Raw genomic sequence first — 55,742 nt, 5'->3', positions numbered from 1 at the left:
CGGTGAACCGGTTGCCGAGGATCGAGCCCCAGTGATAAAGCCCGCCGGCCGTGGGATAGGCAGAGGAAATCTGCGCCATGGAGAGCGCGAAGACGCCGGAGATCAGGCAGCCGAGCGGCCAACCGATACCGATTGCAGCACCGCCTGCGCCCGATGTGGCCTGCGCGAGCGAGTTGATGCCGCCTGACAGGATGCAGATGATGGAGAAGGAAATGGCGAAATTCGAGAATGAACTCATGCGCCGTTCCAGCTCCTGGGCGTAGCCCATGGAGTGCAGGATATGAACATCCTGCTTCTTGTCTAACTCTGTGTAATCAGACATGCCATTCCCCCTAAAGCCGGGTCGTCCGCGGGATTGCGGAGAACCATGTGTCACATGAGCCGCTGGCTCTTGCCATGCGGCCCGATCGCAGTTGAACTGCTCCCCGGGGTCTTTTTCTTTTATGCTCAGGCTTCCAGACTGTTCTGGATAAGCCCTGTCAGATAATCGGCCACGACCCCTTGGCCGACGTCATCTCGAATGAGGTCGTTGCGGACCTCGATCATTACATTATGCAGGCTGTTGGCGATCCCATGCAGCTTCAGCGTATGGGTGACGCCGTCTTCAGGCCCGTAAGGCTGGTTGCGTTCGGTCCGGTAGAGCGGCGCTTCGGCCGCCGCATCCAGCATGCGATCGGCCAGCCAACGGTCCTCGTCATGCAGAATGCCGAGCTCCACCGCCCGAGGCTTGCCATTATAGACCGGCGTGAAGCTGTGGATCGTCACGATCACGGCTTTCTGTCCGCGCGCAGCCCTGTCTTTCAACAGGGTCCTGATCCTGTCATGAAACGGTATGTAGAGGCCTTGCGTGCGTGCCCGCCTGTCTGCCTCGGCCAGGTGCTGGTTGCCGGGAATCGTATAGATTTCGCTCGTTTCCGGCATCGCGCCGGCACTTTCCGGCGGCCGATTGCAATCGTAGATCAGGCGCGAGAAACGCTGAAAAACCAGCGTCGCATCCAGGCTGGCGGACATTCTTCTTGCAACCGCCAGTGCGCCCGGATCCCAGGCAATATGACTGGAAAGCGCCTCGGCGGAAAGCCCGAGATCCCCGAACTGTTCCGGCAAATCGCGGGAAGCGTGCTCGCAGACAAGCAAAATCGCGCTGCTTCCATCCGGCCTCTCGACCGCGACACAATCGCCATCCGCCTTCGTCAGAATGCCTTGCTGCGCAAGCATCGGAGACGCCCCATTGCCGATCAATAAAATCTTTATAAGAAAAGAATTCTTCAGGTTTTCGCCGCTGTCAATCGAAAACTGAAATTATTTCTTCATTTGTGACATTGACTCGAAATATGACAGCGTTGTTATATCCTTGCAGGAAAGCGGCATAAGACCGTTCCGGGGAGCAAAAATCGAGTGAACACTGCGTCAAAGACAGTTTCTGACGTGATCAACGCGCGCTTCGAGACACTGACGCGCGCCGAAAAGCAGCTGGCTAAGAGCCTGCTCGACAACTATCCCGTTTCGGGGCTTGGCAGCATCACGACGGTTGCCGAAAATGCGCGCGTTTCGACGCCAACGGTCGCGCGCATGGTGCAGAAACTCGGCTACAAGGGCTACCCGGACTTCCAGGCCCATCTTCATCAAGAGGTCGAGGCGACCATCTCCAACCCGCTGACGAAGCACGATCGCTGGGCATCGAACGCGCCGGGCACGCATATCCTCAATCGCTTCGCCGATGCCATCATAAGCAATCTTCGCCAGACGCTTTCGGATATCGATACCGCGACATTCGACGGTGTCGCGAGCCTGCTGTCCGAAAGAAAGCGCGGGCTCTATTTCGTCGGCGGACGCATCACCGGCGCGCTTGCCGAATATTTCTTCACCCACATGCAGGTCATCCGCCCCAATACGACGCTGCTCTCCTCCAATTCCAGCACCTGGCCGCAATATGTCCTGAACATGAATCCCGGCGATCTGCTCGTTATCTTCGACATCAGGCGCTACGAACAGGAAATGGTCAATCTGGCAGCCGCCGCCCGCCGGCGCGGCGCCGAAATCATCGTCTTCACCGATCAGTGGGCGACGCCCGCTGCCAAACACGCCAAGCACACGTTTCGCGTGCAGATCGAGGCGCCCTCTGCCTGGGATTCGTCGGTTGTCACCCTCTTCATCGTCGAAGCCCTGATCGAAGCAGTGCAGAGCTCGACATGGGACGAGACGAGCGAGCGCATGAAAACGCTCGAAGGCCTTTTCGAACAAACCAAGCTGTTTCGCAAGCTGAGCTAAAGGGGAATGAAACTATAAAATAGGCGGAAAGGAGCAGTGTGAAATGCAGCGACTGTCACACTTGTCGATTAGAAGCAAAATCAACCGCGTTTTCAGTAAACGCAACGCTTTGAAGCCGTCACACAACCTTCATGTTACGTCATTAACAGCAACGCCAGGCACTGAAAACCCAAAAGGAGGAAATACAGTGATCTCGAAAATTCATCGTCTTCTGACCATCTCCACAGCGATGCTCGTCGCTTCGACGGCTATTGCCGCCGCGGAACCGAGCGCCGATCTCATCGCTGCCGCCAAGAAGGAAGGCACGCTGACCACCATCGCTCTGCCCCACAACTGGTGCGGTTACGGCGATCTGATCGCTGCGTTCAAGGCGAAATACGGCATCGAAGTCAACGAACTGAATCCGGATGCTGGTTCGGGCGATGAAGTTGAAGCAATCCGCGCCAACAAGGGCAACACTGGCCCGCAGGCTCCTGATGTGATCGACGTCGGTCTCTCCTTCGGCCCGACCGCCAAGAAGGAAGGCCTGCTGCAGCCTTACAAGGTCTCCACCTGGGCTTCCATTCCGGACAGCGCCAAGGATGCCGACGGCTTCTGGTACGGCGACTATTACGGTGTTCTCTCCTTCGTCACCAACAAGGATGTCGTGAAGAACCCGCCGAAGGACTGGGCTGATCTGCAGAAGTCGGAATACGCCAACACCGTTTCGCTCGCTGGCGACCCGCGCACCTCGAACCAGGCCGTTCAGGCCGTTTATGCCGCTGGTCTCGCTGCCGGTGAAAAGGATGCCGCCGAGGTCGGCGCCGCCGGTCTCGACTACTTCGCCAAGCTGAACAAAGCCGGCAACTTCGTTCCGGTCATCGGCAAGTCCGCTTCGCTGGCTCAGGGTGCAACCCCGATCGTCGTTGCTTGGGACTACAACGGTCTCTCTTGGCGCGACAGCCTGAACGGCAACCCGCCGGTTGACGTCACCGTTCCAGCTTCGGGCGTTATCGCAGGCGTCTACGTCCAGGCGATCTCGGCTTTTGCTCCGCATCCGAACGCTGCTAAGCTCTGGATGGAGTTCCTCTATTCCGACGAAGGCCAGATCGGCTGGCTGAAGGGCTATTGCCACCCGATCCGGTTCAACGACCTGGCAAAGAACAAGAAGGTCCCGCAGGAACTTCTCGACAAGCTGCCGCCGGCTGCCGCTTATGAAAAGGCTATCTTCCCGACGCTCGACGAGCAGGCCGCCGGCAAGACCGCCATCACCACCAAGTGGGACTCTGTCGTCGGTTCGAACGTACAGTAATCACAGCTGACTTGACCTCCCCGCTTCGGCGGGGAGGTTTTCCATTTTTTGACGCCGCGGATTGGGCCAATCATGAGCACCGTCACAACATCAACGGTCAGTTCCACCCCCATGATCAACAGACGCGTGGTTGTCGACTGGCTGGGTATCGCGCCCTTCTTGATCTTCGCGCTGCTGTTTCTGATTATGCCGACGATCTACCTCGTCGCCGGCGCTTTTCTGACGCCGGATGGGAGCTTTACGCTCAAGAATATCGCCGACCTGTTCACGCCGACGATCATGAGCGCCTATTTGATCAGTATCAAAATCTCGGTCGCTTCGGCGCTCGGCGGTGCGATCATAGGTTTTTACCTTGCCTGGGCGCTCGTGCTTGGCGGCCTTCCTCCCTGGATCCGCCACGCCTTCCTGACCTTCTCGGGCGTGGCATCGAATTTCGCCGGCGTGCCGCTGGCCTTCTCGTTTATCGCGACGCTAGGCCGCCAGGGCCTAGTCACCATATTGCTCGCTCATTTCGGTTTGAACCTTTATTCGACCGGCTTCAATCTTTTGAGCTTCCTCGGCCTTACCATCACTTATATGTACTTCCAGATTCCCTTGATGGTACTGATCATCACGCCAGCACTTGATGGCATGAAGAAGGAATGGCGCGAAGCTGCCTCCATTCTCGGTGCAACCAACAGTCAATATTGGCTGATGGTCGCCTTGCCGATCCTGTGGCCTAGCCTGCTGGGCACGACGCTGCTGCTATTCGCCAATTCTTTCGGCGCCATCGCGACCGCAATTGCGCTCACCGGCAGCTCGCTGAATATCGTTCCGATCGTGCTCTATGCGCAGATCCGCGGCGACGTGCTGCACAACGCCAATCTCGGCTATGCGCTGGCACTCGGCATGATCGTTATCACGGGCATATCAAACATCATCTATATCTTGATGCGCATGCGCGCTGAACGGTGGCAAAAATGAAGCTGCAAAAACTCTTTGCCTGGATCGCGGTTGCCATCGGCCTCATCTATTTCCTGGTGCCGCTCATCGGTACGTTGGAATTCTCGCTGCGCATGCGGCGCGGCGCCTACAGCTTCGATGCCTATGCTTCGGTCTTTTCGGATTTCACCTTCCTGACCGCCTTCGGCTTCTCGATGTTGATGGCACTTCTGACCATCATCTTCGGCATGCTTCTCGTCGTGCCAACCGCATATTGGGTGAGATTGCGGCTGCCGCAACTTCGCCCCCTTGTTGAATTCATCACACTGATGCCGCTGGTCATTCCCGCCATCGTCATCGTTTTTGGTTACCTTCGCCTCTATAATTCGTCGTCGATCCTGCCGCTGACGGGCTATAATTCCACGACGAACATTCTGCTTGTCTGTTCCTACATTGTTTTATCCCTGCCCTATATGTATCGTTCGGTCGATACGGCGATGCGTACCATCGATATCGGCACGCTGACGGAAGCAGCCGAAAGCCTTGGTGCAAAATGGACAACCATCATGTTCAAATGCATCTTTCCAAATGTCATGAGCGGTGTGCTTTCCGGAGCGTTCATCACCCTTGCGATCGTCATGGGTGAATTCACCATGGCGTCGCTGCTCAACCGTCCGGCGTTCGGGCCCTATATGCAGCTCGTCGGCGCCAACAAGGCCTATGAGCCGTCAGCGTTGGCGATCATCGCGCTCGCTGTGACTTGGCTCAGCATGGCTCTTCTCCAGTTGGTCTCCCGTTTCTCAAAATCCGCTCCGATTAAGGCGTAAGGTCCCGCTATGGCTTTTCTCGAACTTACCCACATCAAGAAGTCCTTCGGCGATATTCACGTCGTCCATGATTTCAATATGCAAATCGAGAAGGGAGAATTCATCTCCTTCCTCGGACCGTCGGGCTGCGGCAAGACGACCGTACTGCGCATGATTGCCGGCTTCGAGACCCCTACCGCCGGCAGCTTGACGATCAACGGCAAGGATCAACGCCACTTGAAGCCAAACCAGCGCAACATCGGTATGGTCTTCCAGGCCTATGCGCTGTTCCCGAACATGACGGTCCATGACAACGTCGCCTTCGGCCTCAAGGTCGCCGGCATGGCGAAGCCCGACATCGACAAACGCGTCAAGGAAATGCTTGCGCTCATCAAGCTCGATCATCTCGCCGGCCGCTACCCCTATCAGATGTCCGGCGGCCAGCAGCAGCGCGTGGCACTGGCCCGCGCCATCGCCGTCAAGCCGCAGGTCCTCCTGCTCGACGAGCCGCTCTCGGCCCTTGATGCAAAGATCCGCGTTTCGCTGCGCGAGGAAATCCGCGCCATCCAGCAGCAGCTCGGCATCACCACCGTTTTCGTGACCCACGACCAGGAAGAGGCCCTGTCGATCTCCGATCGCATCGTCGTCATGAATGCAGGCCGCGCCGACCAGATCGGCACGCCGTTCGAGATCTACAACACGCCGGCAACCCGCTTCGTCGCCTCGTTCGTCGGCACGCTGAATCTCATTGAAGGCAAGGTCGTCGATCCCGTCAGCAACCGCATCATGATCGGCGACCAGGGCGTGACCTTGAAGCAGTCGGTTACGGCCTACAAGCCGGGCGATACGGTATCGCTCGCTCTGCGTCCGGAGGCCGGCTCGCTGGCCGAATCGGCCAAGGGCGATACCGCTTTGACGGGCGAAGTCTCCTCGGCGCACTTCCTGGGTTCGGTCATCCGCACACGTATGAACGTCGCCGGCAACACGATTTCCTTCGACATGTTCAACAGCCCCGGAATGATGCCTCCGAGCGTCGGCGAAAAGGTGACGCTGCGCTTCGCCTCTTCCGACCTGCTCGTCATTCAGGATTGAGCACGCCTCTGCGCCGCAGGGGAACTTTGAAAAATTATTCGCAAACGCCGGGTCAAAAGCCCGGCGTTTTTCTTTGATTTCCACGAGTGAAAACATCTATAGTCCACGCGTTCTCAGGGCGGGGTGCAATTCCCCACCGGCGGTATGGGGAGTTTCCTCGAGCCCGCGAGCGCCTTCCGGTTTTCGGAAGGGTCAGCAGATCCGGTGAGATGCCGGAGCCGACGGTATAGTCCGGATGGAAGAGAGCAAGCAGGGTCGCACCTCCTCCGCGCGGGGAGCGTTGCGTTCATGCGTGTTCGCCCAAGGGATAATTGACAACAACCCTTGAAAGGCAAATTCATGACCATTTCGATTTCTACCCAGCCGAGCCGCGTTGCGATCATTCGGGCCCGCTGGCATGCCGACATCGTCGATCGTTCGGTCGACTCCTTCGTTGCCGAATGGCAGACGACGGAAGGCGCACCGCCGATCGACATCTTCGACGTGCCTGGCGCGCTTGAAATTCCGCTGCACGCACAAACGCTTGCCCGCAATGGACGTTATTCCGCGATCGTTGCCACCGCTTTCGTTGTCGACGGCGGCATCTATCGCCATGAATTCGTCGCCAATACGGTTCTTGATGCCATGATGCGCGTCCAGCTCGACACCGGCGTGCCGATCCTCTCGGCAGTCCTGACGCCGCATCACTTCCAGGAATCCGAAGCGCATATCCAATTCTTCAAGGAACATTTCATCATCAAGGGCCGTGAAGTGGCGAGCGCTTGCCGCCATATTCTTGCGGAACGCGCCAAGTTGCTTCCCGCAGTCACGGTCTGAACCAGCATTGGTGGAGGCGCGGCTGAGGCCCGCCTCCATATCCACAAGGGAGAAACGTCAGTGACCGTCCTACGCATCATCCCAAACCTGCCCGCCGCCGATCCCGACACGGCCCGCCTTTTCTACCATGACCTGCTCGGCCTCGACATCGTCATGGATCACGGCTGGATCCTCACCTTCGCCTCCGAAGCGGCAACCGTGCCGCAGATCAGCATCGCAAGCGAAGGCGGCTCCGGCACGATCGTTCCCGATCTCTCGATTGAAGTCGACGATGTCGATGCGCTTTATCAACGCGCCACATCCTTGGGCTTCGGCATATTGTATGACCTGACGGACGAGCCTTGGGGCGTTCGCCGCTTCTACGTCCGTGACCCCTTCGGCAAGGTGGTCAATATCCTCTCTCATCGCTAAGGCGAAGATGGCGAGCCACTTTGGCCCCAATATGCGCCAAGCCTGCTTGAACTGTTACCGCAGATCCACATTGAAGGTGATCCGCTCCGCCGACCACATCGACTCCGAATAGGTAATCGGCACGTCGTCCGCATCCGCATCCAGCTTGCGGGTGATGAGCAGCGGCACGGATTTCGGCTGCCGGAGAAGCCGCGCCTCTTCCGCCGTTGGCATCCGCGCCTCGATCTCCGTCGACAGTCGCTCGTAGTCGGTGACGCCGTAGCTGGCAAGTGCTGCGGAGATCGTTGGGTGTTGCAAGCGGGCCTTGTCGAAATCGGGAAAGCGCTCGGCCGGGTAGTAAGAATCCCCTAATTCTATGGGCACGCCATCAGCCGTCATTACACCGCGTCGATGAATGACCGATGAGCCAATCGCCAGCTTCAAATAGGCAGCGACGCGCTCCGTTGCCGCTACGATCTCGTGAACGAGCAATTCGCCGCCCGGCTCGAAGCCTTGCTCGATCAGATTTTTATGAAAGCGAGTACGCTTAGACAGCGTATAGTCGAGCACACCCCTATGGACGAATGTCCCTCGCCCCTGCTCGGCGCGGACCAACCCCCGCTGTTCCAGATGCCCCAGCGCCTGGCGCACGGTAAAGCGGCTGACGCCGAAGCGCTGCATCAGCTCCGGCTCGGCCGGCAATTTCGCTCCTGGGGCAAAAGTCCCGGCGGCAATATCAGCCGCCAGGATTTCACCGATCTGATGCCAGAGCGCGCTGCCGCCCTTTCTATCGATCGTCTCCATGTCAGACACGCTTCTCGAGCCGGAACAAAAGCTTGTATTCGGCCGGATAACTCAAGGCATCGAGAATGCTCGGATAATATTTCCGATCCTTCGATGCATGCACGAAGCCGTCATAACCGAAACGCTTGACGGATACGTCGAAGCCAGCCGCAACGAAGGTATCGATATAATCCTGTGGGGACCGATCCTGCATCGGCGCATTGCTGTTATTGCCGATGAGTTCGAGCCACTTAGGCCAGAGCGGCATTTCATTGTGGCAACCGGTCACAGCATAGTAGACGCCGCCATTCCGCATGATCTGGAACATCTGTTCGGCATGCTGTTCCAGCTCCGGCAGCAGATAGATCACCTCATAGCTGAAGGCGACATCGAAGCTGTCGGCGAAGGGCGACAGGTCCGTCGTCACATGAAACTGCAGCGGCATGTTGCCGACGGCAGCGACCGCAGCAGCCACGGACTCCGAAGCGATATCGATACCGACGCCGCGTCGGAACGGCCGCATGCCATAAAGCAAACGCAGGAAGCCGCCGCGGTTGCAGCCGAAATCCAGGACGGTCTTCGAGGAGAAATCCCGCTCCGGCACTGTCTCGATGAAGTGCCGCCAATAGGGGCTGTGCGATTCCGCCATTTTCGTATCGCCCTGCGGATCCTTGTGCCACGTGGCATAAGTCGTTGCTGCGTTTGCCATGATGTGCTCGCTGTTGGAGTGGACTGAGCTTGAGATAGCACAGCTTCATGACATCGGCATGAATTCGTCCGGACGACTGGAGTATTATTTCACGCTTCATGCCAATCGATCCCACTACTGCGCGCAATCCACCATCCATTGCACGCCAAACCGATCCGTCAGCTTGCCGTAATAGCTCCCCCATGGCTGGACGGCGAGCGGTGTCGTCACGTTGCCGCCTTCAGCCAATCGCGCAAAAATCCTGTCGGTACTGCCGCGATCATCCATGACAAGCATATGGGCAGACCCGCGCATCGGCTCCGCGTCGTGGTTGTCGGAGGCGAAGAACAGCACGCCCGGCCCCTCGAACCGCGCATGCATCACCCTGCCTTGCATCGTATCATCAACAAGCGGGATCCCATTCGCGCCGTGCCGCAGCAAAAGCGTGACTTGGCCAAGCTCACAGGCAGTGTAGAAGGCAAGCGCTTCCTCGCAATGCGTCGTAAAAAATAGATAATTGGCGAGTTGCATGTCCTGCCTTCCTTTTGTTTCGGATTAAAGATAGTTCGTGCGCCGGCCCGTCATCGATATGAAGCTGCCGTAGAAGACGGCGGTAAACATCCGGAGCGCTTAGGCAGCTGCAGCACCCTGAATGGCGCCGACCAGGTCCGCGTTGCTATAGCTCTGTCCCGCAATGCCCCAGGCGCCCTCCGGCGCATAGACTATATTCGACCAGATATGTTCACGCTTGATCCGCCCTTCGGCCGCCTGCTCAACGACATCGGTCGCCCTTGCAATGAAGGCACGCTTGGCTTCGGCGGTCGCGAGTGCGATTTCAGGCAGTTTGAGTTCGATGAAGGCCGCGGCAACAGGTTTTCCGGCCGCCAGCACGTGCCCAGCCGGAAGCACATTGATCGAACCAACGACATTGGCCGTCATGAATTCATTCCCGGTCAATCCGGCAACATCGAGGACTGCATCCTTCAATCCGGCAAAAGCTCTCGCCTGTGCTTCCGGGGAAAGCAGACCTTCGGGTACGGTAAGCGTAATGGGCATGGAATATCTCCTTGTTGGACCTGTGATGGCAAATGATATATACCGATCACTCTTTAACGATACACACCGATCACTCTCTATGCAAGCAATAAAGAGAGATCACTCTTAATGGAGGCAGCGATGCGCTACAGCGCCGAACACAAACAGGAAACCCGAACACGGGTGGTCGCGGCTGCAGGGCAGGTATTTCGAAAGGAAGGTTACGGCGGCGCGGGCATCGATGCTCTGACCAAGGCAGCCGGCGTTACCAACGGCGCCTTCTACGGACACTTCAAGTCCAAGAGCGAAGCGTTTCGCACAGCCGTCGTGGAAGGCTTGGAGGAGTTGCGCCAAGGAATCTTGGCGCTTAGGGAAAACCAGCCGAAAGATTGGTTGAAAGCGCTTGCCAGCTTCTATCTAGGCTACAAACGGACCTGCGATCTTGGCGACAGCTGCACGCTGCCGAGCCTTTCCCCCGATGTCATGCGCGCCGACGAGGAAACGCGCGACGCCTATACGGCGGAATTGAGAAAATTGATCGCGGATGTCGCCGCCGGATTGCCAGAAAACACGAGCTCTGCCGAATTAACGCCGGAGGATCGTGCGATTCTTCTCCTCGCAACGCTCAGCGGCGGCGTCACCATTGCTCGCGCAGTCTCAGATCCCGCCCTTTCCAGCCATATCGGCCAAGTCATAGAGCGGGCTGCATTGGCAATAGGAAATCCCTCCAAGCCGCACGGCGAATGACCGATCGCGACATGCATGCGGCAGGAGGCAGCCGAGACGAAGCTTATCGCTCCGTCTTGGCAGGGCCATTTACGCGCGGATCGCCTTGTCGTTCGCGTCGAAACGATGCATCTGGTTTGCATCCGGCGTTGCATAAACCATCTCGTCCGGCTCGTATTGATGTTCCCCGAAGAGACGCGTAGTGAGAAGGCCGGTGGTCTCGGATTCGAGATAGATGATCGTGTCGGCACCGAGATGCTCGACGTGGATGACCTTGGCGGCCCATGAGCCCTGATCGCGCGACAGCGTGATATGCTCGGGACGGATGCCGACGGTCTTGGCGCCGCTTTGGCCCAGACGCTCGGCCGCAATGAAGTTCATCTGCGGTGAGCCGATGAAGCCGGCAACGAAGGTGTTGGCCGGGCGATTGTAAAGTTCCATCGGTGAACCGATCTGCTCGATCGCGCCGGCGTTGAGCACGACGATCTTGTCGGCAAGCGTCATTGCCTCCACCTGATCGTGGGTGACATAGATCATCGTCGCCTTGAGGCTGCGATGCAGGCGGGCGATTTCGAGACGGGTCTGGACGCGCAGTGCCGCGTCGAGGTTCGACAGCGGCTCGTCGAAGAGGAAAAGCTCGGGCTCCCGAACGATGGCGCGGCCGATGGCGACGCGCTGGCGCTGGCCACCGGAAAGCTCCGATGGCCGGCGGGCGAGATAGGGTGCAAGCGACAGCATGCTTGAAGCCTTCTCGACGCGGCTGTCGATCTCGGCCTTCGCAGTGCCGGCCTGTTTGAGCCCCAAGCCCATATTATCCTTGACGGTCAGGTGCGGATAAAGCGCATAGGACTGGAAAACCATCGAGATGCCACGCTTGGCGGGCGGCGTCACGGTCACATCCTTGCCATTGATCAGCACGGCACCGGAGGTCACGTCCTCAAGGCCGGCAATGCTGCGCAGAAGGGTCGACTTGCCGCAGCCGGAAGGACCGACGAAGATGACGAACTCCCCGTCCTTCACCTCGAGGTCGATGCCCTTCAGCACGTCGTGCGAGCCGTAGGCCTTGCGGATGGATTTCAGTTGAAGCGATCCCACAGTCTTTTGTCCTTATAGATAAACAGGCTTGCCCGTGCGCACGCTCTCATCGGCGGCGAGGCATATGCGCAGCGATTGAACGGCATCGGCCATATGGCGATTGAGGTCGAGATCCTCGCGGATAGCCTTCAGCATGAAGGCCTGCTCGAAGTCGCAGAGCTCCTGGTGGCCCGGTTCGCCATCCATGTGCAGGTCCTGATCCGGCCGGATGAACTGGCCGTTCGGCCCTGTCTCGGCGCTATGCAGCCGGATGACCGAGGTCTTCGTATGCATATCGATATCGTCGGACTTGGCGTTTTGATCCATGACGATCGACACCGATCCGTTCGGCGACATCACGTCCTTCACGAAGAAGGCCGTCTCCGAAATCATCGGCCCCCAACCGGCCTCGTACCAACCAACCGAGCCGTCCTCGAAGATCACCTGCAGATGGCCGTAATTATACATATCCGGCTTAATCTCTTGTGACAGCCGCAGGCCCATGCCACGCACCTCGACGGGCTTAGCGTCGGTGATCTGGCACATGACATCGACATAATGCACGCCGCAATCGACGATCGGCGAGGTCGTGCGCATCAATGCCTTGTGCGTCTCCCAAGTCGGGCCGCTCGATTGCTGATTGAGGTTCATACGGAAGACATAGGGACCGCCGAGCTTGCGCGCTTCGGCGATCAGCCGCATCCATGAGGGATGGTGGCGCAGGATATAGCCGATCGCCAGCTTCTTGTTGGCCTTCCGCGCTGCCGCGACGACGCGCTCGGCATCTTCGACCGTGGTCGCCAGCGGCTTCTCTACGAAGACATGGCAGCCGGCTTCGAAGGCCATGACGGCGAAATCGGCATGGCTGTCGGAATAGGTATTGATGGAGCAGAGATCCGGCTTCAGCTCCTTCAATGCCGCCTCGAAATCCGGATGGATCGTATATCCTCGCAGTTCCTCAGGCAGCTCCGGCCTGGAGCGGTTGACGAGGCCGACGATCTCGAAGCCCGGATTGTTGTGATAGGCCAGCGCGTGGCTGCGGCCCATGTTGCCAAGGCCGGCAACGAGAACGCGGATCGGCTTTTCGGATGAGTTCACTTGACTGCTCCGGAGGTAATGCCGCGAATGAGTTGGCGTGAAAAGATAACGTAGAGGATGAGGATCGGCAGGATCGCGAGCGTCAGCGCCGCTAGCACCGCATTCCAGTTGGTGACGAACTGGCCGATGAAGATCTGCGATCCGAGCGTCACCGTCTTGGTTGCCTCGCTCGGAGCCAGGATCAGCGGGAACCAAAGATCGTTCCAGATCGGGATCATGGTGAAGACGGCGACCGTTGCCATGGCCGGGCGGACGAGCGGCAGGACCAGACGGAAGAAGATGGCATATTCGCTGAGGCCATCAATGCGGCCGGCATTCTTCAAATCGTCGGAAACCGTCCGCATGAACTCGGACAAGATGAAGATCGCCAGCGGCAGGCCTTGCGCGGTATAGACGAGGATCAGCGCCGTCAGCGTGTTGACGAGACCGGCGGCAACCATGCCCTGCAGGATCGCGACCGTGCCGAGCCGGATCGGGATCATGATGCCGATTGCCAGATAAAGCCCCATGACCGTATTGCCGCGGAAACGATATTCCGACAGCGCGAAGGCGGCCATGGCGCCGAACAGCAGAGTGAAAATGATCGAAACGATCGTCACTATGAAGCTGTTCTGGAAATAGGTCAGGAAATCCCCCTGTTTCAGAACGGTGTCATAGCCGATCATGCTGAAGGAGGATGGCGTCGGGACGCTCAAGGGCGCGCGGAAGATCGAGGCGCGATCCTTGAAGGAGTTGATGACGGTCAGGAACACCGGAAAGATGGCAACCAGCGTATAGGCGATGAGCGCCAGGTGCACGAGGCCGGTGCGGACAAGGGACGTGCGTGCCTTGGACATGGTCGCGCTCCTCAGAACTGATAGCGGCGGATGCGCCGCTGCACGATGAAAAGATAGAACGAAACGCCGGCCAGAATGATGAGGAACATCACCGTCGCGATCGTCGCACCCATCGAGCGGTCACCCAGCTGAAGCTGGAAACCGAAGAAGACGCGGTAAAGCAGCGTCCCGAGAATATCGGTGGACCCATCCGGCCCCGCCAAGGCGCCCTGCACGGTATAAACCAGATCGAACGCGTTGAAATTGCCGACGAATGTCAGGATCGAGATGATGCCGATCGCCGGCAATACTAGCGGCAGCTTGATTTTCCAGAACTGGCTCCAGCCGGTGATACCATCGCATTCGGCCGCCTCGATGACCTCTTCGGGGATATTGAGCAGTGCGGCATAGATCAGCATCATCGGGATGCCGACATATTGCCAGACCGAGATCAGCGCGACGGTAATCAGCGCCGTGCTCGGCCTGCCGAGCCACGGGGCGAAGAACGATTTCAGACCTATGATATTCAGAAGCTCGGGCGCAACACCCCAGAGTGGCGAGAGGATCAGCTTCCAGATGAAGCCGACGACAACGAAGGAAAGCAGCGTCGGCAGGAAGATGGCCGTGCGGTAGAAGGCGACAAAGCGCAGCTTCGGCAAAGACAGGAGTGCAGCCAAAGCCACACCGATCGGATTCTGCACGCACATGTGAATGACGAAGAAGATCAGGTTGTTGCGCAGCGCATTCCAGAAATCATGCGACCAGCGTTCGTCGCCGAACAAAACCTTGAAATTGTTCAGCCCGACGAAGACGGACTGATTGTCGACGACATTGTAAAGCGACAGCCGCAAGGTCTCGATCAGCGGCAGGATCATGACCGCCGTATAGACGACAAAGGCCGGGAATAAGAAGACGAGGATGTGCCAGCGCTTGGAGCGCCTGATCGGCATAACCTCAATGGCATCTGATGTCGCAGCGTCGCTCATGGCTTTCTGCCTGTTTTTCTTGGCTGCATGCCGACGCAGCAGCTCTAAGGTTCAAATCCACCCGCAGTTACGGCTTATGGCCGAAGTGAAACGGCATCGGGTGCGTCGAATGCAAAGGCGAGGCGATCGCCGGCTCGATTATCGAAACCATGAAAAGGGCGAGGAGCCCGTAAGGTCCCTCGCCCGCATGAGGCAACTATTTACTTGCCGGGCTTGTACCAGCTGTCGAGGCCCTTCTGAAGCTTCTTGGCAGCATCGTCCGGTGTATCCGTGCCGTTGATCACGTTTGCGGATTCGGTCCAGGTTTCATTTTCCAGATTCGGCTTACCGCGCGACAGGATCTGATAGGTGGACCGAACGGTCGACTTGTGATTGTCACGCCAGGAAACGAATTCCTGCGCTAGTGCATCACTCATCTTTACCGGATGCGAGTTCAGGCTGAAGAAGCCAGGTAGCGAGTTGGCATAGATGTTGGCAAACTCGTCGGAAGCGACCCAGCTCAAGAACTTCTTGGCTTCTTCCTGATGCTTGCTCTTCGTGTTCAAGCCGACGCCGATGTCCGGATGGTCGGAGATATAGGCGGTGTCGCCAGCCTTTGCGACCGGCGGCGGGAATGCGCTCATCTTGAACTGCGCCTGGGTGTTGAAGAGAGCAATTTCCCAGGAGCCGGCCGGATAGATCGCAGCTTTGCCGAGCGTGAAGAGGTTCTGACTGTCAGCATAGCCCTGAGCTTCGAAGCCGTCGCCGAGGTAGGGTTTCCACTTGGCCAGTTCCTTGTAAGGATCGACCCACGGCGCGTCCGTCAGCTTTTCCTTGCCTGATATCAGCGCCTTGCGGCCGTCTTCGCCCTTCCAGTAGTTCGGGCCAATGTTCTGATAGCCCATGGTTGCGGCTTCCCAGAGATCCTTCGTGCCCATGGCCATCGGGATGTAGGTGCCGTCGGCCTTGATCTTATCAAGAACAGCAAAAAACTCGTCGCGTGTCGCCGGGACCTTCAGGCCGAGCTTGTCGAAGGCATCTTTATTGTAGATGAAGCCGTGGATGACGGACGCCATCGGCACGCAGAAGGTCGACTTTCCATCGTCGGTGGACCAGGCGGCCTTGGCGACGGCAGAGAAGTTTTCCAAGCCCTTCAGGCTCGTCAGATCGGCAAGATGCTTCTTGTTGAAAAGGTCGAGCGAGGCGTCGAACGGACGGCAGGTGATGATGTCGCCTGCGGAGCCGGCGTCGAGCTTGGCGTTCAGCGATGCATTGTATTCGGTCGGAGCCGTCGGCGAGAAGACGATCTTGATGCCCGGATTCTTCGCTTCGAAAGCCGGGATGATTTTTTCCTGCCAGATCTGCAGGTCGTCGTTACGCCAACTTTCAACCGTCAGCGTCACATCGGCTGCATGCGCTAGGCTGACCGAGGTCAGCAGGCTCGATGCAAGAAGCAAGCCTTTCAGAACATTGGTTTTCATTTCCCTCTCCTGTTTTCCACGCCATAGCAAGGCGCTGTTCTCGATCTGAAAATCCGCTGGCCTGTCCGAGGAAACGGTCAGCGCCCCATTGGGATCGCCAATATTGCCGACCCCTCATGCAAAGGCTTCAGGGGCGCTCTGCCCGATCAGCCGGATCGATTGCCGCCCGCCGCCACCCGGGCGGAGACGCTGCAAGAACCATGCGGGAAATTCACGACGAACGCCGAAGCGAGATCCTCCTGATCCGAACGGTAGGGACAACGACGAGATGCACGCCTTTGATGCCCACCTACCGGCTGCTGTTCTTTTGGCGGCTTTGCCGACGTCCGTTCGCATTGTTCCCTTGTTGCGAATTAAGGCCAAAAAAATACCAATTGTCCAGCCGATTTTAACTTTCACATACAAAAATATCGACGGAAACAAATTATCCCATGTATTTCAGTGGGATACGAGCCAGTAAAAATGAGCACGCCACCTATTGGTAAATGGTATTTTTTTGGTATTGTATTGAAAAGCGGGGAACATGCGGCATCCGGAGGCATGATGGGGCAGTTTGCAATTGGTATCGACGGCGGCGGGACAAGTTGCCGGGCAGCGATTATAGACGGCACCGGACAAGTACTCGGCACCGGCAAGGCCGGCGCGGCCAATATCCTTTCCGACCTGGAAAACTCGTTAATCCACATCGTCGCCTCGGCAAAGCAAGCACTGATCGATGCAAAGCTGGACCCTGAACTGCTAGGGAAACTACCTGCGGTCATCGGAACCGCCGGAGCCAATGTCGGAAATTATGGCAAACGGGTCGAAGGCGCCCTGCCCTTTGCAAGCACTCGCGTGGTCACCGATGCGACGATTGCGCTTCAAGGTGCGCTCGGCGACGCCGACGGGATCATCGGCGCCTTCGGCACCGGCTCCGTCTACAATGCCCGGCGCGATGGCAAGAGCTGGGGGATTGGCGGTTGGGGCTTTATCATCGGCGATCAAGCCAGCGGCGCACGCCTTGGCCGCGACCTGCTCGAACGAGTTCTTCTCGCGCATGATGGGGTGATGACGGGCTCGGCGCTGACGGCATCGATTATGGCTGAATATGGCAACGATCCGGAACGGATCGTCGAATTTGCTCACGTATCGAAGCCCAAGGATTTCGCACGCTACGCTCCAATCGTGTTCGAATATGCCGGCCTGGAGGATGTCGTCGCCATCGATATCGTCAAGATGGCGGCGAGATCCATAACCGAGAGCCTTGACGCATTGCTTTGGCCGGGATGCCCTTCGATCTGCCTTCTTGGCGGCCTTGCCCAAGCCTATCGTCCCTGGCTTGATGAACGGCACAAGGTGATTCTCGCCGAACCCAAGGGCGATGTCTTGCGCGGCGCCGTGGAGCTGGCAGCAAAATTGCTGCAGGGTGGAGAAGGATCCAGGGCATGACCGAAGATTTGAGCGCGATCTTCTCGCCGGAGCGCCTTTCGGGAGGCGGCACGGGTCCGCTGTATGTCAAGCTGCGGCGCACGCTCGAAGAGGCAGTGAAGATCGGAAGGCTGAAACAAGGTGACGCACTTCCGCCGGAGCGCGACATCGCCGAATTCGCCGCGGTCAGCCGCGTCACCGTGCGCAAGGCAATCGACGATCTCGTCGCCGAAGGCATCCTCGTCCGCCGCCATGGTTCCGGTACCTTCGTCGCAAAACCAGTTTCCAAGGTGGAGCAGCGGCTGTCGCAGCTGACGTCATTCACGGAGGACATGGCCCGACGCGGGATGACCGCTCGTTCCGAATGGCTGCACAAGGGCGTGCACACACCCTCTCCGGACGAGATGATGATTCTCGGCCTTGCGGCCGACACGAAGGTATCGCGGCTGAGCCGCCTGCGCATTGCCGACGATCAGCCACTCGCGATCGAACACGCCAGCGTCTCCGGTGAGTTCCTGCCGGATCCGTCGGTGGTAACGACATCGCTCTATGCGGAACTGGAAAAGCGGCAGGTGCGCCCGGTTCGCGCCGTTCAGCGCATATCCGCAACCAATATGAAAGAGGCCGATGCCGAGCTGCTCGGCGTCCCCGTGGGAGCCGCAGGCCTCTCGATCGAACGCATCTCCTATCTCGGCTCCGGCCGGGCAGTCGAATTCACGCGATCGCTTTATCGCGGTGACGCCTATGATTTCGTCGCGGAGCTGACGATAGGCGCGAACTAGCGCAAATCTGCGAAGCAGAAAGAACTTCTGGAATCAAAAAAACGCCGCCCCAGCTTGAGCAGCCGAGGCGGCGTTTTTATGCGGAATCACATTCTAAGCGAAACAGGTCAAGCCTTTGAAAGGACTCGAAATCAGGCCGCGTCGTCCACGTCTGCGTCGCGCTTTTCAGGCACATAGTTGAGAACGGGGCCTAGCCAACGTTCCACCTCGGCAACAGGCATGCCCTTGCGGGCGGCATAATCTTCCACCTGATCGCGTTCGACCTTGGCTACACCGAAATAATAGGACGACGGATGACCAATGTAGATGCCAGAGACGGATGAGCCCGGCCACATTGCATAGCTTTCCGTAAGGGTCACGCCCGTTGCCGCTTCGGCATCGAGCAAACGGAAAAGCGTATCTTTCTCGGTATGATCAGGCTGCGCTGGATAGCCAGGCGCCGGGCGAATGCCGGCATAGGCTTCAAGAACGAGTTCTTCGCTCGAGAAGTTTTCGTCCGTAGCATAACCCCAGAATTCCCGCCGCACGCGCTCATGCATCCGCTCGGCAAAGGCCTCGGCAAAGCGATCGGCCAGCGCCTTGACGAGGATCGATGAATAATCGTCATTCGCCCGTTCGAAACGCTCGGCGATGGCCACTTCCTCGATGCCGGCAGTGACGACGAAGCCGCCGACATAATCGCCCACACCGCTTGAAACCGGCGCCACGAAGTCCGACAGAGCCACATTCGGTCGGCCATCCCGCTTCGACAGCTGCTGGCGCAGCGTGTAGAAAGTCCCAAACTCCTCACTGCGGCTTTCATCCATAAACAGCTTGATATCGTCGCCGAACGCACCCGCCGGCCAGAAGCCGATGACCGCGCGCGGGCGGAACCAGTTCTCCGCGATGATCTTTTCCAGCATCGCTTGCGCATCGCTGTAAAGCTGCCGTGCCGCCTCGCCCTGCTTCTCATCCTCCAGAATGGCTGGGAAACGACCCTTGAGCTCCCAGGTCTGGAAGAACGGCGTCCAGTCGATATATTTCGCCAGCTCGGCAAGATCGTAGCTCTCGAACACCTTGGTGCCGAAGAACTGCGGCCTGACGGGCTTGTAGCTCGACCAATCCACCTTCTCGGCATTCTCGCGCGCCCTTGCGATCGGCAGACGCACCTTCTCGGCCTCGCTGCGCGCATGCGCGGCAGCGACCTTGGAATATTCGGCTCGGACAGTATCGACATAGCCCTGGCGCGCTTCGGATGACAGCAAGGCCGATACGACACCGACGGCGCGGCTGGCGTCCGTGACATAGACCGTCTGCCCGCGATGATAGCTCGGATGAATCTTCACCGCCGTATGAACGCGGCTGGTGGTGGCACCACCGATCAGCAGCGGAATATCGAATCCCTGCCGCTCCATTTCCGAGGCAACATGCACCATCTCGTCCAGGGACGGCGTGATCAATCCAGATAGACCGATGATATCGACTTTTTTGGCGACAGCGATTTCCAGGATCTTCGTCGCCGGCACCATGACGCCGAGATCGATGATTTCGTAATTGTTGCAGGCGAGAACGACGCCGACGATGTTCTTGCCGATGTCGTGCACATCGCCCTTGACGGTCGCCATCAGTACCTTGCCGGCCGAGTGCCGTTCACCACCACCGCCATTGGCAAGCTTTTCGGCTTCCATATAAGGCAGCAGCACGGCAACGGCCTGCTTCATGACGCGGGCAGACTTTACCACTTGCGGTAGGAACATCTTGCCCGAACCGAAAAGGTCGCCAACGACATTCATACCGGCCATCAAAGGCCCTTCGATCACATGCAGCGGCCGCTCGGCGGCCTGACGTGCTTCCTCGGTATCGGCTTCGATATATTCGGTAATGCCATTGACCAGCGCATGCTCGAGCCGCTTCTCGACCGGCCATTCTCGCCAGGAAAGATCCTGCGCCTTGGCCTCCTTGCCGCCAGCACCACGGAAGCGCTCGGCAATTTCAAGCAGGCGCTCCGTACTGTCAGGCCGGCGGTTGAGCACGACGTCCTCGCAGGCCTCTCGCAATTCGGGGTCGATATTGTCGTAGACCGCAAGCTGACCGGCATTGACGATGCCCATGTCCATGCCCGCCTGGATGGCGTGGTAGAGGAACACGGCATGCATGGCCTCGCGGACAGGTTCATTGCCGCGAAACGAGAAGGACAGGTTCGACACGCCACCGGAAATATGAACCAGCGGCATGGTCTTCCGGATCGTCCTCGTCGCTTCGATAAAGTCGACGCCGTAATTATTGTGTTCTTCGATGCCAGTCGCGACCGCGAAGATATTCGGATCAAAGATGATATCTTCCGGTGGCAGGCCCGCCACTTCCGTCAGCAGCTTGTAGGCACGCGAGCAGATCCCAACCTTGCGCTCATAGCTGTCTGCCTGCCCCTGTTCATCGAACGCCATCACGATGACGGCCGCGCCGTACATCCGCATCAATCGAGCCTGCTTGAGGAAGTTCTCTTCGCCTTCCTTCAAGGAGATCGAATTGACGATAGGCTTGCCCTGCACGCATTTCAGGCCGGCCTCGATGATCGAAAACTTGGAACTGTCGATCATCACGGGAACACGCGCGATATCCGGTTCAGCCGCGATGAGATTGAGGAATTCCACCATCGCCTTCTCTGAATCGATCAGGCCCTCATCCATGTTGATGTCGATCACCTGCGCACCGTTCTCGACCTGATCGCGGGCAACGACAAGTGCTGCCGCATAGTCGGCGTTAGTGATCAGCTTGCGGAATTTCGCCGAGCCGGTAACGTTCGTGCGCTCGCCGACGTTGACGAAAGGAATGTCCTTGCTGAGCTCGAAAGGCTCCAGGCCGGAAAGCGCCATGAAGGGACGATGCTCGGCGAGCTTGCGCGGTGGATACTTGGAAACCGCCTGAGCGATCGCGGCGATATGCTCAGGCGTCGAACCGCAGCAGCCGCCAACGATATTGACGAGTCCTTCGCGCGCAAACTCTTCGACCTGAGCCGCCATCATCTCGGGCGTTTCATCGTACCGACCGAATTCGTTCGGCAAACCGGCATTCGGATAGGCGCAGATGAAGGTATCCGCAGCTGCCGAAAGCTCCTGCAGATGCGGCCGCATGGCATTGGCGCCGAGCGCACAATTAAGGCCGACAGTAAAGGGGCTGGCATGGCGCACGGAATTCCAGAACGCTGAAGGGGTCTGACCTGACAACGTACGGCCGGAAAGATCGGTGATCGTGCCTGAAATCATAACAGGCAAATGGATGCCCTTGGCCTCGAAGCGCTCCTCACAGGCGAAGATCGCAGCCTTGGCGTTCAGCGTATCGAAAATCGTCTCAATCAGAATGATATCGGCGCCGCCATCGATCAGACCGTCGATCTGCTCGCCATAGGCCAGGCGCAAATCATCAAAGCTGACAGCACGATAGCCGGGATTGTTGACGTCGGGCGAGATCGAGGCCGTACGATTGGTCGGGCCGATGGCACCGGCAACGAAACGGCGCTTGCCGTCTTCTCGCTCCGCGCGGATCGCCGCGCGGCGGACGATCTCGGCGCCCTCCTTGTTGAGGTCGTAGACCGCACCTTCCATCTGGTAGTCCGCCTGCGCAATGCGGGTGGAGGAGAAGGTGTTGGTCTCGAGGATATCCGCACCGGCTTTGGCATAGCGATAATGAATATCTTCAATCGCATCGGGCTGGGTCAGGATGAGGAGGTCGTTATTGCCCTTCTGGTGGCACGCGCAACCGATGAATCGATGGCCGCGAAACTGATCCTCGTCAAAGCCGAGACCCTGGATCTGCGTGCCCATGGCGCCATCAAGCACGAGTATCCGTTCGCTCGCCGCATTTCGCAAGGCTTCGAAAATCTCGCCGCCATTGCGCTTCGCCGTCTCGGAACCAAAAAGAGTGTCAAACATAAGCGAATTCCTCTGGCCTGATTGCGACTCCGCAACCAGATCACATAAAGATATCTTTATGTCAACATATCTACGCTCATGTTCGATGTAGTGCAAGCACGCCTCTTCTATAGTTGTGTTCTTTCAGGAAAAGACAGACCGGACGAATTGGGGCCCGACCATGGACAACGCGAGGGTAACGACACAGTTTCATCCCATACGCCATGACAGCGCTTTCGGGCGGCGCTATACGGCTTCTGGAAAAGAATCCAAGGAGGACGGCATGAACATACAGGTTGAACCCGCAACGCTCGGAAACTGGAGCACCCGCGCCTACCACAGGCGCTGGCTGCTCGATCAGGCCGATGCGCTTTTCAATTTCTTCCAGTATCGCGCCGTCAATCCCAAGGGCGGATTCTATGAGATGGACGATGCCGGCAAACCGCTGGATAAGGCCAATCCCGTACGCGGTATCCACTCGACGGCGCGCATGGTGCATTGCTTCTCGATCGGGTCGCTGCTTGGTCGTCCCGGCGCAAACGAGATTGTCGACAATGGAATGAATTATCTATGGAACCATCATCGTGACACGAAACATGGTGGCTATGTCTGGTCCCTGAACAATGACGGCCCGGTCGATTCCAGCAAGCAGGGTTATGGTCACGCTTTCGTGCTGCTTGCGGCGTCTTCTGCCAAGACAATCGGACACCCGCTGGCCGACGGCATGCTCGCGGATGTCACGGAAATTCTGAATACGAAGTTCTGGGAAGCAAAGCATGGGGCAATTGCCGAGGAATTCAACCAGGACTGGTCGCTGATCGACGGCGGCAGCTATCGCGGCCAGAATTCCAACATGCATTTGACGGAAGCGCTGATGGCCGCCTTCGAGGTCACAGGCGAAAAGGCATATCTCGACAAGGCCGAAAGCATCGCGGATCTCGTTATCCGGCGTTCGGCTGGATCTGTTGGCTGGCGTGTTGCCGAGCACTTTAACGCCGATTGGGTGCTCGACAAGAATTATCGCGGCAATGAGATGTTCCGGCCGTCGGGCACGACACCGGGGCATTGGCTGGAATGGGCGCGACTTATCCTGCAGCTTTGGTCGCTGGGGGAGAAACGTCACGACTGGATGCCGGACGCCGCCAAGGGCCTCTTCTCGCAATCCATGTCCCTGGGTTGGGACAATGATAAAAGCGGCTTCTTCTATACGCTCGACTGGGAAGATACGCCGGCCAAACGCAACAAGCTCTGGTGGCCTGCCTGCGAAGGTGCAGGCGCCGCTCACTATCTGAATGAACACGTTCCGAGCGACTTCCACGAAGAAAGCTATCGCAAGATTTGGAGCGTGATCGGCCGGGCGTTCATAGATCACACCAATGGCGGCTGGCATGAAGAGCTGACAGAGGGTCTCGTTCCGGCCCACACGCTGTTCCCGGGCAAGGGGGATATTTACCACGCCTTGCAGGCATGCCTGATCCCCCTCTTCCCGGCAACTGGCAGTCTCACCAAGGTCATCGCCGAGGCTGGCGGCAAAATCTGAGATTGACGGCGGCGCCCGATCCAAACCCGGCGCCGCCTCAGCCTTCTATGCGAGATTGAGGTTGTGAAGCTCGTGACCAAGCGTCAGAGCCAATGCCTCGACAACGAGATTATGGTCTTCACGCTGCGGAAGGCCAGAAACGGTAACTGCGCCGATGCAGCCGGTGCCATTGACGAAAATAGGGAAGCTGCCGCCGGATGCGGCATATTCGGCGCTTGAAAGCCCATTGTCCTCGATCGTTTTCCCCTGCTGCTGCAGCCGCAAAGTGCTGGCATAGCTGCTGCGGAAATAGCGCAAAACCATGTTGCGTTTCCGGCGAATCCAATTGGAATTGTCCGGGGTGGAGCCGGGTAACGCAATGTAGAAAACCGGCATCGAATGCAGCGTAATATCGATGGCGACGCCCAGATTACGCTCGCTGGCCAGGTCACGCAGCAGCTTGCCGAGCACCCAGGCGGTCGAAAGATCGAAAGCGTCGAAGCGCAGCGTTTCCTCTTGCAGCTCGATACGAGCAAGGTCCTGATCGATCGTCATGGAAAGCCTTTCCTAAAAATGGATCGGCCTATCAAACGTGGAGAAAGTGATTTGTCCACCTATCTCTTCGGGACTTCGAAACCAAGCCGCCATTTTTGACCGATGAAGAGATCATACTCTTCCGGCTCGAACGCCTCGAAGCCTCCGCCGGGATAGAAGGTCAATTCGCCGACACGGACCCACTCCGCCGATGCATAGAGATCGACACGAACGAAATCGATATCATGCGCCACGGTTTCAGCGACATGGATCATTTCATCCAGCCGCGGCGGTCGCGCAACTTCGCCTGGATAAAGACCAAGATAATCCCGATCGTAAAACGGCAGTTTCTGCCAGTCGGGCGTATAGTTGCAGGAATAGCCTCGACCATTCTCACGTATGTCGATCTCGATATGAGAAACCTTGCCGTTGAAGGTAAAGAGCCGATAATCCCAGGGAACTCTGCCATCGACGAGCAGCATGCTTTCTATAAGAATGCGGCGCTTCAATTGGCTGTAAGCCCACTCCCTGTTGTAGGAAGCATGATCGATCAATAGCCACTCAGCCGAGGGATCATTCTTGAGAAGCCGGTCCACATCCGCCTCTCCATAAAGAAATCGTCCCACCCCACTCGCATGGGTCGGCTTGACAACGGCAGGCAAAGAAATTTCCGCCCAATCCACGGAAGCCAGGTTGGTCCCGACCCAAAGCGTGGGAATGACATATTGGCTGCCAACCCGTTCCGCAATCAGCAGCTTGGCGTCGGCCTTGTCCACGAAGCGTGAAAAGAGAGGATTGCGATCGTAGAGTTTCCGCGCCTGCACCTTATCGGTAAAGGTTTGAGGTGATGTCAAATTGGGGAATTTGCCACGGATGGTACGATATTTCAGAGCACAATAAGCCCTGTCCGGCAAAGGCGACATAAGCCGCCACAGGAGATTGTGCATCCGCTCGCGCAATCCCTTCTGCAGATATCCCGGAATGAGAAATCCATCCCCCTCAGCAGCTCGATCTGTCATAGCAGCCATCTTGAATTTCAACTAGAACGCAAGTGAAAACTATCAGGCCGCCTTTAACACAAGGTTATGCGTCGGCCTTCAAGATAGATGACCATGAGCACGTCTGCATCCAATCTTCTTAGAAGCTCACTGATAAGCCTGGCAGCAACATCCATTTCGCTGGTAGCAGGCTTCGCGAGTAGCATCATCGCCGCCCGCCTGCTCGGCCCTGCCGGATCGGGCAAAGTCGCCTATGCATTATGGGTTGCGACGGCGGCCGCAGCGCTGGCAGACATGGGCCTGCCCCAAACCTTGCTGCGCAATGCAGGGAGCCTTTCGGGCAATGGCGACGCATGGAAAATATTGGTCCGTACGGCGCTGCGCAGCTTTCTCATATCCGTCGGCATGATTACCGCGGTTATTCTTCTCTTTACCGCAATTACTTACGTTCACCGCGATGCATGGCATGCCTGGTTCTGGCTGGTCACCGGGCTCTTGTTCCTGAGCTATGCGTTCCATGTATTCTCGACCGCCGTGGCACGTGGAAGAAACCGCTTCGGGCAAACGGCCCGCACGACTTTACTGGGCGGAACGATGCAAGTTCCGCTTGTCTTCGCCGGAGCCTGGCTGCTAGGCCCGACTGGCGCCTTGATCGGCTATGTCGCCCGATATCTGCCGCAGGCGTTGAAATTGCGAGGCTATATTGATCCCGCTTCAAAATACTCGCGGAACGCGCTCACACCGGAAATGTTGCGCTATGGCCGGTACATGTGGCTTAGCGATCTCATCGAGATCCTCGTCCTCTCGCGCATAGAGTTCCTTTTTCTCGGTATCTTTCTCTCTCCGACCAGCATTGGCTACTTCGCGGCGGGCCTCGGCCTGGCCGGACTCATTGAACAGGCCATGCTCCAGATATCGCCGGCATTGATCGTCAATTTCACCGAGGCACATGCGCGAAATGACCAGCAGGCGCTTGATGCGGCGTATCAACGTGTTATCCGTATCGTCGCCCTGATCATGCTGCCGATCAGCCTTGGCGGCGCAACCATCATGCCCGAACTTTTGCCGCTGATCTTCGGCGACGCCTTCGAGCCTGCCATTCCCGCAGCGGCTACCCTACTGGCTTTTGTCTCGCTTGCCGGCATGTCCGTAATCCCGTGGGGTATAATCGGCGCTTCCGGTCGCAGCGCTGTTTTGTTGCGCATACAGATCGCAAGCGGCATATCGACGATAGTGTTGCTGACCGCTCTTGTGCCTCTGCTTGGACTCGAGGGTGCTGCTCTAGCTCGGGCGATGATCGTCATATTGACGTTTACGCTGCTTGGCTTGATGGCTTGGAAATATGTCCGCGTTGCTGTCCCTATCGCGGCCTTGGCAAAAACGATGCTCGCAGCTCTTCTTTGCGCGAGCGCCGCAGGTCTCGGCGTTTACAGCCTCGACGGACTTGCGGCGCTTGTAGTCGCCATTCCCGCCGGAGCAATCACCTACATGCTAGCAATCCGCTTTTTGCGCTTGGTTACACCCGAAGACGTGCAGATTTTGATGGATACGGCGGCGGCGAAGTTGCCGAGAGCATCACGTCCATTCGCCGACAGACTGCTCAATTTCCTCGCTCCGAGCTAATAGATCACTGTGCTTAAAAGACGGCGGCCAAAGTCTGCCGGGCAACCTCGTCCCAGGTCATTATTCCATCGCGGAAAGCCGTCGAACGTCGCATCGCCAGTGCCGCGTCGATCTTCTCTCGCCAGGCAACCTCGCCGTGAAGACGATATGGAATGCCGTTGGCACGTTTAAAGGGAACAAGATCAGGCAGCAGGATCGGCAAGCCGCAATAGCTGTACTGTGCGAGCTTCAGGCTTGATTCAGCGAGATAAACCTCATCGGCTGTGAGCCGATAAGGCGCAATGCCAAAATCCGCATGCTGCAGATAAGGAACGATGCTTTCAAAGTCCCGCTCGCCGTAGATCGTGATATTTGGTTGAGCCCAGCCGCTCCATGCTGCGCCGAAAACGTGAAAATTCACATCAGGAGCAGCCGCCGCCACGGCAGCGACGGAAGCCTGATCAAAGAGCATATTGCCGATGGAAATCGCATTGCGGCTGCCGGGTTGATATGGTGACGGCTGCTCGCGATCAAACAGTGCGGCGTCGACACCTTGAGGAATGACACACACACGCCCCCCCGGTGGCAGCATCGCCCCCAACCTTTCCGAAGGAACGCAAACCGTGTCGAAGCATCCAATCTGAGCGGCCTGAATCTCTTGCAGCACTGGTGCTGCGCCTATGCTGCGCAGCAGGTCGCGGCAAAAATACAAGGTGCGAGCTCTCGAATTCAGCCTTTTAACCTTGTTAAAGAATGCGAGTGCCGAACCACTTTCGATCACGACCAGATCTGCATCGGCGATTGCGCGCCGCGCAAAAGTCGGGAGATAGCTGCCATAGAGCCGAAAGAATGCTGCATTTGTTACATTCAGAAAGCGGTTGCTGGAGCTGAAGGCATGGAACGGAGGAAGATAAGCACCTGCTCTCAAGTTAGCAGCGATAACTTGAAATCGGTTCGCCTGGTCTTGGGACAGCGCGCGAAAGCGTGAGCGATCCTTCAACAGGGTCAGCCAGCTATGTCCTATAGTAACAAAATCGACCTTATCTCCCTGTTCGGCCCAGCAGGACGCGATGAAGTGGATCGACGCCTTGCGGTAGCCGCGCAGAAACGCGTGCGACGTTAGAATCACGATCTTCCGTCGTTGCTTGGCCTCGCTTATGGCCAGCTCTGTATCCCCATTTGCCAAAGGCGGTCCCCAACAGCGACCTTTCGCCGGTTTGTCTCATGACCGACATCAAAACGTCGTTGAAGTTGCGGCGACGAACAATCATGTCCGGGGCGCTGATAGCCGCAACCAAGCCCAATCCATGGGGATATGAACCGCAAAGCGTCTAACAGGCGGTTAAAGTAGCACCATCAATCAACACATTAATAGGTTGTGGTTCTCGTGGATTTGATCAGATTTGATTCACGAACCATCGATCTGCCTTTAGGTCGCGCAAGCTCTCGCTTGCCTGCAAGAAGCGAACAGGTCATTGATAAAGCTGTATGAATGTCCCGCCAGAGGAATACTCCTGCATGAATGCAAAATACGCACTGCCCGCCATCCTGGCCTGCACCTGCGCAGCAACGCCAACTCTGGCTGACAACCCGGCGCAGATGGTCCTGCACGACGGCTTCGACGGTACGGATTTCGCGCCGTCCGGTCATCTTTATTATCGCGATAACTTCGAGCAGAAAGCGGGGGCGATTGAATTTCAATCGGAGGTCAAGCGGACCGGCGCCGGCGCGCTGAAGCTGAGTGTCAAACCATTCTGCCCGCCCGGTAAAGCGAATTGCAGCGAAAGAGCGGAGATCTGGGAGCGTACCAAATATCGCGTACCCTACGATGAGGGAGTTTGGTACGGCTTTGCCGTGAAATTTGCCGATCCCATCCCGTCCGGCGATCATCGTTATCTCATTGCGCAATGGAAACGGGAAATCGGGCCGAAGGCAGAGGGAGATTTCAGCCCCTTCCTGGCCCTGCGGCTGAACAACGGCAAGCTTTTCGCCACAGTGGAAACCAACTACGTCGCACCGACCAGGAACGGCAAATCCAAGGGCGATGGTGAAATTTGTGGTGACGGCGAAACGCCTGTTTGGTTCCGGCCGGACACCAATCAGATGCGTGCCTTGGTCGCGACGGATGATAATTGGAATGACGGCGACGGTGGAGAATTCACCAGTTGCACCAACGCAATCAAGGTAATAAATCGCGGCAACAAGCTACCAACTCCTTCTTCCGGCTGGATCGACTTCGCCATCTACAGCAAACCCGGCCCGGATGGCTCGGGTCATATCGAAATATTCGCTAACAATAAATGGATCGTATCGGTTACCGGCCACATAGGACATGCAGACCACGGGCTTGGAAAGAATCAATACTTTAAATTTGGCCCATATCGCGCCGCCGATACTACGGTTTGGACTCTCTATTATGATGATTTTCGCCGTTCACCGCATTGCGCTGATGTATTGTCGAACCCCGGTCTGTGCCCCATGAAGTGAGATGATAGATGAAGGCACTCCCATCGTTGATAAACGTCGCTGGTGAACGCTGCAAAAATCGCTTTTTTAGCAAATTCCGCCGAACTTTTTCTCCTTTCGTTAGTTATCTTCTTTCGTGAAGGAGGTGACCGAAATGCTTACTACCCATCGCGACTGCAAACAGCACGTGAAGAGGAATGCAATACCATCCCTCGGTGAAATCGAAGGTAGGGTCGCAGTTCTGGAAATTGTTGCTCAATCTGCGTTGACGCACGTCTTTGACGAAGGAGAAGTCGATATTGACGCTGCATTGCTCGCACAAATTCGCAGAGCCATGCATCACAAGTGCAAGGAACTGAAACTCGACGGAGAAGACACGGCATCGGCACTTTCGTATGCCGAGGAGTTGATCGAGGCCGCAGTCAGGGCGTCCTATCCAATTCACCAATAATGCCTTCCAGACCGAAGCTCGCATTATCCCTTCTAGTGGCGCTGGCAATTACGCTCGGCGTCCTTTTGTTTGTTGCGCCACACGGCATAAAGGACAGGCTTACACATCCAACAGCCCGGCCTGAGCATCAGACTCTGCAATGATGTGCCGTAAAGAACCCTTGTCACATTAAGAGACACGCTACCTGTTCCATATCAGGCTGACGTTAACGTCGAGCAATGAAGGCGGTTGCAAATTTCCAAAACCAAAGCAGTGTTTGCTTCACCCCAAACTGATCTCAGCTCCAACAATGAATGGTGTAGCGAATGTCTATGATGGTCAACGCGCCGCTTTACCCTGACGACATTGATGTCCTCGCAGGCGCACTCTTCGCCTGGTGCGCGGAGCGCAGTATAAGACTGCAAAGTCAGGAGGGCCTGTCCGCGGCCAACGTGGCTATCGATCTCTACAATGCCGGTTATCAAACCCAGGACCAGCTTCTGGGCGCTCTGTACGACCATGAGTTTCATTGATGATCAGGTCCAGCACCCATCCATCCTAAAAATCGCGATATAGGACGATCTATATCGAACAGAACGGTGGTACCGTTTCAGTTACAGCAAGTTCTGAGCTACCGTCTCATCTTTCAAAACATTGGCGATGCAGTCCCGCTCTTCAAGGATGCCGGACCATTCGTCCCGACGGTATGCCGAATCATATATTAGCGTAAAAGGCCCCTCGTAGCCGGCGGCGGTGGAAAGCTTGACACAACGAATATAATCCTCGGCATCAAGGCCAGCTGCGGAATAACGCCCCTTTGCGTGGCAAAGCTCGGCGCGACCCATGATCCTCGCGAGATCATCGTATTTTCCGGCACGCTCCCAATTGCCGAAGTCCCCGTTGAGACCGACCTTGCCGTCCAATGCATCAAGAAGTTGGTTGACCTCCGCCGGGCTTGGTAAGAGATCAAACCAGTTTTCGGCTCAATTGGCGACACCCTTGAAGAGCGCTTGCCGCGCAAGGAATGCGAGTTTTGACGGAGATTACAAATAATAGATTGAAATCACAGGAAAATATTGCACTCTGCAGTCCGACGAATTGAAGCGGATAACCTCAATCCACCTGCTTGGACCTCAAAGAACCGCTGCCATGGACGATAGAATTCAATCGAAGGAAAAGCTCAAGCTGATGCGCACGAGTTCGCTGCGGCAACGATATCGCGGTTCGGACGATGCAATGAACAACGAGTGGATTCGGCAATTTATCGTCGCCAACCTTCCAGTCCTGCCCGTTCCCCGCATTACGGACATTCGTCTGCATAAAGCAGGCCCGCAAAGCGGGTTGCGACGCCTCGCCGAGCGGGATCCGCAATTCGGTTCACCCTATTGGGCGCATTATTGGGGAGGAGGCCTGGTTCTGGCGCATTACCTTCTCGACAGGCCGGAAAGCGTGGCCGGCCGTCGCGCGCTGGATCTGGGGGCCGGCTCGGGAATCGTCGGGATTGCAGCCGCAAAAGCAGGGGCCGCGACAGTCCATGCCGCCGACATCGATCCCTATGCCATAGCGACGATCGAGCTCAATGCGGCACTCAATGGTGTAGCGATCAACACGATGCTCGCGGACTTGACGCAAGGCGAACCGCCCGAAGTCGATGTCATATGCGTCGGAGATCTTTTCTATGAAGCGGCTCTTGCCGAGAAAGTCATAGCGTTTCTGGATCACTGCCTGGCACAGGGAATTGACATCTTGATCGGTGATCCCTGGCGCGCGCATCTGCCGAAATCGCGACTTCGGCTTTTGGCGGAATATGCAGTCCAGGATTTCGGCGAGGACACCACAAGGACGTGCCCGGCCGGCGTCTTTGCATTCGAGTGACCACAAGTCACCGAGCAGAGATATTGATGCATCGCAACGATTATGCGGGTTCGGACCGCAATCGTCGCTGCAAATCAGGCGTTCATCTTGGCGCGCCTGCGGTTTCCGCGCTCCAGTCGTTTGGCCAGTTCGGCAAGTTCCGGGCTTGCCGCATCGAAGACAGGCCGCGCATCATCCGGCAGCCAGTGGTTTTCATGCTTGGGTGCTTGCGGTCTTACCCGATCGAGCCGACCAGGCGCATTCGGCATCATCGGGGATATGCGCGACCAATCCGGCTCCTGCAATATCGGTGAGCCGGCGAGAAGCGCGCTGGCAAGATTCTGGAATTCGCTCTGAATGCGCCGCTCGGCCGTGCGGCGCACCCGCCCCGTCCGCGCGCAGAAATCCCGGAAGGATCCGGCAATATGCGGCGCAGCAAGGCAAATAGACCAGCGCGAAAGCAGGATGCGCCGCTCCTCGTCCTGTACGTGAATGCGCAGCCATTCCTGCAAGACCTCCTCCGCCCGGCTGATCGCCGCGGCACTCGGACGATAGCGGATGCGGATATCGGCATGGTCCGTCGGCTCTGGCAAAACCTCCGGCCAAAGCGTCCGCATCCGGTCAGGGCGAACGCCTCGCACATCGAGATGGACCATCGTGTCGGCAGCCTCGACGAAGCGGGCACGGACGATCAGGCTCAAATCAGCGATCTCGGCCGCGTAACTGGACAGGTCATCAAACTGCAAGGCAAATCGGTGCATCAAGTCGTTTCTCCAATTCCTGATAGATCAGCGTGCGCAACGTCGCGCGAATAGGCCAAGGCCGTCGTGCGACCGCATCCGTGCGCAAGGAAGCAAGTGCGATATCGTCGAAGGCGCCTAGTAGATCGCCCGGACGCTGCAGCGCCCAATCCTGGCGCTGCGCAAGGACATCGGACACCGCACCGATCGTGTCCGACCAGAGTTCGTCCCGATTGCTCCCGGTCTGCCGGATGCACCGCAAGACGAAAACCAGATGGCCATCGCCATAGCGACCCCGGATTTCCTGCATCGTCCCGCGCGCGTGACTTTCCGCGGGGGCGCGTCGCCGATGGACCGGAACCAGCTTGATGCCGAGCCCATCGAGAAGAAGATCCAGCCTGCCTTTGGTCATGACAGCTTAACTCCTTTCCTCACTGAATTTGATGCTTTTCCCATTCCAGCAAACGGATCAGGCAACGCCCGCGGCAGTGGCAGGCTTCGGTTTGAAGAAGGCTTCCGCCTTGAAAATTGCCTCGACCCTCGCCCCATCTCGCAGCATCGGCGTATTGAGATAGGCGACCATCGCCTCGCCGGCGGCAGCCTTCGCTGCATCCTGCGTCGCAAAAACGATCGGCTCGCCGCGACTATCGCGGACTATCTCGTTTGTCGCTCGATGCACCTTGCGGATCCAACCGTGATGACCGTCGGCAACGGCTTCAGTTCCGATTTGAAATTCGTTCATAGCAACCTCCTCCGGCCGACGGACCGGATCTGTCTGTTGAGTGTTCTGTTGGGTTTCGATGGGAAGCGTTGGTGATCGTCAGCCCATTTCGACGAGACGTGCCGATTTCTCGGCACGAGTATTTTCGTCTTCAGCGACCCGAAAGTGGATCTGATCCCCTTCCGGCGCACCACAATCTTCATTCTCGCCATATGAGCATGACGATCTGCTGATGATTGATTTTACCGCTACCAGCATGGTGCCGAAGAAAAATGCTGCGCCCACGCAAGCCAGGAAGCCCTGAAGCAATTCGCTCATGACAATCTTCCCAGATCCGGCGCTTCATTGACTGGCTCGCCAAGGGCTATTTCCAATGGCACGATCGCGAGATCGCAGTTCTCGCAATGCAGTTCGATAACTTCCGCAATCGACAGGATGCGCCGGCAACCGGGGCAGCCCAAGAAGCAGTCGAAATATCCCGCGCGGGACGATGCCCTTCTACCCCTTCTGCCTGTGGTCATACCGTCACCTTTCAATACATCCGGCCTAAAATCCGCGGATCGGTCCGCAGCAGCTTACGCCGCAGGCCCCTTGATAAACACCAATTATGTTGATAATAAAGATGATGTCAACATGATTTATGTTGTAAATTTTGCAAGGGTCGAAAAATGCAAAAATCCATGGGCGAACGACTGAAGGCGGCCCGCGAAGCCGCAAATTATCCATCAGCCACGAAGGCAGCGGAAGCGCTCGGCGTGAGCCTGTCCACCTATCGCGCGCACGAGAACGGGCAGAACGAGTTCAATGCAGAAATCGCCAATCGCTACGCCAAGAAATTCGGGACATCTGCCGGCTATCTCCTGACAGGAGAAGGGCCGCGCACGGTGGCGCGTGTGGCGCCGACCATCGTCACCTCATTCGATCCCGACGTGCAGGATCAGGACGGATTTGCCGAAGATGGCGAAGAGCACAGCTATAGCCGCGAGCATTGGACGCCGCAGATCGCAGGCGCGATGCCGGAAGTCGATGTCAAATTGGGAGCCGGAAGCGGCATTATTGGCGAAGTCATCAACCTTCCTGTCGGCTCCGGTAACGTCGCGGGGCATAAAATCGTCGCGGAATGGCTTATTCCCACAGGCTATTTGAGGAACGAGGCAAAGGCCTCGCCGAACCATACCATCATCATGGAAGTCGTCGGCGATTCCATGCAGCCGACCTACATGCCGGGTGATCGCGTCATCGTCGACCTCTCCCAGAACCAAATGACGACGGATACCGTCTACGCCATCAGCGACGGCTATTCCGAACCGCAGATCAAGCGCCTTCAGCGCGTGCCCTTCACCCACCCCAGCCAAGTGAAGATCATTTCGGACAATCCTGCCCTTGAGACGTTCACCGTCGAGCTCGAGCGACTGACAGTCATCGGCCGCATTTGCGGACACATTGCCCGCAAGTAGCTAATCCGCATAGACTTAGAAACACTTTTGGTGTCGTCCTTAATTGAAACAACATAAATAATGTTGACACGTATTATGTTTATGTGCAGTATCCATATCAAGTGCCGTCGGCCCTGAAAGGATTGAGCCCGCGCAAGACGTAAAGCTTGCGCGAAGTCAGCGAAACCGGACAGGCCACGGTATCGATATTCGATCCGAAGAAATATCGAAAGGAGATTGCCGTAATGCTCGGAGCACCGCTTCATATCTCGCCGGGGTCAGCCGGGACTTCGAAAGCCGCTGATTTTCAGGAAGCAAACGCCTTCCCTGCATCGATTGCGCAAATGGAGGTATGATCATGCAAGCCAGCCCCGCCTTCTCCTGCGAATATTCATTCGACGAGCTCAGCATTCGCCTCTGCGATCGCTGGGAAACCGGGCTGTTGCTCTATGGCCGCGCTGAATTGACCTCTGCCGGAGATGATTATGAAGACGAATTTTACGTCTCGGCTATCCGCCTCGATGGTGGCGCGAGATTGGCGAGACCGAGCCTTTCGAACGCTGCCAGCAGCTTCGAAATGGAGCTATTTCGACGGATCGCTGCGGTCATCGAAGATGACAGGACGCATGCCGGCCGCCACGCCGCAGAGCTTTTTGCCAATGAGCTGGAGCAATGCCGGCAAATCGATCATGATGAGCCCCGCAAGCTTGAGCAAGAGCGAATTCTCGAACAACTGATGTAACCGGAAGCATGTGACAATCGCAACCAGACCGCGCGGGGTCATAGATGGAAATCTCACAAAGCGAGTTCGAACAAATCCGCCGGCTTGAGGAAGAATTGCATCGTCCTGAAATTCGGCAATCCGCACGCACGGTGGCAAGCCTCCTCGCGAAAGGCTTTGTCGAATTCGGGAGTTCGGGAACGATCTACGATGATAGGGACGAGCTCATCATGCATCTAGCGGCGGAAAAAACAGAACCGCCCTCACAGCCCGTCATGGCGCGCGATTATACCTTTCGGTCGATTTCCCCTGACGCCGTCCTCGTCACATATCGAAGCGTTCGATCTGCAGAAGGAGACAAACCTGCCCGACATGTCCTGCGAAGTTCGATTTGGCAGCGCATCGATGGTCGATGGCAGATGATATTTCATCAAGGCACGCCGACAATGCCGGATGACTGAAGCCGGCAAATTGTATGACCTGCGCTTCAATACACCCACCTGCTCCGTCGATGCGGCTTCCATATAGGCAGTAGTCGACGCTAAAGCTTCTGCTCTGGCTGCGAATGCCATTCGGCACCATAATGCGCATGAACATTTCCTCTGTACTCCATTCGAGACAAGCCATTGCGTTTAGAGAATACGCAACCAAACCATCAACATGGAAGACCCTATCGTTGACCGAATTACGCGCAGAAAAGCCGGAGGATATTGACGCCATCCGCAAAGTCACCATCGCCGCCTTCGACGGCGCGGAGCATAGTTCCGGCACGGAGGCCGCAATCGTGGATACCTTACGAAACGCGGGAGCGCTGACGGTTTCACTCGTCGCCATGGAGAATGACCAGATCGTCGGGCATGTGGCCTTTTCGCCCGTCGCCATCGAATCCGGAGCCGAAAAATGGTACGGCCTCGGCCCGGTCTCTGTCCGGCCCGACCGGCAGGGCCACGGCATTGGAAAGGCGCTGATAGAGACAGGACTGGCCCGCCTGAAAGAGCACGGCGCCAATGGCTGCGTCGTCCTCGGCGATCCCCGCTACTACGCCCGCTTCGGCTTCACGAGCGACCCTGCCCTGCGCTACGCCGACGTGCCCGCCGAATATTTTCAGCGCATCGTATTCGAGGGAGCTGCGCCAACCGGCGCGGTCGCATATCACGCCGGATTCGATGCGGCATAGAGCAGTCGGCTGCCACATGGCGTCCGCCCGAAACAGGCAATTCGCCCGATGAAGACCACAGGTCATTGAAGAGCCCCCAAATGGCGATGGGCCGCTCATGGCACCGCCCTGAAAGGGACTTGGCTCTATTGAGTTGGTAAAGCCTCGCAATCCAGCACGATAATATACGAATTAATGGGACGATTACACCAATTGCGCACTCGCATAGGTAAAGGGCGGATGCCAATCTAGTGTAAATTACAGCCTCTGAATGAGGAGCGGACCGTGGAAGCTATTATTCCCATCATCCAATTCATTGCCCAGAACCTTGAGAACGTTAATCCAAAGATCAGCGCCGCGATTCTGGGTGTCGTTGTTCTCGTCTTGACGACATTTCTTTCAATTCGCAAGCCGATGCCGGCAGCCAGTCCAACGCCCGTGATACCTCCACGAGATGGAGAAGATATCGACGAACTAAAGGAGGAAATTGCCGAAGTAAGGGAGACTGCCGCTGAGAGGGCACGTCAAATTGAAAGCATGGCAGAAAACCCCAAATTTTCTACGGCTGAACATCTCTATTTCAATGTCAATGGCGTAGCCAACGCTGCCTTTATACTTGCCGTCGGCTTTTTGATTTTCGAGTCGTGGACGCTCAAGCAACGGCTTTTGCGTCTGACCGATCAAGTAGCAGCGAAGGTACCTTCCTTACAAAGACCCGTGATCCGCGGGCTTTTGGATACAGGGCTGGCCGATATCGGAAACGAGCTTTCAATGCTGTTGGCAGCACTAGCTGTCACAATCATCATTTGTGTTCTCCTCGTTTCGATCGCCCGCGCAAGGATCGGCAGGTCGTTCGCGATAATAAACCGCTCGTTCCAACTATCACTTCTAGTTGTAATTGTAGCTTTCGTTACTGTGGTGCTCGTCTTCTCGCTACCACAGAGCTGACTATCATATCGACCTTGCAGCCCACAGGATGGCTTTGCCTATGGGGAAACATATTCGCGCGAGAATTGCACACAATTAGAAAGCTGAGCGGTCAAAATCATCATGATGCCCCGTTGGTCAATAAGTATCTTTGACCATAGCGTAACGACAAGCCAATTCACCCACAACGCTCCAACACAGGAGGTTAAAATGGAAGTGGTGATCGCATCACGCGATATTTCAGCAATTTTCCATGTAAGCCATTGAAAGAAATGGTGGGCCCGGAGGGACTCGAACCCCCAACCAAGCGGTTATGAGCCGCCGGCTCTAACCATTGAGCTACAGGCCCGGCGCGACAAAAACTTCGCGCTTGCGACTCCGGAGCAATGGTTCCCCGCAGCCGACTTGGCTCTAACCCAATTTCTCTTTTCGGACAAGGGACTGCCGTAATAGCTTCACAATCAATCCGCAAAAGCGAATCCCGAGGAATTATCAACCAAGGAACGAACCATGCTTCTGACGAAAACCAGAGATTTTGCTCTTGCCGCTCTTGTGAGCGCCGCTTTCTTCGTGCCTGCGGCTGCAGCCTTTGCCGAAGACGCCAAGCCGCGGGAAGCCGTCATCACCGTCACTGGTGAAGGACATGCGGCCATTGCGCCGGATATGGCCGTTGTAACGCTGTCGGTCGTCCAGCAGGCGAAGGCAGCTCAGGATGCGCTCGACCAAAACAGCAAGGCCATGGGCGCCGTACTGACGACGCTGAAGGAGAGCGGTATTGCCGAACGCGATCTGCAGACCTCGGGCTTTTCGATCCAGCCGCAATATACCTATCCGAACGACAAGGACGGCCGTGGCCAGCCGCCGGTCCTGACCGGCTATCAGGTGACGAACGGCCTGACCGTTCGTGTGCGTGACCTCTCGAAGCTCGGCGGCCTGCTTGACCAGGCAGTCAAGCTCGGCATCAACCAGGGCGGCGATATTCAATTCACCAACGACAAGCCGGATACGGTTCTTGAAGAAGCCCGTAAGAAGGCCGTCGCCGATGCCGCCGCCAAGGCGAAGACCCTGACGGATGCCGCCGGCGTCAAGCTTGGCCGCGTCATCGCGATCCATGAGGGTGGGGTCGCTGCTCCGCCGCAGCCCTACATGCGCAGCATGGCCGCAGCAGCGCCGATGGATAAGGCTGTTCCGGTCGCAACCGGTGAGAACGAGTACAACGCTTCGGTGAGCATCACCTACGCGATCCAGCAATAGAGCAATTCCAGGAAAAGTGCTGAGCGGTTTTCCGTCCGGAATTGCTAGACAACAAAGAGATAGAGCGGATCAGAGATTCCGTGAAAAGCTGAACCGCTCTTGATCAAAACAAAACCGCCCTTCGCTCAAATCCATTTCGGACCGAGCAAAGGACGGTTTCGCGGCCCCCGCCAAAAAAGGCGAAAAGGTCAACATGAAGAGCGGGCGCCTTGCGCGCCCGCAATGCTTATCAGCGGCCAAGCAGCGGGCAGCCGCGAACATTGGCAAACATCATCGTATCCGGACCGCGGCGACCGAAGCCATCGACGATGACGCGGCGCGGCGTCACATCCACGACGCGGGCACGACGCAGACCGTAGCTGCGGGCAACGTCGATAGCCTGACGCGGGTCGCAGCCGCGGCGGTCGAAACGCGGCGGCGGCCGATCATAGTCTGGCGGTGGCGGGCGATGCCGGCCGGGACCGACATAGATATCAACGCCCTGCGCGGCAGCAAAATCCGCCGTGCCCGACAGAGCAGTCACTGCGACCGCAAGGGTGACCCCCAGCTTTGCCAGCATTTGTTTCATTATGTACTCCGTAAATCAAAACCGCCCTCATCTCCGCAGTATTTGCCGAGCGAACGAGCAAGAGGTAACGATGCGACACTGAACGAGCTCAGAATCAGCCACTCATCCAATATTCAGCTACAATGAACGCTAAAATGACACCAGATGGCCAATAATAGCACAACGTAAATAATAAAGCCGCCTGCCTTTCGGCGGCGGCTTCGAATCCGTCGAATAGATGTGGAAAACTTCGGTGCGCTGCGATCAGCGGCGGATCAGCGGGCAACCGCGCACGTTTGCGAAGACGACGCGATCCGGACCACGGCGGCCGAACCCTTCGACCACGACGCGGCGCGGCGTGATGTTGTCGATGCGGGCGCGGCGCAGGCCCATGTCGCGTGCCTTCTGAACGGCGAGGCCCGGCGAGCAGCTGCGGCCGCGATAGTGGTCATAGCGTGCCTGCTGGATGCCGGGATGGAAATCGTTAGCCGATGCGGTGACGGCCGTTGCGGAGATGGCGCCGAGAGCGATGAGGGCTGCAATACCTGCCTTGGCGAAAAGATTGGTCATGGTGTTTCTCCTTCAAATCCTTGCTGCGGATCGTTGCAATCCCGTTATCGGGCCGGTTAATGACCGACACCTTTGGGATTGAGGGCACGTTAGGTCAGCCAAGCTGAACCGAACGCGAATTGGCCGTTCAGATTGTATTCAGGACGCTTAACAACCGGTTGACGCGAGGTATGCAAAGGGCTCAGGCAGAAAAATGCAGCACGATTTCACGCCGGTGCGGCCGGTCGCGGTGCTCGAAAAGATAGATCCCTTGCCAGGTGCCGAGTGCCAGCCGGCCGGCCATTACCGGAATTCCGATCGAAACCTGAGTCAGCGCCGCCTTGATATGCGCCGGCATATCGTCCGGCCCCTCCAGCGTATGCACGATCCAGCGCATCGAAGGATCGGAGGATGGCGGCACGAGCCGGCTGAAGAAAGCCTTGAGATCCGTCTTCACATCGGGATCGGCATTCTCCTGAATGAGAAGGGAACAGGACGTATGGCGCACGAAGACGGTCAAGAGCCCCTCGCCGCCGCCCGCCACTGTCCGAACGAATTCCGCCGCCTCCTCGGTGAATTCGTAGAGCCCCTGCCCGTGGGTGGCGAGCGTAACAACGGTTTGCGGCATGGCATTTCCCTGACGTGGCGATGGCACTCCGCATCAGGTCGGGCGCAGTGGCCGGAATGTCAAGTCCGGCCACTGCCTACCGCCTATAGTGCAACGGCGATTTTGAAGCCGCCATAGATCATGCGCTTGCCATCGAAGGGCATGTTTTTCATTTCATGCTCCAAACGCGGATCGGCCATGACCTTTGCCATGATCGCGTCGCGGCTCTCCCGCGATTCATAGGTGATCCACGAAAACACCACGACCTCGTCTTCCGTCGCCTGCACCGCACGCGGGAAGGAGGTGAGTTCGCCATAGGGCACGTCGTCCCCTATCGCCTCGACATAGCTGAGCGCACCATATTCGCGCCAGACCTCTCCGCCTTTGCGCGCCAATGCCTTATAGGCCTCGATCTTGTCTTTCGGCACGGCAACAACAAAACCATCGACATAGGACATTTTTGCCTCCTTTGTTTTATGCTCACCTTTGAAGGACGATCGAGAATGACCGGATCCGACATAGGTTCAGCACTTTTTCGATTCAGCGCTTTTCGCCTTCGATTTGATCAGATCGGACGGACAAGAATTCGCACAGTACCCATCCGAAGGGACGTCAATGGAGATAGAATATAGCGACAATCCAAATCTCGGAAATGAGGCGCTCAATGCCCTATGGGCATCTGCCTGGGAGGCCTCCTCCGCGCGGGATTTCCAACCGATCTTTTCCAGAAACCTCGCCCATGTCGGCGCATTCGCCGACGCGAGGCTGGTCGGTTTCGTCAATGTCGCTTGGGATGGCGGCATTCACGCTTTCATTCTCGACACCTGCGTCGATCCTGCATTTCGGCGACAGGGCATTGCGAGCTCCTTGGTCGAGCGGGCGAAAATCCTGGCTCGCGAGGGCGGCGCTGAATGGCTGCATGTCGATTTCGAACCACACCTTACCGGCTTTTATCGAAAACTTGGTTTCGCCTCCACCGAGGCCGGCCTGATAAGATTGCGCGATTGAGGCAGGCGCCCTAATCCGACGAGCGGATTTGCGAAAGCAACCAATTGCGAAACAGCACTGCCGCTGGATTCAGCAAGGCGTTCGGTGGATAAAGAAGATTGTAGCTGACGGCGGCCGGCTGCACCTCGACGAAACACCGAACCAGCGTCTTCTCGGCGAGATCGCGAGCGACCAGCGAGCTGCGAACAAGAGCGAAACCACGGCCTTGCCGGCAGGCTTCAAGCATGGCGGCGAAGGAATCGAACAACGGCGCCTCCTCCACCGCCCGCGCGATGTCAAAACGCGGAATTGCCTCGCCATTGTTCCCGCCGGTGATCTGCTCGTACCAGCGTTGCCAATCCAGTATCGTATGCCGCATGCCGGCATAACGCAGCAGCGGCGCGGCCCTTATGCCCTCGCGTGGCGGCAATCGTTCCGATAGCTGCGGCGAACTGACGACGAACTCCTCGTCCGTCAGCAGTTCCTCCTGCGTGAGGCCTGCCTCGGCACGGCCAAGCCAGATTGCCAGATCGGCACCGCCAGGCTGGAAATCGGGGCGCTGATAACCGACGGCCATTTTCACTTCGATTTCCGGATGACGCTGGCAGAAATCCGGCAGGCGTGTCGCCAGCCACTGGCTCGAAAATTCCGGAGTGACCGAAACGGCGATGCTGCGAACCGAGACGCTCGCGCGCGCCTGGTAAAGTGCTGCCTCCAGTTCGGCAATCGTTCCAACGACTGCCGGATGCAGGCGCGCACCCAATGGCGTCAGTCTTGCGCCGTTTCGGCCTCGGTCGAATAACCGCCCTCCGATCCATCCTTCGAGCTGAGCAAGCTGATGGCTGACGGCCGTCTGCGTCTGCCCGATCCGTTCCGCGGCGCGACCGAAGCCGCCGGTTTCAGCGATCGCGCAGAATGTCTGCAGCACGGATAGCGGTGGAAGCGGTCTCTTTCCCATGAAAATCTCGCATACATTGGAGCGCAACGCTTCATTATACACCACGTTATTTTAGGGGCATATGTCTATTCTCGAGAGCATTTAGGTCGAGATCAGATGAATATCCTTCATGATTACCGCGCCAAGTCATGGATAACGCGGCTTCTGTTTCGACAAAGCAACGGTGAAAAATGGCCGCATGCGAAAGGCAACGGCAAGCGGGACGTATTGCCTTTGGCAAACAGGCATTTGCTACGAGATGTCGGGCTGGACAGCCTTGCACAAGTGCATCGGGGCGATGAAGGCCGTTAGCCCCTGAGCGTCTTCACCTTGGTCAGATCCGGGAAAAGCCGCATCCAGAGCAGCACCACGAATATGGTGCCGAGGCCGCCGACAATGCCGGTCAAGACCGGCCCAAGCACGCTCGCAAGCATGCCGGACTCGAATTCGCCAAGCTGGTTGGACGTGCCGATGAAAAGTGAATTCACAGCATTGACGCGGCCGCGCATGGCATCCGGCGTGAGAAGCTGCACGAGCGAGCTCCGCACGACGACACTGACGGTATCAGATGCACCGACGACAAAGAGCGCGGCGACGGATAGCATGATATTGCTCGAGAGCGCGAAGACGACGGTGGCAACGCCGAAAATCAGCACCGCGAACAGCATCTTCTTGCCGACATCCGTCTGCAGTGGCCGGCGTGCCAGCCAGATCGACATGGCCAGCGCCCCGATCGCTGGCGCGGCGCGCAGGAGGCCAAGTCCCCACGGCCCTGCATGCAGGATATCGCGCGCAAACATCGGCAACAGCGCCGTTGCACCGCCAAGCAGGACGGCGAAGAGATCGAGCGAGATCGTCCCCAGCATGACCGGCCGGCTTTTGATGAAGGAGACACCGGCAAAAACGGAGCTCAGCGTCATCGGTTCGCGAGATGGAGCCTGTCGCTGCTCAAGGCGGATCGAGATGACATTGATGCTGGCAATGACATATAGCCCGGCGGAAGCGGCAAAGGGCGCAACAGGGCTGACGCCATAGAGCAGGCCGCCGAGCGACGGACCGATGATGAAGGCCGTCTGCATCATCGAGGTGGAGGTGGCGATGGCCACCTGCAGCAGCGAGGACGGCACGATGTTGGGCAGTAGCGCCGCCATTGTGGGACGCTCGAAGGCCGTTGCCGCCCCCATGACGGCGACGGCCGCCAGGATCCCGGCGGGACTTATCCAGCGCTGCCAGACGGCCACGGCCAGCACCAGTGCGGTCAGCGCTTCGATCAATTGGCAGGCAAGACCGATGCGTCGCCGATCGAACCGATCGGCGACATGACCGACCACGAAGGTCAGGATGACCATGGGCAGGAATTGGCACAAGCCGACGAGCCCGAGGAAAAAGGCGCTGTGGGTCTGGTCATAGATCATCCAGCCCATGGCGACGGTCACGGATTGAAAGCCTATCGAGGAAAAAACGCGCGATGCCGCAAAGGAACGGTAACCAGAGTGCCCGAGCACGCTCGGCCGGTCTTGAGTCTGCAGGGTATCCATCGGCCTTCTTCGTCCGCCTGCGCGGATGCGCGGAGACTTGCTTTTCAATCGTTCGAAATCTATCGAAGCCCCTGCTCTGCCTGAACAAGCGGCTTGTCAACCAGGTTTTTGCCGTCGTTGCGAATTCGTTGCAGATGTCAGATCAAATCGCGGTGAAGAAGGGCTGAGAAGCCCCTGTGTGGCCGTGATCGACCAGATGGCGGCCAGCTCCGCCGCAATTGCATCGACCAGCCTTGGAATGTCGCTGCGCGCCTCGTCGTGCATCGCCTCGGCGACGATCAGCACGGAGCGCGTGTCGTCGCGCACTGCAGACAGGCCGCTTTGCCGATTGGTCCAGCGCCGGGCATGCGCCTGCCCCACCGCATCCGCAAAAATCACCTCTTTCGGTTCCGGGCGCTCCGTCTCGCCGGAAAAGGTCAGATAACTTTCGCTGCCGTCGGCATGCCGCACTTCGAGATCACCAGATATTTTCGCGAGATCCAGAGCGGCGACGGGAATGGCAAAGGCAATCGAAATGGCATTGCAGAGATCGACGAGCGGGTGTAGCTGCGGCAACGATCCCTCCTGGCGAAACCGGCGAAGCAGCGCCTCGGACGCACAGCGATATTGCGTCGGCTTCAATCCCATCTTCGAAAACGTCCGCCGCCAGGCCTGTATTTCTGGCATCTCGCTTTCGCTACCCTGCGCCAGCCGCTCGGCGGCGATCGTATGATATCCAGCGATGCGATCCGTAACATCGACATCGGAACCGATCCCCTCGGCGAACAGCACGCCGGGAACCAGTTCGGGAAACTCGCTCCACATCTCGTTCGAATGGCGGAAAAACATGGGCATCTCCTTCTGCATATTTTTGCTTGGCGCCGCAGAAAACCCCGTCGTCACTATCAGGTCTTGAATAAAATTGCGGAGGTCTCAGCCAATAGCCGCGGCATAGGCACCTGGCGAAAGGCCGAAGTTGCGGACGAAAAGGCGCGTCATGTGACTCTGATCGGCAAAGCCGCTGGCAAAGGCCGCTTCTGCCAGGGACGTGCCCGCGGCAATCAAACGCCGGGCTTCCTGAATCCGACGTTGCAGGAGATAGGCGTGAGGTGTGAGCCCGGTTGCGTTGGTGAAGGCGCGCAGGAATTGGAAGTGACTCAACCCGCACAAGCCGGCGAGTTCGGCAAGGGTCAAAGGAGCGGCAGGATCGTCATCGATCAGATCACGCGCCCGGCTGATGGCCGCTGGAACTGCGGCGTCACGCGAGCCGCCTGTCCCCTCGCGCATCACGGCAGCGACGAGCAAGAGCAGCAAACCATCCCGCAAGAGCACGTCCTGCGGTGCGTTGCTTATGACGAGCGGAAACAAGGTTTTGAAACATGCAGCCATCTCGCTGTTGCGGATGACGGGCGACGGGAACTCCGCCGCTCCAAACCGGCCTTCCCCGATGTCGCGCATCAGATCGCCGATGAGGAGAGGATCGAAATAAAGCATGGACCAGGCGCGGCTCTCGCCGACGGGCATGCCGTCATGCACCTCGTTCGGGTTGACGCTGATGACGTCCCCGGCTTCGGCCCGTACCATCCCTCGCCCGCTGAGCGATGCCTGTGCGCCGGCCTCGATAATGCCGATTCCGAACTGATCATGCGTATGCTTGGGAAAGCTGTGGTCCGTTTCAGCCCTGACAGCCTCGATGCCGGCGACATCGGAGCGATATATCTTAAACTGAGAGGACCTCATCCGCACCGTCTCCTATCCCGCCAATATCGCTGCGCCAGCGATGGCAGCGGCGCCCAGCATCGCTTTTAGACGGTAATGTCGCGCGCCCGCGATCGGGAAGCAAGGTTCAAGCGCCTCCGGCCGCCCTGTCGTCTTCCGCCGTCACCAGTGCCGCCTGCGTGTTGCCGGCAACCGCGGTCGGCAGCGGCGTGCCGCGCTTGCGCTCTCGCGCCAGTGTCAGCAGGCCGGAAAAGATGATGAGGACGATGCCGACGGCCATCGCCATGTCGATGCTGTCGTTGAACAGCAGGTAGCCGAAGGCGATCGCCCACAGCATCTGACTATATTGCGGCGGCGCGACCAGATTGGCGGGCGCCATCTGCGCGGCGGTCAAAAGCAAGACGCTACCGAACGCGCCAAGCAGGCCGTAACTCGCCAGAAAAATCCATTGGGTCGGCGTCGGTAAGGTGACCTCCGAAAGCATGAGGAGGCCGCTGACGATAAACGTTCCGAAAAGGCCTGCACCATAGAGCGAGATGCGCTTCTCCTTCGTGCCGAGGGCGCGATTGATGACGATGGAGATTGCTGCGGCGAGGCCGCCGATCGCCGCGCAGAGATGGCCGACGGAAAGTTCGCGGAAACCGGGACGCAAAACGATCAATACGCCTACAAAACCGAGAATGACGGCCGTCCAGCGCTGCCAGCGCACATCTTCCTTGAGAAAGATCACCGAGAGAATGGTGACGAAAGACGGCAGCAGAAACAGCAGTGCAAAGGCTTCCGCCATCGGCAGCTTGGTGAAGGCGATGACGGAGCAGATGGCGCCGGTCGCGCCGCAGACGAAGCGCAGCAGCCACAAGGGACGGTTCGACGTCCGCACTATGTCAAGCCACTCGTCCTCCCGCCGCTTCAGGAAAGGCACCGCGGCAAAGCCGAACAGCGCGCCGATGAAGGCGACCTGATAGGAAGGAATGACCCCATGCAGGATTTTGATCGAGGCATCGCTGAAGGCGAAGACGCCATAGGACGCGAATGCCACAAGGACACCACGCAGGGTGGAGCGGCCAGCGGCCGCGGAACTGGAATCGACTGTAATCGAGGACATCGGAATCGTTGGAAAGTGCGATGGGAGGACACTGAATCAGGTAGATACAGGCAATTATATGATGAAATGAGCTGAATTTCGATTGGCTGGGAATAAACTATTGTTTCAGACACATCAGATAAGCTGCTTGGCGGATTAGTTCGTTGGAAGATTGAGGTTTTTCCATTGATCTTGTGGTATGGGGGCGCCAAGGCGATACGCAAAGGATACCACTTTCATCGCACCGCTATCGACGTTACATTTCACCCCAACATAGTGATAGCCATCGGACGTTCGATACACCGCCTTGTCCGTCTCTATACTCCGGCTGGCGCTTCGGCTCTCGGAAGAATGCGGCAAACCAAAACGCAGTATATGTAACCCAGCGGCGTTAAGTTGAGCCGCACCCTCGGAGTTGCAAAGTTGACTTATCCGCATTTGTGCGGAAAGTTGCTTCCATTGCGCTAAAAAGCCCTTTGGAAGTCGAGAAAGCTCATCCGCTGAGTACAATCGCTTGGCTTGAACAAACTGCCCGGCAGAAGCGGCGAAACCCGCTTTTGGAGACGCAGCGGCGCTCGCCTTTTGCTCTCCCTCTGTGGGCTTGGACGGAGAGGTCTGCCCGCGTTGCTCCAGCGTTGGCTCGATCACGAGCCCTGTGCCACCCTCCGTTGGCGAGTTGCCGGGCGAATTTTTCGCCTCGCCCGTTTTCGGTTGTCCGGATGCCATGACGCCTGGAACAGTCACGTTTGCGGCATCCTTCCTGGACTGAAGCTCATCGGATGGATCAACTTTAGTGTCCGACGACGAATCTGTGGCAAGCACTTGCGGTGTAGATATAGATGCCGACTGGCTTGGCTGGTCGGAGTTTAAGGAACCCATACCCGATTCATTGGGCTCGCCTCGTTCCGAAGGCTCAGAATTTTGCAGTTGAGAGTTGGAATCGGCTGTAGTCGACTGCGGAATCTCAGACTCCGAAGTTGTAGGATTCTCGGTCGCTTGCGCGGCAACTGGCGAATCTTTGTCGCCAGCAGCGGCAGATGTCTGAGATTCCTTCAGCGGTTGGCTATCATTTATTTTAGGCGATAGAGTTGCGTTCTCCACTTTAGATGCCGAAGACGAATCCTCTTTATTCAGATCTTCGTCCTCGGAATTAGCCCCCTTTTGCTTGGGATCAGGATCCGACGGCCTCGGTTCGAGAGGTTTTTCCTTTGCTTCGGGCGGCGTCTCCGTAGCCGAAGCCTGCTGCTCAGCCTTATCGACGGGCTTGTCAGCGCCGGGATCGTCAGGCTTGGGTGCAGGCTTCTCCACCTGCTCCACCGGCTTGTCGGCCTTCGCTTCGTCGAGTTTGGCTGGAGGCTTTTCCGCAGCTTCCTTGCCCTGAGGATCGGATTGTTTTGGCGGCTGTTCGTCCGCTTTCTTTCCCTGCGGCTGCTGCGGCTCCTGTTGGGTTTCGGCCGCCTGCTCCGCCGGCTTCTCGTCAGGTTTCGGCATCGGCTTCGGAGGCTGATCAGGCTTCTCGTTCGCCTTCGTCGCAAGCTCCTGCTTTTCCTCCTGCTGCGGCACCAGCTCGACATTGACGCTCTGCTCGGGCTTCGCCTCCGGCGGTGCAGGCAGCAGCGGCAGCAGAAAAATCGCGACAAACAGGACGTGCAGAAGGATCGACAGGACAAAGCCCGGCCTTATTTCCCTATCCCGTTTTTCCGCAGCCTTTTCCATCGTTCAGCGGAAGGCTCGCGAAGCGAAAGCAATCAGGCGAAAACAACGCATCGATTCATTCGATCCTTACTGGCAAACAGATCAGAAGACTTTTCGGTCGCTGACATATGGTACCCGACCACGCGCCGCGAAAGAGGCATCTGTCGAAATCGAACTTGTCAGGCCGCCGCGCGATCCGCAATGGCGCAAAAACAAACCTGTGTGATCGCATAGCGCGAAAGCCTGCGCATCCACCGTTAGAAGAATTCGTCCAATAGCCGATAGTAAGCCATCTTTTCGGCTTTCGGTTCAAAATTGCCATAGACCTTCAAAAACTCGGCAACCAATTCTTCCCCGAAATTGTATTCGATGCTGCCACAGACAAGCGCAATATCCTGATGACGATCCGCAATACCGAGACGGCCGCAATCGATAAAACCGCTGAATCTATCGCCATCGGCCATGAAGTTCGGAAGGCAGGCATCGCCATGGGTGACGACGAAATCCTCTGTTGACGGTCTCTTGGCCTCAAGCTCACGGAAAAGATCCTCCGCCGACCTTCCCAGCCGGGTCTCGTCGAAGTCATCTTCATCGACATGGCCGGCAAGCAAGCGCGCTCTTGCCGTTTCAATTCTGTTCTCCAGTCGATGATCGAAGGGGCAGGCAGCGATGTCGATGGCATGCAAACGCCGCAAAGCATTCGCCAGAAGACGCACGCGTTCGACTGGCGGCGTCAGTTCCTCGCTGACGAGATCGCTGCCTGGGAGCGCGCTCATCAAAAGCCATTCCCGCTCGCCGTCGCTCTCATGGGCAATGACGTCCGGGCAGGCAAGACCCTGGGAGGCGAGCCATCGCAGCCGGGCAACTTCATCTGTCAGCTCGCCCAAGGGATCGACCAGCTCGGTCTTCAGATAGACAGGCGCGCGTCCATCGGCCTCAAGCCGAAAGACATGGGCCGAGGAACGGCCGAGCGCATCCTGCCGCCATTCATATCCAGCCAACGCATCGCGTAGCCGCATTGGGATGGGTGTTTCCATGAATTGCGGCTTGCTTGCCATGATCAGACCCTTGATGCCTATATCATCAATGAAAAGCCCGGCTCACTTTCGCGAACCGGGCCTGATTTCATAAGCTGCCAATGCAACTCAGCTGTCGAGGAAGCTTCTGAGCTTGCGGCTGCGGCTCGGATGCTTGAGCTTGCGCAGGGCCTTGGCCTCGATCTGGCGGATACGTTCGCGCGTGACCGAGAACTGCTGGCCCACTTCTTCGAGCGTGTGGTCCGTGTTCATGCCGATGCCGAAGCGCATGCGCAGCACGCGTTCTTCGCGCGGCGTCAGCGATGCCAGAACGCGGGTCGTCGTTTCGCGCAGGTTTGCCTGGATGGCGGCGTCGATCGGCAGAAGCGCATTCTTGTCCTCGATGAAATCGCCGAGATGCGAATCTTCTTCGTCACCGACAGGCGTTTCGAGCGAGATCGGCTCCTTGGCGATCTTCAGCACCTTGCGCACCTTTTCGAGCGGCATGGCGAGCTTTTCGGCCAGTTCTTCCGGCGTCGGCTCCCGGCCGATTTCGTGCAGCATCTGGCGCGACGTGCGGACGATCTTGTTGATCGTTTCGATCATGTGCACCGGAATGCGGATGGTGCGCGCCTGGTCGGCGATCGAGCGGGTGATCGCCTGACGAATCCACCATGTGGCGTAGGTCGAGAACTTGTAGCCGCGGCGATATTCGAACTTATCCACCGCCTTCATCAGGCCGATATTGCCTTCCTGAATGAGGTCGAGGAACTGCAGGCCTCGGTTGGTGTACTTCTTCGCGATGGAGATGACGAGGCGCAGGTTGGCTTCGACCATTTCCTTCTTGGCGATGCGCGCTTCGCGCTCACCCTTCTGCACCATGTGAACGATGCGGCGGAATTCCGAGATCGAAATACCGGTTTCGGTCGCAAGGTTCTGGATCTCCTGACGGATATCCCGAATGGTGGTGTTCTCGGCCTTGGCGAATTCCTTCCAGCCGCGCGCGGCCAGATTGCCGATCGACTTCATCCAGTTCGGATCGAGCTCGGCGCCCTGATACTGTTCCAGGAAGCTGTCGCGCTTGACGCCATAGGATTCAGCAAGACGCAGCAAGCGGCCTTCGTTCTGCACGAGGCGCTTGTTGATGTCATAGAGCTGCTCGACGAGAGCGTCGATGCGGTTCTGGTTCAGCGACAGAGACTTGACCGACTTGACCAGCTCATCCTTGAGTTCCTTGTAGCGGCGCTCCTGCGCGGAAGACAGCGTGCCGGAAGCCGACAGACGCTGTTCGACCTGCTGATCCTGCAGCTTGCGCAGCTTCTTGTAGGTTTCGGCAATGATATCGAGCGTCGTCATCACCTGCGGACGAAGCTCGGCTTCCATCGCGGCGAGAGAAAGGTTGGATTCGTCCTCGTCCTCTTCCTCCTCCTCGATCGGGAGGCCTTCGCCGCCGACATTGGTGATGTCGTCGTCGCCTGAGGGCGCGCGGCCGCGGCGTGCCTTTTCCTTCTCTTCGGCAGCCTTGCGGTCAGCCTCGATCTTCTCGGGGCTCTGGAACTGCGGCGCAGCCTTGGCCTCAGGCCCGGAATAGGTGGTTTCGAGATCGATGATCTCGCGCAGCAGCGTCGTGCCTTCGTTGAGTTCGTCGCGCCAGATAATGAGCGCCTGGAACGTCAACGGGCTCTCACAGAGACCGCCGATCATGGTTTCGCGGCCAGCCTCGATGCGCTTGGCAATCGCGATTTCGCCTTCGCGCGACAGAAGCTCGACGGAGCCCATTTCGCGCAGATACATGCGCACCGGGTCGTCTGTGCGGTCGGTCGGCTCTTTCTTCTTGGCGGTGGCCAGCGCGGAACCAGTCGAAGGGGCGAGTTCACCGCCCTCGCTGTCGTCGTCGCCGCCGGCATCGTCGTCGTCGCTCGTTGCGGCGCCAGCTTCTTCGACATCCTCGTCCTCGATGACGTTGATGCCCATGTCCGAAAGCATGGCCATCGTGTCTTCGATCTGCTCGGACGTCACCTCTTCGGACGGCAGGACGGCGTTGAGCTCGTCCATCGTCACGTAGCCGCGCTTCTTCGCGGCCTTGATCATCTTCTTGACCGCGTCATCGGAAAGATCGAGAAGCGGGCCGTCCGAGGTGCCGTCGCGTTCGACTTCAGCTTCTTCGTTCTCTTTGACCTTGGTTGCCATCTCTATATCGTCGCTTTCCCTGACGCTGCAAACTTACACGCGGTGAAACATTCACTCTGACTGGCGCGCCCTGCACCAGCCGCGATTCACCGACGAACACCTAACGGAATGACCTTTAATGCCCGATTAACCACGATCACCGCCACCGGAGTGCAAAGCTGGATTGCGTTTGGATTTCCGGCCATGATATCAGGTGATCCGCTTGCTCCAGTTTACCGTTCTTTCCGAAGTTAAACGGTGATTCCCAGAATTTTAGTTCTCGTCAAGCTTTTCCAACAAAAAAGCCCGTTTAATGTGCGAAAAAGCCTTATCCACAGGCCCTGGCGCGCCACAATCAATTGCTTCCCGTATTTAGGAAGTCCCCGCACGATGACAAGAGCATACTGAACAAAGCCTCACATTTCCGGCATCGGCAGGTATTGCCGCCGCCGGAAGTGTGTTCAAATGGCATCAATTCCAGTCCATTACAACCTTGCCGGAATTGCCTGAACGCATGGCTTCGAAGCCATCTCGAAAATCATCGATGCCTATACGATGGGTGATGACCGGCGATACATCGAGACCGCCCTGCACGAAGGCGATCATCTTGTACCAGGTCTCGAACATCTCGCGACCATAGATGCCCTTCAGATTCAACATTTTGAAGATGACCTTGTTCCAGTCGATCTCGAAACCGGCTGGCGCAATGCCGAGAATAGCGATTTTACCGCCATTGTTCATCTTGTCGATCATGTCGCGGAAGGCGGGAGCGGCGCCCGACATTTCCAGGCCAACGTCGAAGCCTTCAGTCATGCCGATCGATTTCATCACATCGGCGAGGTTTTCCTTGGAAGCATCAACGACGTGATCGATGCCGACCTTGCGGGCGAGCGCCAGCCGGGTCGGATTGATGTCGGTGATGACGACCTTGCGCGCGCCCGAACGCTTGGCGACCATCGCCCCCATGATGCCGATCGGTCCGGCGCCGGTGACGAGCACGTCCTCGCCGACCAGGTCGAAGGAGAGCGCGGTGTGGACCGCATTGCCGAACGGATCGAAGATCGCGGCGATCTCATCCGGGATATCGTCGGGAATCGGCACGACGTTCGATTCGGGAATGCAGACGAACTCGCCAAAGGAGCCGGGGCGATTGACGCCGACGCCGAGCGTGTTGCGACAGAGATGCCCCCTGCCCGCCCGGCAGTTGCGACACTTGCCGCAGACAATGTGCCCCTCGCCGGAAACGCGCTCGCCGACGTGATATTTCGTGACGGCAGAACCGATCTCGGCAATCTCGCCGCAGAATTCATGCCCGACGACCATCGGCACGGGAATGGTCTTCTGCGCCCATTGGTCCCAGTTCCAAATATGAACATCCGTGCCGCAGATCGCCGATTTCTTGACCCGAATGAGAACATCGTTCGGCCCGACCTCGGGAACCGGAACATGCTCCATCCACAACCCGACTTCCGGCTTGGATTTGACCAACGCTTTCATCATGTTCGACATGATCGGCTCTCTCCAACCAATTCAAATGATTCCGAGTTCTTTGCCCGCTTCCGCGAAGGCCGCGATCGCTCTTTCGACATCAGCTTTCGAATGGGCGGCCGACATCTGCGTGCGGATGCGCGCCTGGCCCTTGGGCACGACGGGGAAGGAAAAGCCGATGACATAGACGCCCTTCTTCAGCATCAGCGCCGCCATGTCCTGTGCGAGCTTCGCATCGCCGAGCATGACGGGGATGATCGCGTGATCGGCGCCGGCGAGCGTGAAGCCGAGCTTTGTCATCTCGCTGCGGAAGAGTTCGGCATTGCCCCGGAGCCGAGCCCTCAGCTCGCCGCCGTTTTCGATCAGATCGAAGACCTTCAGCGAGGCTGCGGCGATGACGGGCGCCAAGGTGTTGGAGAACAGATAAGGGCGCGAGCGCTGCCGCAACCACTCGACGATCTCGCCTCTGGCGGAAGTATAACCGCCGGAAGCGCCGCCAAGCGCCTTGCCGAGCGTACCGGTGATGATGTCGACGCGCCCCTCGACGCCGCAATATTCGGCAGAACCGCGGCCATGCGCGCCGACAAAGCCGACCGCGTGGCTGTCATCGACCATGACCATCGCACCATATTTCTCCGCCAGGTCGCAGACGCCGCCGAGATTGGCGATGATGCCGTCCATGGAAAATACACCGTCGGTCGCAATCAGCTTGAAGCGGCTCCCCTCGGCCTTCTTCAGCTCCTCCTCAAGTGCTGCCATGTCGTTGTTGGCGTAACGGAAGCGTTTGGCCTTGGAAAGCCGGACGCCATCGATGATCGAGGCGTGATTAAGCGCATCCGAGATGATGGCATCCTCCTCGGACAATAGCGTCTCGAACAGCCCGCCATTGGCATCGAAGCAAGAGGAATAGAGGATCGTCGCTTCCATGCCGAGAAAGGTCGAAATCCGTGCTTCGAGCTGCTTGTGCTCTTCCTGCGTACCGCAAATGAAGCGCACCGAGGCCATGCCGTATCCATAGCGGTCGAGCGCCTGCTTTGCCGCCTCGGCAAGCTCCTCATTGTCCGCCAGGCCGAGATAGTTGTTGGCGCAGAAATTGAGGACGCGCGCACCGCCAAGGACAGCGATTTCACCGGCTTGCTTTGACGTGATGACGCGTTCGGCCTTAAAGAGCCCGGCTTCTTTCAAGCCGGCAAGTTCGCTGCGCAGATGTGAAAGGAATTCTAAGGTCATTGCCACATTCCAATGCTGGTCACAGTGCCTAACGAACCAAGAAATAACATAGGACTGAGCCTCTTGCTGCATCCAGCAGCGGCAAAAATGCGCAACGCCGTGGCGTCCGCGCGATAGGATGCGGGTTCGATATTATCTGTCGAAATGAGCTGGACACGGGCAACTTCCCGGCTCGTCCTCGTCGATCGACATTGCAAAAATTACTTGACTGAGTCCATTATCATACGGCAGATCGATCGTCATTGTATGATAAGGTGAAATCCATGAGCTTACTTCACAGATTTTCCCTCGAGGGACGGGTCGCTCTTGTCACGGGCGGCGGACGCGGCCTAGGCTTTGAAATGGCGAAGGCACTTGCCGACGCGGGAGCGCATGTCATCGTCAATGGACGCACGACCGCCACATTGGACAATGCTGTGGAAGCTATTCAGGCAACTGGCGGCTCCGCCGAAGCCGCTGCTTTCGACATTGCCGACCGCGAAGCACAGCGCGCGGCGATCAGCACCATCGAGAAAAATCACGGCCGGCTCGACATATTGATCAATAATGTCGGCGCCCGCGACAGGCGCTCCCTGGCCGACTTCGACGACGAGGCGATCCTCGCTTTGCTCAACACGGATCTCGCCGCCTCGATCATGCTCTCGCGCGATGCCGCCCGCCTGATGAAGCAAAACAATCATGGGCGGCTTATCTCGGTCACCTCGATCAGTGGGCAGGTCGTCATGCCCAGCGACTGCGTCTACCCCGCTGCCAAGCAAGGGTTGACCGGCCTCATGCGCGGCATGGCCGTGGAGTTTGGCCCGCATGGCATCACCAGCAATGCCATCGCCCCGGGCTGGTTCGCAACGGAAACGAATGCGGCCATGGTGGCGAATGAAGAGCTGATCCCCTTCGTACGCCAACGCATCCCCGTTCAGCGCTGGGGACGGCCCGACGAGATTGCGGGTGCTGCGCTGTTCCTCGCCAGCGACGCCGCCTCTTTCGTCAACGGCCATGTCCTGACCGTTGATGGCGGGATGACCGTGCGCATGTAGCGGTAAGACTTCAATGATTTCCGATGTGGCCGAAAGATATCACCGTCCGGCTGCATCCGCGATGACAGCGAGGAACGCATCCCCGTAGCGTTCGAGCTTCGACTGGCCGACACCGGAAATCCCGAGAAGCGCCTTGTGGTTCTTCGGTCGCTCCGTCGCAAAGGCGATCAGGGTCGTATCCGGAAAGACGACATAGGGCGGCACGCCCAATTCCTTGGCGATCCGGGTACGCTCGGCACGCAATGCATCGAACAGGACCTGCGCCTCGCCGGTGAGGCCATGCGCCGGCTTCTCCGATCGTCCCGCCTTCTTGCCGCGACGGCCGGTCTCGGGCCGATCCTTGCGGAAGAAAACCTGCTGCTCGCGCTTGAACACCGCCCTGGCCTGCTCCTCAAGCTTCATGGCGCCGAAGGCGGTATGGTCGATGCTGACAAAGCCGTTCGCCAATAATTGCCGGAAAATCGATTGCCAGGTGCGGGC

Annotated in this window: 60 protein-coding genes, 1 tRNA gene, 1 pseudogene and 1 riboswitch (2 of these 63 only partly in view); of the genes and pseudogenes, 26 read left to right on the top strand and 36 right to left on the bottom strand. The window is 57.7% G+C overall.

What is annotated here, in order from left to right; translation table 11 throughout:
• Together FP026_RS12260 and FP026_RS12255 are read right to left on the bottom strand one after the other, a co-directional pair.
• On the bottom strand, positions 1 to 322 hold the 5' portion of the coding sequence (locus FP026_RS12260) for an amino acid permease (RefSeq protein WP_149634875.1). The gene continues 1,250 nt to the left of window position 1, outside the view; the window shows 322 of its 1,572 coding nt (coding positions 1-322); it begins with the start codon at positions 320 to 322; its stop codon lies beyond the left edge, outside the window.
• A gap of 125 nt (positions 323 to 447) precedes the next feature.
• A complete protein-coding gene (locus tag FP026_RS12255) occupies positions 448 to 1,215 on the bottom strand; it encodes an N-formylglutamate amidohydrolase (protein WP_149634874.1) in 768 nt (255 codons plus the stop codon).
• A 180-nt stretch (positions 1,216 to 1,395) separates the two neighbouring features.
• Between FP026_RS12255 and FP026_RS12250 the strand changes: the two genes are divergently transcribed.
• From FP026_RS12250 to FP026_RS12220, 7 genes are all read left to right on the top strand, one after another.
• Entirely contained in the window at positions 1,396 to 2,268 is an 873-nt protein-coding gene (locus FP026_RS12250; protein ID WP_149634873.1) for a MurR/RpiR family transcriptional regulator, read from the top strand.
• Between the two features lie 187 nt (positions 2,269 to 2,455).
• Complete coding sequence (locus FP026_RS12245; RefSeq protein ID WP_149634872.1) at positions 2,456 to 3,559, top strand: ABC transporter substrate-binding protein; 1,104 nt, start codon at positions 2,456 to 2,458, stop codon at positions 3,557 to 3,559.
• Between the two features lie 72 nt (positions 3,560 to 3,631).
• Entirely contained in the window at positions 3,632 to 4,522 is an 891-nt protein-coding gene (locus tag FP026_RS12240) for an ABC transporter permease (RefSeq protein WP_149634871.1), read from the top strand.
• Positions 4,519 to 5,307 (top strand): ABC transporter permease, encoded by a 789-nt coding sequence (locus FP026_RS12235; RefSeq protein WP_149634870.1) that lies wholly within the window; start codon positions 4,519 to 4,521, stop codon positions 5,305 to 5,307. The genes FP026_RS12240 and FP026_RS12235 overlap by 4 nt, the downstream gene beginning before the upstream one ends.
• Before the next feature lie 9 nt (positions 5,308 to 5,316).
• Positions 5,317 to 6,378 (top strand): ABC transporter ATP-binding protein, encoded by a 1,062-nt coding sequence (locus FP026_RS12230; RefSeq protein ID WP_149634869.1) that lies wholly within the window; start codon positions 5,317 to 5,319, stop codon positions 6,376 to 6,378.
• 105 nt (positions 6,379 to 6,483) lie between these two features.
• A riboswitch (FMN riboswitch) is annotated at positions 6,484 to 6,629 on the top strand.
• 88 nt (positions 6,630 to 6,717) lie between these two features.
• Positions 6,718 to 7,194, top strand: a complete 477-nt coding sequence (locus FP026_RS12225) for a 6,7-dimethyl-8-ribityllumazine synthase (RefSeq protein ID WP_149634868.1) — start codon at positions 6,718 to 6,720, stop codon at positions 7,192 to 7,194.
• Positions 7,195 to 7,254: 60 nt separating this feature from the next.
• Positions 7,255 to 7,605: a VOC family protein gene (locus tag FP026_RS12220; protein ID WP_149634867.1), complete on the top strand. Its 351-nt coding sequence runs from the start codon at positions 7,255 to 7,257 to the stop codon at positions 7,603 to 7,605.
• 54 nt (positions 7,606 to 7,659) lie between these two features.
• On the opposite strand, the gene phnF is transcribed toward FP026_RS12220, so the two are convergent.
• The 4 genes from phnF to FP026_RS12200 form a co-directional block, all read right to left on the bottom strand.
• Positions 7,660 to 8,388 (bottom strand): phosphonate metabolism transcriptional regulator PhnF, encoded by a 729-nt coding sequence (gene phnF / locus FP026_RS12215; protein WP_149634866.1) that lies wholly within the window; start codon positions 8,386 to 8,388, stop codon positions 7,660 to 7,662.
• Position 8,389: 1 nt separating this feature from the next.
• Positions 8,390 to 9,076: a class I SAM-dependent methyltransferase gene (locus tag FP026_RS12210; protein WP_149634865.1), complete on the bottom strand. Its 687-nt coding sequence runs from the start codon at positions 9,074 to 9,076 to the stop codon at positions 8,390 to 8,392.
• Between the two features lie 114 nt (positions 9,077 to 9,190).
• Positions 9,191 to 9,586, bottom strand: a complete 396-nt coding sequence (locus FP026_RS12205; protein WP_149634864.1) for a VOC family protein — start codon at positions 9,584 to 9,586, stop codon at positions 9,191 to 9,193.
• Between the two features lie 99 nt (positions 9,587 to 9,685).
• The gene (locus tag FP026_RS12200) at positions 9,686 to 10,111 is read right to left on the bottom strand and encodes a tautomerase family protein (protein WP_149634863.1); all 426 of its coding nucleotides are present in this window, start codon (positions 10,109 to 10,111) and stop codon (positions 9,686 to 9,688) included.
• 120 nt (positions 10,112 to 10,231) lie between these two features.
• Here FP026_RS12200 and FP026_RS12195 point away from each other — a divergent pair, with 120 nt between their 5' ends.
• Positions 10,232 to 10,837: a TetR/AcrR family transcriptional regulator gene (locus FP026_RS12195; RefSeq protein ID WP_149634862.1), complete on the top strand. Its 606-nt coding sequence runs from the start codon at positions 10,232 to 10,234 to the stop codon at positions 10,835 to 10,837.
• 69 nt (positions 10,838 to 10,906) lie between these two features.
• Here FP026_RS12195 and FP026_RS12190 read toward each other — a convergent pair whose 3' ends face one another.
• The 5 genes from FP026_RS12190 to FP026_RS12170 form a co-directional block, all read right to left on the bottom strand.
• Positions 10,907 to 11,911 (bottom strand): ABC transporter ATP-binding protein, encoded by a 1,005-nt coding sequence (locus tag FP026_RS12190; protein ID WP_149634861.1) that lies wholly within the window; start codon positions 11,909 to 11,911, stop codon positions 10,907 to 10,909.
• 12 nt (positions 11,912 to 11,923) lie between these two features.
• Positions 11,924 to 12,988: a Gfo/Idh/MocA family protein gene (locus tag FP026_RS12185; RefSeq protein ID WP_149634860.1), complete on the bottom strand. Its 1,065-nt coding sequence runs from the start codon at positions 12,986 to 12,988 to the stop codon at positions 11,924 to 11,926.
• The gene (locus FP026_RS12180) at positions 12,985 to 13,824 is read right to left on the bottom strand and encodes a carbohydrate ABC transporter permease (protein WP_149634859.1); all 840 of its coding nucleotides are present in this window, start codon (positions 13,822 to 13,824) and stop codon (positions 12,985 to 12,987) included. The genes FP026_RS12185 and FP026_RS12180 overlap by 4 nt, the downstream gene beginning before the upstream one ends.
• Positions 13,825 to 13,835: 11 nt before the next feature.
• On the bottom strand, positions 13,836 to 14,789 hold the full coding sequence (locus FP026_RS12175) for a carbohydrate ABC transporter permease (RefSeq protein ID WP_149634858.1): 954 nt from the start codon (positions 14,787 to 14,789) through the stop codon (positions 13,836 to 13,838).
• 200 nt (positions 14,790 to 14,989) lie between these two features.
• The gene (locus FP026_RS12170; RefSeq protein WP_149634857.1) at positions 14,990 to 16,249 is read right to left on the bottom strand and encodes an ABC transporter substrate-binding protein; all 1,260 of its coding nucleotides are present in this window, start codon (positions 16,247 to 16,249) and stop codon (positions 14,990 to 14,992) included.
• A gap of 543 nt (positions 16,250 to 16,792) precedes the next feature.
• On the opposite strand from FP026_RS12170, the gene FP026_RS12165 reads away from it, so the two are divergent.
• Together FP026_RS12165 and FP026_RS12160 are read left to right on the top strand one after the other, a co-directional pair.
• Entirely contained in the window at positions 16,793 to 17,677 is an 885-nt protein-coding gene (locus FP026_RS12165) for a BadF/BadG/BcrA/BcrD ATPase family protein (protein ID WP_149634979.1), read from the top strand.
• Positions 17,674 to 18,438, top strand: coding sequence for a GntR family transcriptional regulator (locus FP026_RS12160; RefSeq protein WP_149634856.1), 765 nt, complete (start codon positions 17,674 to 17,676; stop codon positions 18,436 to 18,438). Before FP026_RS12165 ends, FP026_RS12160 begins: the two co-directional genes overlap by 4 nt.
• A 131-nt stretch (positions 18,439 to 18,569) precedes the next feature.
• Here FP026_RS12160 and metH read toward each other — a convergent pair whose 3' ends face one another.
• Positions 18,570 to 22,346, bottom strand: a complete 3,777-nt coding sequence (metH, locus tag FP026_RS12155; RefSeq protein WP_149634855.1) for a methionine synthase — start codon at positions 22,344 to 22,346, stop codon at positions 18,570 to 18,572.
• A gap of 262 nt (positions 22,347 to 22,608) precedes the next feature.
• Here metH and FP026_RS12150 point away from each other — a divergent pair, with 262 nt between their 5' ends.
• Entirely contained in the window at positions 22,609 to 23,865 is a 1,257-nt protein-coding gene (locus tag FP026_RS12150; RefSeq protein ID WP_149634854.1) for an AGE family epimerase/isomerase, read from the top strand.
• Positions 23,866 to 23,910: 45 nt separating this feature from the next.
• On the opposite strand, the gene FP026_RS12145 is transcribed toward FP026_RS12150, so the two are convergent.
• Positions 23,911 to 24,399 carry a heme-degrading domain-containing protein gene (locus FP026_RS12145; RefSeq protein WP_149634853.1) on the bottom strand — a complete coding sequence of 163 codons (489 nt, stop codon included), beginning with the start codon at positions 24,397 to 24,399 and terminating at the stop codon, positions 23,911 to 23,913.
• A 59-nt stretch (positions 24,400 to 24,458) separates the two neighbouring features.
• The gene (locus tag FP026_RS12140; RefSeq protein ID WP_246665316.1) at positions 24,459 to 25,406 is read right to left on the bottom strand and encodes an ATP-grasp fold amidoligase family protein; all 948 of its coding nucleotides are present in this window, start codon (positions 25,404 to 25,406) and stop codon (positions 24,459 to 24,461) included.
• A gap of 84 nt (positions 25,407 to 25,490) precedes the next feature.
• Between FP026_RS12140 and FP026_RS12135 the strand changes: the two genes are divergently transcribed.
• Positions 25,491 to 26,999 (top strand): lipopolysaccharide biosynthesis protein, encoded by a 1,509-nt coding sequence (locus tag FP026_RS12135; RefSeq protein ID WP_149634852.1) that lies wholly within the window; start codon positions 25,491 to 25,493, stop codon positions 26,997 to 26,999.
• Between the two features lie 13 nt (positions 27,000 to 27,012).
• Here FP026_RS12135 and FP026_RS12130 read toward each other — a convergent pair whose 3' ends face one another.
• A complete protein-coding gene (locus FP026_RS12130) occupies positions 27,013 to 28,164 on the bottom strand; it encodes a polysaccharide biosynthesis protein GumK (protein WP_188112555.1) in 1,152 nt (383 codons plus the stop codon).
• Between the two features lie 332 nt (positions 28,165 to 28,496).
• On the opposite strand from FP026_RS12130, the gene FP026_RS12125 reads away from it, so the two are divergent.
• The 3 genes from FP026_RS12125 (at position 28,497) to FP026_RS12115 (ending at position 30,407) form a co-directional block, all read left to right on the top strand.
• A complete protein-coding gene (locus tag FP026_RS12125) occupies positions 28,497 to 29,465 on the top strand; it encodes a polysaccharide lyase (RefSeq protein ID WP_149634851.1) in 969 nt (322 codons plus the stop codon).
• Positions 29,466 to 29,598: 133 nt separating this feature from the next.
• Positions 29,599 to 29,895: a hypothetical protein gene (locus FP026_RS12120; protein ID WP_149634850.1), complete on the top strand. Its 297-nt coding sequence runs from the start codon at positions 29,599 to 29,601 to the stop codon at positions 29,893 to 29,895.
• 305 nt (positions 29,896 to 30,200) lie between these two features.
• Positions 30,201 to 30,407, top strand: coding sequence for a hypothetical protein (locus FP026_RS12115; RefSeq protein WP_149634849.1), 207 nt, complete (start codon positions 30,201 to 30,203; stop codon positions 30,405 to 30,407).
• 81 nt (positions 30,408 to 30,488) lie between these two features.
• Here FP026_RS12115 and FP026_RS12110 read toward each other — a convergent pair.
• Positions 30,489 to 30,854: pseudogene (locus FP026_RS12110) on the bottom strand (sugar phosphate isomerase/epimerase); the annotation flags it as partial.
• A 256-nt stretch (positions 30,855 to 31,110) separates the two neighbouring features.
• Between FP026_RS12110 and FP026_RS12105 the strand changes: the two are divergent.
• A complete protein-coding gene (locus FP026_RS12105; protein WP_149634977.1) occupies positions 31,111 to 31,749 on the top strand; it encodes a class I SAM-dependent methyltransferase in 639 nt (212 codons plus the stop codon).
• A gap of 74 nt (positions 31,750 to 31,823) precedes the next feature.
• Here FP026_RS12105 and FP026_RS12100 read toward each other — a convergent pair whose 3' ends face one another.
• The 4 genes from FP026_RS12100 to FP026_RS12085 all read right to left on the bottom strand — a co-directional run bounded on the left by FP026_RS12100 (position 31,824) and on the right by FP026_RS12085 (position 33,507).
• Positions 31,824 to 32,489: a DUF6362 family protein gene (locus tag FP026_RS12100; protein WP_149634976.1), complete on the bottom strand. Its 666-nt coding sequence runs from the start codon at positions 32,487 to 32,489 to the stop codon at positions 31,824 to 31,826.
• Entirely contained in the window at positions 32,464 to 32,880 is a 417-nt protein-coding gene (locus FP026_RS12095; protein ID WP_149634848.1) for a hypothetical protein, read from the bottom strand. The genes FP026_RS12100 and FP026_RS12095 overlap by 26 nt, the downstream gene beginning before the upstream one ends.
• 57 nt (positions 32,881 to 32,937) lie before the next feature.
• Positions 32,938 to 33,210 carry a hypothetical protein gene (locus FP026_RS12090; protein WP_149634847.1) on the bottom strand — a complete coding sequence of 91 codons (273 nt, stop codon included), beginning with the start codon at positions 33,208 to 33,210 and terminating at the stop codon, positions 32,938 to 32,940.
• 78 nt (positions 33,211 to 33,288) lie between these two features.
• Entirely contained in the window at positions 33,289 to 33,507 is a 219-nt protein-coding gene (locus tag FP026_RS12085; RefSeq protein WP_149634846.1) for a hypothetical protein, read from the bottom strand.
• A 350-nt stretch (positions 33,508 to 33,857) separates the two neighbouring features.
• Between FP026_RS12085 and FP026_RS12080 the strand changes: the two genes are divergently transcribed.
• The 6 genes from FP026_RS12080 (at position 33,858) to FP026_RS12055 (ending at position 37,450) form a co-directional block, all read left to right on the top strand.
• Positions 33,858 to 34,646, top strand: coding sequence for an XRE family transcriptional regulator (locus tag FP026_RS12080; RefSeq protein WP_149634845.1), 789 nt, complete (start codon positions 33,858 to 33,860; stop codon positions 34,644 to 34,646).
• 146 nt (positions 34,647 to 34,792) lie between these two features.
• Positions 34,793 to 34,981: a hypothetical protein gene (locus FP026_RS12075; protein WP_149634844.1), complete on the top strand. Its 189-nt coding sequence runs from the start codon at positions 34,793 to 34,795 to the stop codon at positions 34,979 to 34,981.
• A 2-nt stretch (positions 34,982 to 34,983) separates the two neighbouring features.
• Complete coding sequence (locus FP026_RS12070; protein WP_246665315.1) at positions 34,984 to 35,367, top strand: hypothetical protein; 384 nt, start codon at positions 34,984 to 34,986, stop codon at positions 35,365 to 35,367.
• A 44-nt stretch (positions 35,368 to 35,411) separates the two neighbouring features.
• The gene (locus FP026_RS12065; protein ID WP_149634843.1) at positions 35,412 to 35,807 is read left to right on the top strand and encodes a DUF4440 domain-containing protein; all 396 of its coding nucleotides are present in this window, start codon (positions 35,412 to 35,414) and stop codon (positions 35,805 to 35,807) included.
• Positions 35,808 to 36,022: 215 nt separating this feature from the next.
• Positions 36,023 to 36,523 carry a GNAT family N-acetyltransferase gene (locus FP026_RS12060; protein ID WP_246665314.1) on the top strand — a complete coding sequence of 167 codons (501 nt, stop codon included), beginning with the start codon at positions 36,023 to 36,025 and terminating at the stop codon, positions 36,521 to 36,523.
• Positions 36,524 to 36,787: 264 nt separating this feature from the next.
• A complete protein-coding gene (locus tag FP026_RS12055; RefSeq protein ID WP_149634842.1) occupies positions 36,788 to 37,450 on the top strand; it encodes a hypothetical protein in 663 nt (220 codons plus the stop codon).
• A gap of 252 nt (positions 37,451 to 37,702) precedes the next feature.
• Here the strand turns inward: FP026_RS12055 and FP026_RS12050 are convergent.
• Positions 37,703 to 37,778, bottom strand: a tRNA-Ile gene (locus tag FP026_RS12050).
• A 161-nt stretch (positions 37,779 to 37,939) separates the two neighbouring features.
• Here FP026_RS12050 and FP026_RS12045 point away from each other — a divergent pair.
• Positions 37,940 to 38,683 (top strand): SIMPL domain-containing protein, encoded by a 744-nt coding sequence (locus FP026_RS12045; RefSeq protein WP_149634841.1) that lies wholly within the window; start codon positions 37,940 to 37,942, stop codon positions 38,681 to 38,683.
• Between the two features lie 229 nt (positions 38,684 to 38,912).
• Here the strand turns inward: FP026_RS12045 and FP026_RS12040 are convergent, their stop codons facing one another.
• The 4 genes from FP026_RS12040 to FP026_RS12025 form a co-directional block, all read right to left on the bottom strand.
• Positions 38,913 to 39,251, bottom strand: coding sequence for a hypothetical protein (locus tag FP026_RS12040; protein ID WP_149634840.1), 339 nt, complete (start codon positions 39,249 to 39,251; stop codon positions 38,913 to 38,915).
• 243 nt (positions 39,252 to 39,494) lie between these two features.
• Positions 39,495 to 39,800: a hypothetical protein gene (locus FP026_RS12035; protein WP_149634839.1), complete on the bottom strand. Its 306-nt coding sequence runs from the start codon at positions 39,798 to 39,800 to the stop codon at positions 39,495 to 39,497.
• Positions 39,801 to 39,981: 181 nt separating this feature from the next.
• Positions 39,982 to 40,407, bottom strand: coding sequence for a secondary thiamine-phosphate synthase enzyme YjbQ (locus tag FP026_RS12030; protein ID WP_149634838.1), 426 nt, complete (start codon positions 40,405 to 40,407; stop codon positions 39,982 to 39,984).
• An 83-nt stretch (positions 40,408 to 40,490) separates the two neighbouring features.
• Positions 40,491 to 40,844: a DUF1428 domain-containing protein gene (locus tag FP026_RS12025; protein WP_149634837.1), complete on the bottom strand. Its 354-nt coding sequence runs from the start codon at positions 40,842 to 40,844 to the stop codon at positions 40,491 to 40,493.
• A gap of 157 nt (positions 40,845 to 41,001) precedes the next feature.
• On the opposite strand from FP026_RS12025, the gene FP026_RS12020 reads away from it, so the two are divergent.
• Positions 41,002 to 41,394 carry a GNAT family N-acetyltransferase gene (locus tag FP026_RS12020; RefSeq protein WP_149634836.1) on the top strand — a complete coding sequence of 131 codons (393 nt, stop codon included), beginning with the start codon at positions 41,002 to 41,004 and terminating at the stop codon, positions 41,392 to 41,394.
• Positions 41,395 to 41,404: 10 nt separating this feature from the next.
• On the opposite strand, the gene FP026_RS12015 is transcribed toward FP026_RS12020, so the two are convergent.
• Positions 41,405 to 42,331 carry a LysR substrate-binding domain-containing protein gene (locus FP026_RS12015; protein WP_149634835.1) on the bottom strand — a complete coding sequence of 309 codons (927 nt, stop codon included), beginning with the start codon at positions 42,329 to 42,331 and terminating at the stop codon, positions 41,405 to 41,407.
• A gap of 96 nt (positions 42,332 to 42,427) precedes the next feature.
• Here FP026_RS12015 and FP026_RS12010 point away from each other — a divergent pair, with 96 nt between their 5' ends.
• On the top strand, positions 42,428 to 42,622 hold the full coding sequence (locus FP026_RS12010; protein ID WP_149634834.1) for a hypothetical protein: 195 nt from the start codon (positions 42,428 to 42,430) through the stop codon (positions 42,620 to 42,622).
• On the opposite strand, the gene FP026_RS12005 is transcribed toward FP026_RS12010, so the two are convergent.
• From FP026_RS12005 to FP026_RS11965, 9 genes are all read right to left on the bottom strand, one after another.
• Positions 42,619 to 43,848, bottom strand: a complete 1,230-nt coding sequence (locus FP026_RS12005; protein ID WP_149634833.1) for an MFS transporter — start codon at positions 43,846 to 43,848, stop codon at positions 42,619 to 42,621. The genes FP026_RS12010 and FP026_RS12005 overlap by 4 nt on opposite strands.
• Before the next feature lie 96 nt (positions 43,849 to 43,944).
• Complete coding sequence (locus tag FP026_RS12000) at positions 43,945 to 44,676, bottom strand: B3/B4 domain-containing protein (protein WP_149634832.1); 732 nt, start codon at positions 44,674 to 44,676, stop codon at positions 43,945 to 43,947.
• A gap of 84 nt (positions 44,677 to 44,760) precedes the next feature.
• A complete protein-coding gene (locus FP026_RS11995; protein ID WP_149634831.1) occupies positions 44,761 to 45,567 on the bottom strand; it encodes an AraC family transcriptional regulator in 807 nt (268 codons plus the stop codon).
• A 106-nt stretch (positions 45,568 to 45,673) separates the two neighbouring features.
• On the bottom strand, positions 45,674 to 46,651 hold the full coding sequence (locus FP026_RS11990) for a DMT family transporter (protein ID WP_149634830.1): 978 nt from the start codon (positions 46,649 to 46,651) through the stop codon (positions 45,674 to 45,676).
• Between the two features lie 135 nt (positions 46,652 to 46,786).
• Positions 46,787 to 48,346: a DUF930 domain-containing protein gene (locus FP026_RS11985; protein WP_149634829.1), complete on the bottom strand. Its 1,560-nt coding sequence runs from the start codon at positions 48,344 to 48,346 to the stop codon at positions 46,787 to 46,789.
• 236 nt (positions 48,347 to 48,582) lie between these two features.
• A complete protein-coding gene (locus FP026_RS11980) occupies positions 48,583 to 49,383 on the bottom strand; it encodes an APH(3')-II family aminoglycoside O-phosphotransferase (protein WP_188112553.1) in 801 nt (266 codons plus the stop codon).
• 87 nt (positions 49,384 to 49,470) lie between these two features.
• The gene (rpoD, locus tag FP026_RS11975; RefSeq protein WP_149634827.1) at positions 49,471 to 51,531 is read right to left on the bottom strand and encodes an RNA polymerase sigma factor RpoD; all 2,061 of its coding nucleotides are present in this window, start codon (positions 51,529 to 51,531) and stop codon (positions 49,471 to 49,473) included.
• A 450-nt stretch (positions 51,532 to 51,981) separates the two neighbouring features.
• Positions 51,982 to 53,019, bottom strand: coding sequence for an L-threonine 3-dehydrogenase (tdh, locus tag FP026_RS11970; protein ID WP_113388895.1), 1,038 nt, complete (start codon positions 53,017 to 53,019; stop codon positions 51,982 to 51,984).
• Positions 53,020 to 53,040: 21 nt separating this feature from the next.
• The gene (locus FP026_RS11965; protein WP_149634826.1) at positions 53,041 to 54,228 is read right to left on the bottom strand and encodes a glycine C-acetyltransferase; all 1,188 of its coding nucleotides are present in this window, start codon (positions 54,226 to 54,228) and stop codon (positions 53,041 to 53,043) included.
• Between the two features lie 263 nt (positions 54,229 to 54,491).
• Between FP026_RS11965 and FP026_RS11960 the strand changes: the two genes are divergently transcribed.
• Positions 54,492 to 55,262 carry an SDR family oxidoreductase gene (locus FP026_RS11960; RefSeq protein WP_149634825.1) on the top strand — a complete coding sequence of 257 codons (771 nt, stop codon included), beginning with the start codon at positions 54,492 to 54,494 and terminating at the stop codon, positions 55,260 to 55,262.
• Between the two features lie 39 nt (positions 55,263 to 55,301).
• Here the strand turns inward: FP026_RS11960 and recQ are convergent, their stop codons facing one another.
• On the bottom strand, positions 55,302 to 55,742 hold the 3' portion of the coding sequence (gene recQ / locus FP026_RS11955) for a DNA helicase RecQ (RefSeq protein ID WP_149634824.1). Its footprint extends 1,440 nt past the window's final position; the window shows 441 of its 1,881 coding nt (coding positions 1,441-1,881); its start codon lies off the right edge, out of view — the gene reads right to left on this strand; it ends in the stop codon at positions 55,302 to 55,304.

This window comes from Martinezella tropici (assembly GCF_008370325.1).
In the GTDB taxonomy this organism is placed as follows: domain Bacteria; phylum Pseudomonadota; class Alphaproteobacteria; order Rhizobiales; family Rhizobiaceae; genus Rhizobium; species Rhizobium tropici_B.
The sequence above is the reverse complement of the archived record's forward strand: the minus strand, read 5'-3'. Positions and strand labels throughout refer to the sequence as shown.

Coding starts and splice junctions, on each gene's coding strand:
- FP026_RS12255 (WP_149634874.1), bottom strand. CDS start 1,215: ATGCTTGCGCAGCAAGGCATTCTGACGAAGGCGGATGGCGATTGTGTC.
- FP026_RS12240 (WP_149634871.1), top strand. CDS start 3,632: ATGAGCACCGTCACAACATCAACGGTCAGTTCCACCCCCATGATCAAC.
- FP026_RS12235 (WP_149634870.1), top strand. CDS start 4,519: ATGAAGCTGCAAAAACTCTTTGCCTGGATCGCGGTTGCCATCGGCCTC.
- FP026_RS12230 (WP_149634869.1), top strand. CDS start 5,317: ATGGCTTTTCTCGAACTTACCCACATCAAGAAGTCCTTCGGCGATATT.
- FP026_RS12225 (WP_149634868.1), top strand. CDS start 6,718: ATGACCATTTCGATTTCTACCCAGCCGAGCCGCGTTGCGATCATTCGG.
- phnF (WP_149634866.1), bottom strand. CDS start 8,388: ATGGAGACGATCGATAGAAAGGGCGGCAGCGCGCTCTGGCATCAGATC.
- FP026_RS12210 (WP_149634865.1), bottom strand. CDS start 9,076: ATGGCAAACGCAGCAACGACTTATGCCACGTGGCACAAGGATCCGCAG.
- FP026_RS12205 (WP_149634864.1), bottom strand. CDS start 9,586: ATGCAACTCGCCAATTATCTATTTTTTACGACGCATTGCGAGGAAGCG.
- FP026_RS12200 (WP_149634863.1), bottom strand. CDS start 10,111: ATGCCCATTACGCTTACCGTACCCGAAGGTCTGCTTTCCCCGGAAGCA.
- FP026_RS12195 (WP_149634862.1), top strand. CDS start 10,232: ATGCGCTACAGCGCCGAACACAAACAGGAAACCCGAACACGGGTGGTC.
- FP026_RS12180 (WP_149634859.1), bottom strand. CDS start 13,824: ATGTCCAAGGCACGCACGTCCCTTGTCCGCACCGGCCTCGTGCACCTG.
- FP026_RS12175 (WP_149634858.1), bottom strand. CDS start 14,789: ATGAGCGACGCTGCGACATCAGATGCCATTGAGGTTATGCCGATCAGG.
- FP026_RS12170 (WP_149634857.1), bottom strand. CDS start 16,249: ATGAAAACCAATGTTCTGAAAGGCTTGCTTCTTGCATCGAGCCTGCTG.
- FP026_RS12165 (WP_149634979.1), top strand. CDS start 16,793: ATGGGGCAGTTTGCAATTGGTATCGACGGCGGCGGGACAAGTTGCCGG.
- FP026_RS12160 (WP_149634856.1), top strand. CDS start 17,674: ATGACCGAAGATTTGAGCGCGATCTTCTCGCCGGAGCGCCTTTCGGGA.
- metH (WP_149634855.1), bottom strand. CDS start 22,346: ATGTTTGACACTCTTTTTGGTTCCGAGACGGCGAAGCGCAATGGCGGC.
- FP026_RS12150 (WP_149634854.1), top strand. CDS start 22,609: ATGAACATACAGGTTGAACCCGCAACGCTCGGAAACTGGAGCACCCGC.
- FP026_RS12145 (WP_149634853.1), bottom strand. CDS start 24,399: ATGACGATCGATCAGGACCTTGCTCGTATCGAGCTGCAAGAGGAAACG.
- FP026_RS12140 (WP_246665316.1), bottom strand. CDS start 25,406: ATGGCTGCTATGACAGATCGAGCTGCTGAGGGGGATGGATTTCTCATT.
- FP026_RS12135 (WP_149634852.1), top strand. CDS start 25,491: ATGAGCACGTCTGCATCCAATCTTCTTAGAAGCTCACTGATAAGCCTG.
- FP026_RS12125 (WP_149634851.1), top strand. CDS start 28,497: ATGAATGCAAAATACGCACTGCCCGCCATCCTGGCCTGCACCTGCGCA.
- FP026_RS12120 (WP_149634850.1), top strand. CDS start 29,599: ATGCTTACTACCCATCGCGACTGCAAACAGCACGTGAAGAGGAATGCA.
- FP026_RS12115 (WP_149634849.1), top strand. CDS start 30,201: ATGTCTATGATGGTCAACGCGCCGCTTTACCCTGACGACATTGATGTC.
- FP026_RS12105 (WP_149634977.1), top strand. CDS start 31,111: ATGAACAACGAGTGGATTCGGCAATTTATCGTCGCCAACCTTCCAGTC.
- FP026_RS12100 (WP_149634976.1), bottom strand. CDS start 32,489: ATGCACCGATTTGCCTTGCAGTTTGATGACCTGTCCAGTTACGCGGCC.
- FP026_RS12095 (WP_149634848.1), bottom strand. CDS start 32,880: ATGACCAAAGGCAGGCTGGATCTTCTTCTCGATGGGCTCGGCATCAAG.
- FP026_RS12090 (WP_149634847.1), bottom strand. CDS start 33,210: ATGAACGAATTTCAAATCGGAACTGAAGCCGTTGCCGACGGTCATCAC.
- FP026_RS12085 (WP_149634846.1), bottom strand. CDS start 33,507: ATGAGCGAATTGCTTCAGGGCTTCCTGGCTTGCGTGGGCGCAGCATTT.
- FP026_RS12080 (WP_149634845.1), top strand. CDS start 33,858: ATGCAAAAATCCATGGGCGAACGACTGAAGGCGGCCCGCGAAGCCGCA.
- FP026_RS12070 (WP_246665315.1), top strand. CDS start 34,984: ATGCAAGCCAGCCCCGCCTTCTCCTGCGAATATTCATTCGACGAGCTC.
- FP026_RS12065 (WP_149634843.1), top strand. CDS start 35,412: ATGGAAATCTCACAAAGCGAGTTCGAACAAATCCGCCGGCTTGAGGAA.
- FP026_RS12045 (WP_149634841.1), top strand. CDS start 37,940: ATGCTTCTGACGAAAACCAGAGATTTTGCTCTTGCCGCTCTTGTGAGC.
- FP026_RS12040 (WP_149634840.1), bottom strand. CDS start 39,251: ATGAAACAAATGCTGGCAAAGCTGGGGGTCACCCTTGCGGTCGCAGTG.
- FP026_RS12035 (WP_149634839.1), bottom strand. CDS start 39,800: ATGACCAATCTTTTCGCCAAGGCAGGTATTGCAGCCCTCATCGCTCTC.
- FP026_RS12030 (WP_149634838.1), bottom strand. CDS start 40,407: ATGCCGCAAACCGTTGTTACGCTCGCCACCCACGGGCAGGGGCTCTAC.
- FP026_RS12025 (WP_149634837.1), bottom strand. CDS start 40,844: ATGTCCTATGTCGATGGTTTTGTTGTTGCCGTGCCGAAAGACAAGATC.
- FP026_RS12020 (WP_149634836.1), top strand. CDS start 41,002: ATGGAGATAGAATATAGCGACAATCCAAATCTCGGAAATGAGGCGCTC.
- FP026_RS12015 (WP_149634835.1), bottom strand. CDS start 42,331: ATGGGAAAGAGACCGCTTCCACCGCTATCCGTGCTGCAGACATTCTGC.
- FP026_RS12010 (WP_149634834.1), top strand. CDS start 42,428: ATGAATATCCTTCATGATTACCGCGCCAAGTCATGGATAACGCGGCTT.
- FP026_RS12005 (WP_149634833.1), bottom strand. CDS start 43,848: ATGGATACCCTGCAGACTCAAGACCGGCCGAGCGTGCTCGGGCACTCT.
- FP026_RS12000 (WP_149634832.1), bottom strand. CDS start 44,676: ATGTTTTTCCGCCATTCGAACGAGATGTGGAGCGAGTTTCCCGAACTG.
- FP026_RS11995 (WP_149634831.1), bottom strand. CDS start 45,567: ATGAGGTCCTCTCAGTTTAAGATATATCGCTCCGATGTCGCCGGCATC.
- FP026_RS11990 (WP_149634830.1), bottom strand. CDS start 46,651: ATGTCCTCGATTACAGTCGATTCCAGTTCCGCGGCCGCTGGCCGCTCC.
- FP026_RS11985 (WP_149634829.1), bottom strand. CDS start 48,346: ATGGAAAAGGCTGCGGAAAAACGGGATAGGGAAATAAGGCCGGGCTTT.
- FP026_RS11980 (WP_188112553.1), bottom strand. CDS start 49,383: ATGGCAAGCAAGCCGCAATTCATGGAAACACCCATCCCAATGCGGCTA.
- rpoD (WP_149634827.1), bottom strand. CDS start 51,531: ATGGCAACCAAGGTCAAAGAGAACGAAGAAGCTGAAGTCGAACGCGAC.
- tdh (WP_113388895.1), bottom strand. CDS start 53,019: ATGTCGAACATGATGAAAGCGTTGGTCAAATCCAAGCCGGAAGTCGGG.
- FP026_RS11965 (WP_149634826.1), bottom strand. CDS start 54,228: ATGACCTTAGAATTCCTTTCACATCTGCGCAGCGAACTTGCCGGCTTG.
- FP026_RS11960 (WP_149634825.1), top strand. CDS start 54,492: ATGAGCTTACTTCACAGATTTTCCCTCGAGGGACGGGTCGCTCTTGTC.